The sequence below is a fragment of the Streptomyces sp. NPDC031466 genome (assembly GCF_055581265.1).
Genome location: NZ_JBVIJT010000017.1, coordinates 1 through 56,725, shown reverse-complemented (window position 1 = coordinate 56,725; position 56,725 = coordinate 1). Strand labels below are relative to the sequence as shown.

The 56,725-nt window shown below is 71.8% G+C and carries 49 protein-coding genes (1 of these 49 cut by a window edge); 33 read left to right on the top strand and 16 right to left on the bottom strand.

Annotation, left to right across the window (positions count from 1 at the left end):
• From ACZ5GP_RS32950 to ACZ5GP_RS32920, 7 genes are all read left to right on the top strand, one after another.
• On the top strand, window positions 1–79 hold the 3' end of the coding sequence (locus ACZ5GP_RS32950; protein WP_468754336.1) for a phosphocholine-specific phospholipase C. Its footprint begins 2,039 nt before the window's first position; 79 of the gene's 2,118 nt are visible here — the last part of the coding sequence; its start codon lies beyond the left edge, outside the window; its stop codon occupies window positions 77–79.
• A 213-nt stretch (window positions 80–292) separates the two neighbouring features.
• A complete protein-coding gene (locus tag ACZ5GP_RS32945) occupies window positions 293–2,563 on the top strand; it encodes an MMPL family transporter (protein ID WP_468754335.1) in 2,271 nt (756 codons plus the stop codon).
• Window positions 2,532–3,110 (top strand): GNAT family N-acetyltransferase, encoded by a 579-nt coding sequence (locus ACZ5GP_RS32940; RefSeq protein WP_468754334.1) that lies wholly within the window; start codon window positions 2,532–2,534, stop codon window positions 3,108–3,110. The genes ACZ5GP_RS32945 and ACZ5GP_RS32940 overlap by 32 nt, the downstream gene beginning before the upstream one ends.
• Window positions 3,111–3,145: 35 nt before the next feature.
• Window positions 3,146–3,781 carry a hypothetical protein gene (locus ACZ5GP_RS32935; protein ID WP_468754333.1) on the top strand — a complete coding sequence of 212 codons (636 nt, stop codon included), beginning with the start codon at window positions 3,146–3,148 and terminating at the stop codon, window positions 3,779–3,781.
• A 199-nt stretch (window positions 3,782–3,980) separates the two neighbouring features.
• The gene (locus tag ACZ5GP_RS32930) at window positions 3,981–4,160 is read left to right on the top strand and encodes a hypothetical protein (RefSeq protein WP_468754332.1); all 180 of its coding nucleotides are present in this window, start codon (window positions 3,981–3,983) and stop codon (window positions 4,158–4,160) included.
• 67 nt (window positions 4,161–4,227) lie between these two features.
• The gene (locus tag ACZ5GP_RS32925) at window positions 4,228–7,311 is read left to right on the top strand and encodes a helix-turn-helix transcriptional regulator (protein ID WP_468754331.1); all 3,084 of its coding nucleotides are present in this window, start codon (window positions 4,228–4,230) and stop codon (window positions 7,309–7,311) included.
• A gap of 80 nt (window positions 7,312–7,391) precedes the next feature.
• Window positions 7,392–7,619: a DUF6191 domain-containing protein gene (locus ACZ5GP_RS32920; RefSeq protein ID WP_468754330.1), complete on the top strand. Its 228-nt coding sequence runs from the start codon at window positions 7,392–7,394 to the stop codon at window positions 7,617–7,619.
• 55 nt (window positions 7,620–7,674) lie between these two features.
• Here the strand turns inward: ACZ5GP_RS32920 and ACZ5GP_RS32915 are convergent, their stop codons facing one another.
• Together ACZ5GP_RS32915 and ACZ5GP_RS32910 are read right to left on the bottom strand one after the other, a co-directional pair.
• Window positions 7,675–8,835, bottom strand: a complete 1,161-nt coding sequence (locus ACZ5GP_RS32915; protein WP_468754329.1) for a PQQ-dependent sugar dehydrogenase — start codon at window positions 8,833–8,835, stop codon at window positions 7,675–7,677.
• Window positions 8,836–8,951: 116 nt separating this feature from the next.
• Complete coding sequence (locus ACZ5GP_RS32910; protein WP_468754328.1) at window positions 8,952–9,977, bottom strand: aldo/keto reductase; 1,026 nt, start codon at window positions 9,975–9,977, stop codon at window positions 8,952–8,954.
• A 117-nt stretch (window positions 9,978–10,094) separates the two neighbouring features.
• Here ACZ5GP_RS32910 and ACZ5GP_RS32905 point away from each other — a divergent pair, with 117 nt between their 5' ends.
• The 6 genes from ACZ5GP_RS32905 to serA all read left to right on the top strand — a co-directional run bounded on the left by ACZ5GP_RS32905 (window position 10,095) and on the right by serA (window position 20,110).
• Window positions 10,095–11,048 (top strand): 2-hydroxyacid dehydrogenase, encoded by a 954-nt coding sequence (locus ACZ5GP_RS32905; protein ID WP_468754327.1) that lies wholly within the window; start codon window positions 10,095–10,097, stop codon window positions 11,046–11,048.
• Window positions 11,049–11,435: 387 nt separating this feature from the next.
• Complete coding sequence (locus ACZ5GP_RS32900) at window positions 11,436–14,498, top strand: putative bifunctional diguanylate cyclase/phosphodiesterase (protein ID WP_468754326.1); 3,063 nt, start codon at window positions 11,436–11,438, stop codon at window positions 14,496–14,498.
• Between the two features lie 234 nt (window positions 14,499–14,732).
• Window positions 14,733–16,580 carry an acetolactate synthase large subunit gene (locus ACZ5GP_RS32895; protein ID WP_361086391.1) on the top strand — a complete coding sequence of 616 codons (1,848 nt, stop codon included), beginning with the start codon at window positions 14,733–14,735 and terminating at the stop codon, window positions 16,578–16,580.
• 30 nt (window positions 16,581–16,610) lie between these two features.
• Window positions 16,611–17,138, top strand: a complete 528-nt coding sequence (gene ilvN, locus ACZ5GP_RS32890) for an acetolactate synthase small subunit (protein ID WP_358579431.1) — start codon at window positions 16,611–16,613, stop codon at window positions 17,136–17,138.
• A 103-nt stretch (window positions 17,139–17,241) separates the two neighbouring features.
• Entirely contained in the window at window positions 17,242–18,240 is a 999-nt protein-coding gene (ilvC, locus tag ACZ5GP_RS32885) for a ketol-acid reductoisomerase (RefSeq protein WP_468754325.1), read from the top strand.
• 265 nt (window positions 18,241–18,505) lie between these two features.
• Window positions 18,506–20,110, top strand: coding sequence for a phosphoglycerate dehydrogenase (serA, locus tag ACZ5GP_RS32880; protein WP_468754324.1), 1,605 nt, complete (start codon window positions 18,506–18,508; stop codon window positions 20,108–20,110).
• 42 nt (window positions 20,111–20,152) lie between these two features.
• On the opposite strand, the gene ACZ5GP_RS32875 is transcribed toward serA, so the two are convergent.
• A complete protein-coding gene (locus tag ACZ5GP_RS32875) occupies window positions 20,153–21,715 on the bottom strand; it encodes an MFS transporter (protein WP_468754323.1) in 1,563 nt (520 codons plus the stop codon).
• Window positions 21,716–21,836: 121 nt separating this feature from the next.
• Between ACZ5GP_RS32875 and ACZ5GP_RS32870 the strand changes: the two genes are divergently transcribed.
• On the top strand, window positions 21,837–22,421 hold the full coding sequence (locus ACZ5GP_RS32870) for a TetR/AcrR family transcriptional regulator (RefSeq protein ID WP_468754322.1): 585 nt from the start codon (window positions 21,837–21,839) through the stop codon (window positions 22,419–22,421).
• 72 nt (window positions 22,422–22,493) lie between these two features.
• Here the strand turns inward: ACZ5GP_RS32870 and ACZ5GP_RS32865 are convergent, their stop codons facing one another.
• Together ACZ5GP_RS32865 and ACZ5GP_RS32860 are read right to left on the bottom strand one after the other, a co-directional pair.
• Window positions 22,494–22,841, bottom strand: coding sequence for a hypothetical protein (locus ACZ5GP_RS32865; RefSeq protein WP_358912493.1), 348 nt, complete (start codon window positions 22,839–22,841; stop codon window positions 22,494–22,496).
• A gap of 64 nt (window positions 22,842–22,905) precedes the next feature.
• Window positions 22,906–24,153: a PucR family transcriptional regulator gene (locus ACZ5GP_RS32860; protein WP_468754321.1), complete on the bottom strand. Its 1,248-nt coding sequence runs from the start codon at window positions 24,151–24,153 to the stop codon at window positions 22,906–22,908.
• 162 nt (window positions 24,154–24,315) lie between these two features.
• On the opposite strand from ACZ5GP_RS32860, the gene ACZ5GP_RS32855 reads away from it, so the two are divergent.
• Window positions 24,316–25,242, top strand: coding sequence for a proline dehydrogenase family protein (locus tag ACZ5GP_RS32855; protein ID WP_361086405.1), 927 nt, complete (start codon window positions 24,316–24,318; stop codon window positions 25,240–25,242).
• A 52-nt stretch (window positions 25,243–25,294) separates the two neighbouring features.
• Window positions 25,295–26,926 (top strand): L-glutamate gamma-semialdehyde dehydrogenase, encoded by a 1,632-nt coding sequence (gene pruA / locus ACZ5GP_RS32850; RefSeq protein WP_468754320.1) that lies wholly within the window; start codon window positions 25,295–25,297, stop codon window positions 26,924–26,926.
• A 72-nt stretch (window positions 26,927–26,998) separates the two neighbouring features.
• Here the strand turns inward: pruA and bla are convergent, their stop codons facing one another.
• Together bla and ACZ5GP_RS32840 are read right to left on the bottom strand one after the other, a co-directional pair.
• Complete coding sequence (gene bla, locus ACZ5GP_RS32845; RefSeq protein WP_468754319.1) at window positions 26,999–27,901, bottom strand: class A beta-lactamase; 903 nt, start codon at window positions 27,899–27,901, stop codon at window positions 26,999–27,001.
• Between the two features lie 88 nt (window positions 27,902–27,989).
• A complete protein-coding gene (locus ACZ5GP_RS32840; RefSeq protein WP_468754318.1) occupies window positions 27,990–28,697 on the bottom strand; it encodes a nitroreductase family protein in 708 nt (235 codons plus the stop codon).
• A 35-nt stretch (window positions 28,698–28,732) separates the two neighbouring features.
• Here ACZ5GP_RS32840 and ACZ5GP_RS32835 point away from each other — a divergent pair, with 35 nt between their 5' ends.
• A complete protein-coding gene (locus ACZ5GP_RS32835) occupies window positions 28,733–29,317 on the top strand; it encodes a GNAT family N-acetyltransferase (protein ID WP_468754317.1) in 585 nt (194 codons plus the stop codon).
• 326 nt (window positions 29,318–29,643) lie between these two features.
• Complete coding sequence (locus tag ACZ5GP_RS32830) at window positions 29,644–29,772, top strand: hypothetical protein (RefSeq protein WP_358579457.1); 129 nt, start codon at window positions 29,644–29,646, stop codon at window positions 29,770–29,772.
• On the opposite strand, the gene ACZ5GP_RS32825 is transcribed toward ACZ5GP_RS32830, so the two are convergent.
• On the bottom strand, window positions 29,766–31,352 hold the full coding sequence (locus ACZ5GP_RS32825; RefSeq protein ID WP_468754316.1) for a purple acid phosphatase family protein: 1,587 nt from the start codon (window positions 31,350–31,352) through the stop codon (window positions 29,766–29,768). The genes ACZ5GP_RS32830 and ACZ5GP_RS32825 overlap by 7 nt on opposite strands.
• Window positions 31,353–31,481: 129 nt before the next feature.
• Between ACZ5GP_RS32825 and ACZ5GP_RS32820 the strand changes: the two genes are divergently transcribed.
• Together ACZ5GP_RS32820 and ACZ5GP_RS32815 are read left to right on the top strand one after the other, a co-directional pair.
• A complete protein-coding gene (locus ACZ5GP_RS32820) occupies window positions 31,482–32,531 on the top strand; it encodes a 3-isopropylmalate dehydrogenase (protein WP_468754315.1) in 1,050 nt (349 codons plus the stop codon).
• A 244-nt stretch (window positions 32,532–32,775) separates the two neighbouring features.
• Entirely contained in the window at window positions 32,776–33,885 is a 1,110-nt protein-coding gene (locus tag ACZ5GP_RS32815; protein WP_468754390.1) for a branched-chain amino acid aminotransferase, read from the top strand.
• Between the two features lie 260 nt (window positions 33,886–34,145).
• Here ACZ5GP_RS32815 and ACZ5GP_RS32810 read toward each other — a convergent pair whose 3' ends face one another.
• Window positions 34,146–34,781 carry a TetR family transcriptional regulator gene (locus ACZ5GP_RS32810; protein WP_468754314.1) on the bottom strand — a complete coding sequence of 212 codons (636 nt, stop codon included), beginning with the start codon at window positions 34,779–34,781 and terminating at the stop codon, window positions 34,146–34,148.
• 139 nt (window positions 34,782–34,920) lie between these two features.
• On the opposite strand from ACZ5GP_RS32810, the gene ACZ5GP_RS32805 reads away from it, so the two are divergent.
• The gene (locus tag ACZ5GP_RS32805; RefSeq protein ID WP_468754313.1) at window positions 34,921–35,850 is read left to right on the top strand and encodes a zinc-binding dehydrogenase; all 930 of its coding nucleotides are present in this window, start codon (window positions 34,921–34,923) and stop codon (window positions 35,848–35,850) included.
• A 113-nt stretch (window positions 35,851–35,963) separates the two neighbouring features.
• On the opposite strand, the gene ACZ5GP_RS32800 is transcribed toward ACZ5GP_RS32805, so the two are convergent.
• Window positions 35,964–37,391 carry a cytosine permease gene (locus ACZ5GP_RS32800; RefSeq protein ID WP_468754312.1) on the bottom strand — a complete coding sequence of 476 codons (1,428 nt, stop codon included), beginning with the start codon at window positions 37,389–37,391 and terminating at the stop codon, window positions 35,964–35,966.
• A gap of 178 nt (window positions 37,392–37,569) precedes the next feature.
• Between ACZ5GP_RS32800 and ureA the strand changes: the two genes are divergently transcribed.
• The 3 genes from ureA to ACZ5GP_RS32785 are packed head-to-tail and all read left to right on the top strand — an operon-like array spanning window position 37,570 to window position 41,089.
• Entirely contained in the window at window positions 37,570–38,313 is a 744-nt protein-coding gene (ureA, locus tag ACZ5GP_RS32795; protein WP_468754311.1) for an urease subunit gamma, read from the top strand.
• Window positions 38,310–40,031, top strand: coding sequence for an urease subunit alpha (locus ACZ5GP_RS32790; protein ID WP_468754310.1), 1,722 nt, complete (start codon window positions 38,310–38,312; stop codon window positions 40,029–40,031). Before ureA ends, ACZ5GP_RS32790 begins: the two co-directional genes overlap by 4 nt.
• Before the next feature lie 11 nt (window positions 40,032–40,042).
• Window positions 40,043–41,089 (top strand): agmatine deiminase family protein, encoded by a 1,047-nt coding sequence (locus tag ACZ5GP_RS32785; protein ID WP_468754309.1) that lies wholly within the window; start codon window positions 40,043–40,045, stop codon window positions 41,087–41,089.
• 848 nt (window positions 41,090–41,937) lie between these two features.
• On the opposite strand, the gene ACZ5GP_RS32780 is transcribed toward ACZ5GP_RS32785, so the two are convergent.
• Window positions 41,938–42,552, bottom strand: coding sequence for a hypothetical protein (locus ACZ5GP_RS32780; RefSeq protein ID WP_468754308.1), 615 nt, complete (start codon window positions 42,550–42,552; stop codon window positions 41,938–41,940).
• Between the two features lie 277 nt (window positions 42,553–42,829).
• Window positions 42,830–43,252 carry a hypothetical protein gene (locus ACZ5GP_RS32775; protein ID WP_468754307.1) on the bottom strand — a complete coding sequence of 141 codons (423 nt, stop codon included), beginning with the start codon at window positions 43,250–43,252 and terminating at the stop codon, window positions 42,830–42,832.
• 517 nt (window positions 43,253–43,769) lie between these two features.
• Between ACZ5GP_RS32775 and ACZ5GP_RS32770 the strand changes: the two genes are divergently transcribed.
• The gene (locus ACZ5GP_RS32770) at window positions 43,770–44,507 is read left to right on the top strand and encodes a hypothetical protein (protein WP_468754306.1); all 738 of its coding nucleotides are present in this window, start codon (window positions 43,770–43,772) and stop codon (window positions 44,505–44,507) included.
• A gap of 118 nt (window positions 44,508–44,625) precedes the next feature.
• Here the strand turns inward: ACZ5GP_RS32770 and ACZ5GP_RS32765 are convergent, their stop codons facing one another.
• Window positions 44,626–45,096, bottom strand: coding sequence for a hypothetical protein (locus ACZ5GP_RS32765; protein WP_468754305.1), 471 nt, complete (start codon window positions 45,094–45,096; stop codon window positions 44,626–44,628).
• Window positions 45,097–45,350: 254 nt separating this feature from the next.
• Here ACZ5GP_RS32765 and ACZ5GP_RS32760 point away from each other — a divergent pair, with 254 nt between their 5' ends.
• From ACZ5GP_RS32760 to ACZ5GP_RS32750, 3 genes are all read left to right on the top strand, one after another.
• Complete coding sequence (locus tag ACZ5GP_RS32760; RefSeq protein WP_468754304.1) at window positions 45,351–45,959, top strand: TetR/AcrR family transcriptional regulator; 609 nt, start codon at window positions 45,351–45,353, stop codon at window positions 45,957–45,959.
• A 479-nt stretch (window positions 45,960–46,438) separates the two neighbouring features.
• Entirely contained in the window at window positions 46,439–48,043 is a 1,605-nt protein-coding gene (gene cimA / locus ACZ5GP_RS32755; RefSeq protein ID WP_468754303.1) for a citramalate synthase, read from the top strand.
• Between the two features lie 75 nt (window positions 48,044–48,118).
• Window positions 48,119–49,495 carry a hypothetical protein gene (locus ACZ5GP_RS32750; RefSeq protein WP_468754302.1) on the top strand — a complete coding sequence of 459 codons (1,377 nt, stop codon included), beginning with the start codon at window positions 48,119–48,121 and terminating at the stop codon, window positions 49,493–49,495.
• 99 nt (window positions 49,496–49,594) lie between these two features.
• On the opposite strand, the gene ACZ5GP_RS32745 is transcribed toward ACZ5GP_RS32750, so the two are convergent.
• Window positions 49,595–50,248: a TetR/AcrR family transcriptional regulator C-terminal domain-containing protein gene (locus ACZ5GP_RS32745; protein ID WP_468754301.1), complete on the bottom strand. Its 654-nt coding sequence runs from the start codon at window positions 50,246–50,248 to the stop codon at window positions 49,595–49,597.
• A gap of 120 nt (window positions 50,249–50,368) precedes the next feature.
• Here ACZ5GP_RS32745 and ACZ5GP_RS32740 point away from each other — a divergent pair, with 120 nt between their 5' ends.
• Window positions 50,369–51,064 (top strand): hypothetical protein, encoded by a 696-nt coding sequence (locus ACZ5GP_RS32740; protein WP_468754300.1) that lies wholly within the window; start codon window positions 50,369–50,371, stop codon window positions 51,062–51,064.
• 87 nt (window positions 51,065–51,151) lie between these two features.
• Here ACZ5GP_RS32740 and ACZ5GP_RS32735 read toward each other — a convergent pair whose 3' ends face one another.
• Window positions 51,152–51,775, bottom strand: coding sequence for a GNAT family N-acetyltransferase (locus ACZ5GP_RS32735; RefSeq protein ID WP_468754299.1), 624 nt, complete (start codon window positions 51,773–51,775; stop codon window positions 51,152–51,154).
• A gap of 183 nt (window positions 51,776–51,958) precedes the next feature.
• On the opposite strand from ACZ5GP_RS32735, the gene ACZ5GP_RS32730 reads away from it, so the two are divergent.
• Window positions 51,959–52,846, top strand: coding sequence for an alpha/beta fold hydrolase (locus ACZ5GP_RS32730; RefSeq protein ID WP_468754298.1), 888 nt, complete (start codon window positions 51,959–51,961; stop codon window positions 52,844–52,846).
• A 144-nt stretch (window positions 52,847–52,990) separates the two neighbouring features.
• Here the strand turns inward: ACZ5GP_RS32730 and ACZ5GP_RS32725 are convergent, their stop codons facing one another.
• On the bottom strand, window positions 52,991–53,623 hold the full coding sequence (locus ACZ5GP_RS32725) for a YceI family protein (RefSeq protein WP_468754297.1): 633 nt from the start codon (window positions 53,621–53,623) through the stop codon (window positions 52,991–52,993).
• A gap of 290 nt (window positions 53,624–53,913) precedes the next feature.
• Here ACZ5GP_RS32725 and ACZ5GP_RS32720 point away from each other — a divergent pair, with 290 nt between their 5' ends.
• From ACZ5GP_RS32720 to ACZ5GP_RS32710, 3 genes are all read left to right on the top strand, one after another.
• Window positions 53,914–54,465, top strand: a complete 552-nt coding sequence (locus tag ACZ5GP_RS32720; protein ID WP_468754296.1) for a hypothetical protein — start codon at window positions 53,914–53,916, stop codon at window positions 54,463–54,465.
• A 128-nt stretch (window positions 54,466–54,593) separates the two neighbouring features.
• Complete coding sequence (locus tag ACZ5GP_RS32715; protein ID WP_468754295.1) at window positions 54,594–55,430, top strand: DUF4097 family beta strand repeat-containing protein; 837 nt, start codon at window positions 54,594–54,596, stop codon at window positions 55,428–55,430.
• A gap of 298 nt (window positions 55,431–55,728) precedes the next feature.
• Window positions 55,729–56,725, top strand: a 997-nt coding sequence (locus tag ACZ5GP_RS32710; protein WP_468754294.1) for an acyl-CoA carboxylase subunit beta, incomplete at its 3' end; no start/stop codon positions are given.

The window sequence follows — 56,725 nt, the reverse complement described above, 5'->3', positions numbered from 1 at the left end:
CACCGCCGACCGCGACACCGCCTTCCGCCGCCGCCTCATGGGCCACATCGAGAACGGTCGGGCGAGCGTCTCGGGCTGACGACCGGCACGCACGGGTGCGCGGAGCGTTCCGGAGACCTCCGCGCACCCCTTGTGCCCTTGTGAGGAAGGCCACGAAACGGACAAAGGATCTTCCGAGGCTGTCAAGGTGTTCCCGGCGCTCATACCGCCCTTCAAGTGTTCTTTGCGGGCTGTTCAGTTGATTCACTGCTGTTCCCGATAAAGATCCACGAATCACCCAGGGAGCCAGTACGTGGCAGCACTCGCACGGTGGTGCGTCAGGCACCGCCTTCTCGCCGTCCTGCTCTGGCTCCTCGCGCTCGGCGGCGCCGCGAGTGCCGCGGCCGTCGCCGGGTCCGCGTACTCCAACGACTACGAGGTCCCCGGCACCGAGTCCGGCCGGGCGGCCCAGCTCCTGGACAAGGCGTTCCACGGCCTCGGTGGCGACAGCGACACCGTCGTCTGGCACACCGGCCCCGGCGCCTCGGTCCGTGCCGCCGACGTCGAGCGGACCATGTCCGCGACCCTGGACAAGATCGCCGAACTGCCCGCCGTGGCCTCGGTGACCGGCCCCTACGACCCGCGGGGCGCGAGCCAGATCAGCCCGGACGACCGCACCGCCTACGCCACCGTCACCTTCCGGGAACAGGCCGACAAGGTCGAGACGGCGCAGGCGCAGGCGGTCGTCGACACGGCCGAGGCCGCCGAGTCCGACGAACTCCAGGTCGAGCTGGGCGGCACCGCCATCGGGCTCACCGAGTCCAAGAACGCCGAGGTCGCCGAGATCATCGGGGTCGGCGTCGCCGCCGTCGTCCTCTTCCTCGCCTTCGGCTCGCTCGCCGCCTCCGCCCTGCCCATCGCGACCGCCCTGGTGTCCGTCGGCACCGCCTACGCGGGCATAGTGCTGCTCGGCCATGTGATGACCGTCGCCGACTTCGCCCCGATGCTCGGCACGCTCATCGGCCTGGGCGTCGGCATCGACTACGCCCTGTTCATCGTCACCCGGCACCGCAAGGGCCTCAGACGCGGCCTGCCCGTGGCCGAGGCGGCCGAGCGTGCCGTCGCCACCACCGGGCGCGCCGTCGTCTTCGCCGGCGCCACCGTCTGCATCGCCCTGCTCGGCATGCTCATACTGCGGCTCGGCTTCCTCAACGGCGTCGCGATCGCCGCCTCGCTGACCGTCGTCCTCACCGTCGCCGCGTCCGTGACCCTGCTGCCGGCGCTGCTCTCCTGGATCGGGCCGCGCGCCCTCAGCCGCCGCGAGCGCCGCGCACTGGCCGAACACGGGCCGCAGCCGGAGCTGCCGACCGGGCTCGCCGCCCGCTGGGCCGCCTTCGTGGAACGCCACCCGAAGCTCCTCGGCGGTGTCGCGGTCCTGGTCATGGCCGTGCTCGCGCTGCCCACCCTCACCCTGCACCTGGGCACGTCCGACCAGGGCAACAACCCGGCCACCGCCACCACCCGGCAGGCCTACGACCTGCTCGCCGACGGCTTCGGGCCCGGTGTCAACGGCCCTCTGACCCTGGTCAGCGAGGTCTACGGCGCGGGCGACCGCAACGCCCTGACCGACCTCGGCACGACGCTGGCATCGACCGAGGGCGTCGCCTCCGTGAGCCCGGTGACGTACGACGAAGCCGGCCGCACGGCCTTCCTCACCGTCCTGCCCGACACCTCCCCGCAGTCCGGGACGACCAGCGACCTCGTCGACCGGCTGCGCGAGGACGTGCTGCCCGCGGCCGAGGCGGACAGCTCGCTGGACGTGGCGGTCGGCGGGGTCACCGCCGGCTACGACGACTTCGCGGAGATCATCGTCGCGAAGCTGCCGCTCTTCGTGGGCGTCGTGATCGGCCTCGGCTGCGTCCTGCTCCTGCTCGCCTTCCGCTCCCTCGGCATCCCGCTGAAGGCCGCCGCGATGAACGTCGCCGCCGTCGCCTCCGCGTTCGGGATCGTCGTCACGGTCTTCCAGTGGGGCTGGGGGAGCGAGCTGCTCGGGCTCGGCAGGGCCGGGCCGATCGAGCCTTTCCTGCCCGTGATCATGGTCTCCGTCCTCTTCGGGCTCTCCATGGACTACCAGGTGTTCCTGGTCAGCCGCATGTACGAGGAGTGGCTGGAGACCGGCGACAACCGGCGCGCGGTGCGGGTGGGCCTCGCCGAGACGAGCCGCGTGATCAACTCCGCGGCGGTGATCATGATTTCGGTCTTCCTCGCCTTCGTCCTCAGCGGCGACCGGGTCATCGCGATGTTCGGCATCGCCCTCGCGGCGGCCGTCGCGCTCGACGCCTTCGTCCTGCGGACCCTGCTGGTCCCCGCGCTCATGCACCTGCTCGGCAACGCCAACTGGTGGCTGCCGCGCCGCCTGGACCGCCTGCTGCCGCGCATCAGCATCGAGCCGCCCGAATGTCGCTCGAACCCGCGCGACGCGCGTGCGAAGATCCCCGGACGGCGTGTGCCCCACGCGCCACCTGTGGACGTGAGTGGATCCGAGGAGCGGGATGTTCACGATATCGCTGGGCGACGACGCTGAGCTGCGGCCCATCGAACCCTGGCAGGCCCGGGAGTTCTTGGCGCACGTGGAGCGGGCCCGGGAGTACGCCGGGCCCTGGGTGCCCTTCACCGTGACCGTCCAGGACCTCGACAGCGCGCGGGAGCACCTCCAGCGGTACGCCGACAAGCAGGCCGCCGACACCGGGCGCCTCTACGGCATCTGGCTGGCGGGCACGCTCGTCGGCGGCGTGCTCTTCCGGATCTTCGACACCGGTACCGAGAGCTGCGAGCTGGGCGTCTGGCTGGAGCCCTCGGCCGCCGGGCGCGGACTGGTCAACAAGGCCTCCCGGATCGTCGTCGACTGGGCCGTCGAGGAACGGGGCATGCACCGCGTCGAGTGGCTGGTCTCCTCCCGCAACGACCGCAGCAAGGCCGCCGCCGCGCGGCTCGGCTTCACCCGGGACGGCGTGCTGCGGGAGAGCTTCCCCTGGCAGGGAGTGCGCCACGACATGGAGGTGTGGTCGGTGCTCGCACCCGAGTGGCGGGCGGCCCGGGACACCGCCGCGCCCGTCGGCGGCGTTCGTTAAGACGGCTCTCAGACTGCGTCCGTACGGTGCGGCGCATGGGTACAAAGACGCAGGACGCGGCCGGGGCCAAGGACGCCACCGGGACCGAGGAAGTGACCGGGCCCGACGAGGCGACCGGGGCCGGGAAGGCGGCCCCGCCCGTCCCGGCGGGGAACGCCGCGACCGCCGAGTACGACACCGCCGACGTCGAAGGGGCGGTTGATCCCGAGGCGGAGGGGGCCGCCGACCCCGAGGCGGAAGGTGCCGCCGAGACCGTCCCCACGCCCGGTAAGGCCGCCGGGGTGGGCCAGGGCGCCGCCGCCGTCGTCTCCGCCGCCCTCGGCGTGATCGGCCTCTCCGGCGGCTGGCTCGGCACGGTCGCCGCGGCCCGCTCCAACATCGTGGGGCAGTTGGAGACGGCCCGGTCCGCGAACGTCGCCGACCAGATCCAGGCCCTGTACGGCGACTCCTGGAAGATCACCGCGCTGATCGCCGGCATCTTCGCCCTCACCGCCCTGGTCACCGGCTTCGTGGTCCTCGTCAGGCCCGCGTTCGGCACCCCCGGCCAGGAGCAGGCACCGTGGATCAAGTCCGTGGCATGGGCGGGCGTCGTGCTCGGCGTGATCGGGCTGATCCTCGCCGTCGCCAAGTACACGGACCTGCTGCTCGGCCTCCCGTCGGCACCTTCCTGAGGCGCGTACGGAGGACATGGGCACCGGATAAGGCAGGGGCGGGTCAGGGGCTAAGGCCCCCGGCCCGCCCCTCGCCGCGTCTAAGGCCCCCCGCCCCTCGCAGATGCGGCACTCGCCCGATGTGAGGGACCCCCCTGGGAGAAGAAAGTAGAGACATCGCAGAGAGCGATGGGAAAGCCGATCACCCAAGGGGTACGAGATGTTCGAGTACGAGATGCACCAGCTCCGCGCCGCCGACCTCACCCGCCAGGCCGACCGGGGCCGCCTGCTCGCCGAGGCCCGCAAGAACCGCGCCGCCGCCCGTCGAGCGGCCCGCCAGGACGCGGAGGGGCGGGTGAACGCACACATGTGGAGGGCCCGCTTCACCCGGGCCGCCTGAGGTGGACCGGCCCCTGACCTGGTCCACCCAGCGAAAATGGGGTGCCGCACCGTCCGCGCACTGTGCGATGCTCGCGGGCGTGGAAACCAGGTCCGTGAGCCCGGTGTTCGTCGGTCGCACCGACGAACTGGCCGTATTGAACGAAGCACTCGCCCGCGCCACGGGCACCCCGCTCCAAGGAGCCGGGGGCCCGGGCACGGGCGAGCCGCAGGCATTGCTGCTCGGCGGCGAGGCAGGCGTCGGAAAGACCCGCCTCGTCGAGGAGTTCACGGCGGCCGCCGAGCAACAGGGCGCCGTCGTCGCACTCGGCGGCTGCGTGGAGATCGGGGCCGACGGCCTGCCGTTCGCCCCCTTCTCCACCGCCCTGCGCGCCCTGCGCCGCCGGCTCCCCGACGAACTGGCCGCGGCGGCCGAGGGCCAGGAGGAGGAACTGGCCCGCCTCCTGCCGGAATTGGCGGGCGCCGCCCCGCACGGCCGCGACTTCCGGGCCACCCGGTCCGACGAACAGGACATGGCGCGGCTGTTCGAGCTGACCGCCCGCCTCCTGGAGCGCCTCTCCCGCGAACGCACCGTCATCGTCGCCCTGGAGGACCTGCACTGGGCCGACGCCTCGACCCGCCACCTCCTCGCCTACCTCTTCCGCACCCTGCGCGGCGGCCGCCTCGTCCTGCTCGCCACCTACCGCGCCGACGACATCCACCGCCGCCACCCACTGCGCCCCCTGCTCGCCGAGCTGGACCGGCTGCGCACGGTCCGGCGCGTCGAACTCGGCCGCTTCAGCAAGGACGAGGTCGCCCGGCAGATGGCCGGCATACTCTCCGCCGAGCCCGAACAGGCCCTGGTGGACGACATATTCGACCGCTCCGACGGCAACGCCTTCTTCGTCGAGGAACTCGCGGTCGCCGCCGCGGGCGGCAGCTGCGCGGGCCTCACCGACTCCCTGCGCGACCTGCTCCTCGTCCGCGTCGAGGAACTCCCCGAGGACACCCAGCGGGTGGCGCGGATCGTCGCCGAGGGCGGCTCGACCGTCGAGTACGAACTGCTCGCCGAGGTCGCCGGACTCGGCGAGGACGACCTGATCGAGGCGCTGCGCGCCGCCGTCGGCGCCAACATCCTGCTCGCCTCACCGGAGGGCGACGGCTACCGCTTCCGCCACTCCCTGGTCCGCGAGGCCATCAGCGACGACCTGCTGCCCGGCGAGCGCTCCCGCATCAACCGCCGCTTCGCCGAGGCCCTGGAGGCCGATCCCGGGCTCGTCGCCGCCGACCAGCGCGCCGCCCGCCTCGCCAGCTACTGGTACCACGCGCACGACGCCGCCAAGGCCCTGCCCGCCGTCCTGCGCGCCTCCGTGGAAGCCCGCCGCCGGCACGCCTACGCCGAGCAACTGCGCCTGCTGGAGCGGGCGATGGAGCTGTGGGACGACGCCCCCGACGCCGTACGCGAGGAACTGCGCCCCGCCGACTACGTCGAGGGCTACCCCGCCTGCGGCTGCGACCCCGCCACCACCCCGCTGCGCTTCTTGGACCTGATGGCCGAGGCCACCGTCGCCGGGCGCCTGTGCGGCGAACGCGACCGCGCCCTGAAGATCACCAAGCGCGCCCTGCGGCTGCTGGAGGGCGACGACGACCCGCTGCGGGCCGCCTGGTTCTGGGTCTCGCGCTCCCGCCTCGTCTCCACCCTCGGCCGCGGCGACGGCTGGGACGAGATCGCCAAGGCCCAGGAGCTGATGCGCGGCCTGCCGCCCTCCGAGGTGCACGCGGACGTGCTCGTCCACCGCGCCTCCTGGGGCATGCTGCACGACCCGGGCCCCGAGACGCTCGCCGCCGCCGAACGGGCCGTCGAGTACGCCCGCATGGTCAAGGCCGACACCATTGAACTGAACGCCCGGCTCACCCGCGGCAACCTCCTCATCGAGGCGGGCGACCCGGAGAGCGGCCTCGCCGAGATGTACGAGGTCAGGGACCGCGTCGTCGAACAGGGCCTGGTCACCGACCTCAGCCGCGCCCACATCAACCTCCCCTCCGCCCTGGAGGGCGCCGGCCGTTCCGCCGAGTCCGTGAAGGTCTCGATGGAGGGAATCGAGTTCTGCCGGAAGTACGGCCTGGTGGACACCGAGGGCTGGGTGTGGGCCAACGCCGCCGAGTCCCTCATCACCCTCGGCCGCTGGGACGAGGCCACCGAGGCCGTCGCCCAGACGTACCGCCGTGTGCAGAGTTCCAAGCCCCGGGGCTCCGCCGCCCAGTGCTCCGCGCGCATGGCGCTCTTCCGCGGCGACCTCGACGCCGCCATCCGGCACCTCCAGACCGCCTGCCACCACTACGGCAGCCACGACCCGCAGCCGCAGTACATCCTGCCGCTGGCCCGCATCTCCCTGGGCATCGCGGCGGCCGAGGGCCGCGTCCTGGACGGCCGCGCCGAGCTGGAGCGCGCCCTCGCCACCGGCTTCCCCGTCGGCACCCACCGCTACGGCTGGCCCCTGCTGCTCGCCGCCGCCACCATGGAGGCCGACGCCCGCGGCCTGCCCGCCGCCGAACCCGGCCGCCCCGCCGTCATCGCACACATCCGCGCCGCCGCCAAGGCCCTCGCCACCCCCCTTCCGCTCTGGCGGGCCTACGACGAGTGGACCCGCGCCGAGCTACTGCGCTCCGAGGGCCGCGACGGCTGTGCCGACTGGTCCGCCGTGGTCGCCGCCGTCGAAGTGCTCGACCGCCCCTACGACCTCGCCCGCGTCCGGCTGCGCCTCGCCGAGGCCCTGCTGGCCCCGGACGGCACCGACCGCGAGCGCGCCGCCCAGCTCCTGCGCCAGGCCGGGGAGGTGGCGCATGGCCTCGGCGCGCGACCGCTCATGGAGGCGATCACCGGCCTCGCCCAACGGGCCCGCCTCACCCTGAACCCCGCCGAGGCCGTGCCCGCCGACGCACCGGCCGACCCCGCCGAGGCGCTCGGGCTGACCAGCCGCGAGCGGGACGTCCTGCGGCTCGTCGCGGTGGGCCGCAGCAACCGCCAGATAGCCGAGGAACTCTTCATCTCCCCCAAAACGGCGAGCGTCCACGTCTCCAACATCCTCGCCAAGCTGTCCGTCACCGGCCGGGGCGAGGCGGCGGCCCTCGCCCACCGGCTGCGCCTGTTCCCGCCCGCGAGCCGGGTCTGACCTGCGCCTTTCGGCTCCCGGCCGGTTCAAGGCGGCCTCACTTACGCTTGACGACAGGAACTCGGCTCACAGGAGGCGCAGTGTTCAACGCGATCGAGGCGCTGTTCGCGCCGGGACGCAAGCACACCGACGACGAGCAGAAGCGTCTGGAGATGACCCGGGTCGACCTCGCCGACGGCGACCCGGGGCGCGGACCGATCGACCTGTCGTCCGGCAAGGTGGTCGTCAAAGCCCCTGTGCCCGCGCCCCGCGCGGACGACACCCCGACGACGGACGACCGGACAGCCGACGCGGACCGAGCGGACTGAGCCACCCCGCTCACCCCGCTCGCCCCCGGAGCGAGGCCCCCCGCGGCCCGCGACGTCACTCCACCTCCACTTCCAGGATCCTGTCGTCGCCCTTCTTCGGCGTGCCCCGCGAGTCCGTCTCGCTCGTGACGAGCCACAGCTTGTCGCCGCCCGCCGAGAGCACCGTGCGCAGCCGGCCGTGCTCGCCCTTGAGGAAGGACTGCGGCTCCGGCTCACCCGCCACGCCCCGCACCGGGACGCGCCACAGCCGCTCGCCGCGCAGGCCCGCCAGCCAGATCGACCCCTCGGCGTAGGCGACACCGCTCGGTGAGGCCTCGGAGGTCTTCCACTGGGCCACCGGATCGCGGAAGCCCTTCTCGCCGCCCCTGCCCTCGGCCTTCGGCCAGCCGTAGTTGCCGCCGGCCTTGATCTCGTTCAGCTCGTCCCAGGTGTCCTGGCCGAACTCCGAGGCCCACAGCCGCTTCTGTTCGTCCCAGGCCAGACCCTGCACATTGCGGTGGCCCAGCGAGTAGACGGGAGAGCCGTCGAAGGGGTTTCCGGGGGCGGGCTCCCCGTCCGGGGTGAGCCGCAGGATCTTGCCGCCGAGCGACTTCTCGTCCTGCGCCAGATCCGTGTCGCCGGTCTCGCCCGCACCCGCGTACAGCATCTTGTCCGGACCGAAGGCGATCCGGCCGCCGTTGTGGATCATGCCCTTGGGGATGCCCTTGAAGACCGTGTCGGGCGCCCCGAGTTGCTCGCCCTGGGGCTTCTTCTCGTCGTAGAGCAGCCGGGCGACACGGTTGTCGGACTCGGTGGTGAAGTACGCGTACACCATGTGGTCCGAGGCGTACGAAGGGGAGAGCGCGAGGCCCATCAGGCCGCCCTCGCCACCGGGGGAGACGCCCGGCACCGCGCCCAGCTCCGTCTTCTTGCCCGTGGTGGCGTCCACCCGGGTGATCGTCCCCTCGTCGCGCGAGGAGACCAGGAGGTCCCCGCCGGGCAGCGCGGCGAGACCCCACGGGGAGGCGAGGCCCGTGGTGAGAGTGCGGGTGACCTTCGCGGAGCCCTTCGCCGCAGGGGGCTCGGCGCCCGGCCCGCCGGTCGGTGACGTGCTCGGGCTCCGCCTTCCGGCCGGGCTCTCGCGGTGGTCGGTCCCGTCCTTGCCCCCGGACGAACAGCCGGCCGCGAGGACGAGGGTGGCAGCGGTCAACACGGCCGTGACAGCGGGTCGTTGCACGATCAGGGTCCCTTCTACGCAGCGCTTTCCCCGTTCATACACCGCTCGTGCCCCGCGGGATCCCATTGCGCCGCACGGGAGGGCGCGCGGCGCGCGGACCGCCGTCGCCCGCGCCCTCAGTCCCACGACCCCAGCGCCGCCGGCAGCGCCTCGATGTCCGCCAGGTCCGCCGAGGTCAGCCGCACCCCGGCCGCCCCCGCGTTCTCCACCGCCCAGCGCGCGCGCTTGGCCCCGGGGATCGGGACCACGTGCCGCCCCTGGGCGAGCACCCACGCGAGCGCCACCTGCGCCGGGGTCGCCCCGTGCCGCTCCGCGACCCGGCGCAGCCCCACCACCAGCGGCTGGTTGGCCGCCATCATCTCGGCGGTGAAGCGGGGGTGGCGGGCCCGCAGGTCGTCCGGTTCGAAGCCCTGGCCGGGTGTCAGCGTCCCGGTGAGGAAACCATTCCCCAGCGGCATCGCGGCGAGGAACCCCACCCCCCGCGCCACGCACCACGGCAGCAGCTCGTCCAGCGCCTCGGGCGACCACACCGACAGTTCGGCCTCGACCGCGCTCACCGGAAAGACCTGCTGGACGCGCTCCAACTGGCGGATCGTCACCTCGTGCAACCGGGCCGGGGGCCGTCCCGCGACCGTTCGCCGATGGGCCCGGGCCCCCACCGCGCACAGCCCGAGAGCCCGCACCTTCCCGGCGGCGACCAGCTCGGCCATGGCGCCCCACGTCTCCTCGATGGGCACCTCGGGGTCGGCGCGGTGCAACTGGTAGAGGTCGATGGTGTCGATCTGGAGCCGCCGCAGCGAGGCGTCGCAGGCCCGCTTGACATAGGCCGGGCGGCCGTTGGCGACGATGTGCTGCTCGCCCACCAGCAGCCCGCACTTGGTCGACACGAACGCCTCGGCCCGCCGCTCCCGGAGCACCCGGCCGACCAACAGCTCGTTGGTGAAGGGCCCGTACATGTCCGCGGTGTCCAGGAGCGTCACCCCGGGGCCCGCGGCGCCGGTGGTGTCCAATGCGGCGTGCACGGTGCGCAGCGACGCGTCGCCGCGCTGCCGCGAGCCGGTGTATGCCCAGCTCATCGGCATGCAGCCAAGTCCGACGGCGCCCACTTCGAGCGCCCCCGCGCCGATCGTCCTGCGCTCCACCTGCCCGTACCCTCCCACTCCCCGTCCGGAGATCACCCAAACTAGCCGCTGGCGCCCGGCGCCCGACCGCGGCCTCCCCACGGACGGCACATGACCTGGCGCATTAGCCTCCAGGGCATGACGACAGACGTATGGCTTCCGTTCGAAGCAGACGAGATCCAGGGCCTGCCCGACGCGTCGAAGGCCGGGTTCGACTACCGCCACTGGGACGGCGGCGCGGACTTCCCCGCCGACCCGGCCGACTGCGTCTTCTACGCGGTGCCCTACATGAAGGCCGCCGAGATCGCCGTGCGCCCCCTGCCCGCGATGACCTCGCTGCGCGTCGTGCAGACCCTGACCGCCGGCATCGACCACGTGCAACCCGGGCTCCCGCGGCTGGCGCCCGGCGTGCAGGTGTGCAACGCCCGAGGGGTGCACGAGGCCAGCACCGCCGAACTCGCCCTCACCTTGATCCTCGCGTCGCTGCGCGGTGTCCCGCGCTTCGTCGAGGGACAGCGGCGCCAGGAGTGGCGGTCCGGTTTCTACCCGGCGCTCGCCGACAAGTCCGTGCTCATCGTGGGCCACGGAGCCATCGGTTCCGCCGTCGAGGACAGGCTCACCCCCTTCGAGTGTGCGCGGGTGGCGCGCGTCGCGCGCTCTGCCCGTGACACAGAGCGCGGCCCCGTGCATCCGCTCACCGAGCTGCCCGCCCTGCTGCCCGAGGCCGACGTCGTCGTGCTCTGCACGCCCCTCACCGAGGACACCCGGGGCCTGGTGGACGCCGGTTTCCTGGCCCGCATGAAGGACGGCGCGCTGCTCGTGAACGTCGCCCGCGGCCCGGTGGTCGACACCGCGGCGCTCCTCGCCGAACTGGAGTCCGGCCGCTTGATCGCCGCCCTCGACGTGACCGACCCGGAACCGCTGCCCGCAGGTCACCCGCTGTGGCACGCTCCTGGAGTGCTCATCAGCCCGCACGTGGGCGGCTCCACGTCCGCCTTCCTGCCCCGCGCCCACCGTCTGCTCGCCGCGCAACTGACCCGGTTCGCCGAGGGCCGCCCTCTTGACAACGTCGTGCATCGGACGGCCGGTTGATCGTCTGAGGCCGTTCCGCGCACGCTACGCGCTCGTATATGTGCGCCCCGTGTTCACTTGCCCTCGGGCGGTCACGCAGCGTAGAGGTGCTATGTCCCTGCGTGACGGGCCTGGTGTATCGTCCCGACTGGGGATGCGCCGTGGACCATGCGGCGCCGGGGATGGGGACATCAGACTGCGAGGGGGGCGACAGGTGATGTACGGCCTATGGGCGGACGATCCGACGCGGCGGGAAAGCCGCCGCCGACTCTCACGTACCCCCTCCCGCGAGCGCGGGAGCGGCGACAGCCGCACGAGCGGCCGGAAGCGCGGGCGGCAGTGCCCGTGCTCTCCCGGCCGCCGCGGGGGCCGGACGGACCCGGGGCGGGCGCGGAGCGGAGCGGTCCGGTGAGCGCCCCGCCGAGCACCACCGTGCTGGAAGCGGGCCTCTCCTCGGCCCCGCGGCCCCCGAGGGCGCCGTCGGCCCGCCGCCCCGTGCCGGACGGTGGCGGACTCGCCCCCCAGTTCGCGCTGCTGCTGATCTGCTGCGCGTACGCCATGGGCTCCGCGATCGGCTGGGGATCACACCGACTCGCGCTGTTCATGGGCGACTTCGGGCTGAGCATCGCGGCGGCGGTCGCCGCCGTCTCCTGCTTCCGCTACTCCCGCACGCGGCGCAGCCGCTTCCGGCCCGCGTGGCTGCTCTTCGCCCTCTCCTCCGCCATGGCCTCCCTCGGCAACGCCGTCTGGGGCTGGTACGAGGTCGTGCTCCAGCAGGAGGTGCCGAGCCCCGGCCTCGCCGACCTGTTCTTCCTGTGCTTCGCCCCGCCCGCCATCATCGGCCTGCTCGTGCTGGCCAAGCGGCCGGTGACGAAGGCGGGCTGGGGCTGCCTCGCCCTCGACTCCTGGCTGATCGGGGGCTCGCTCCTCACGCTCTCCTGGAGTCTGGCCCTCGCGCACACCGCGCAGTTCGAGGGGCAGAGCGTCGCCCACGCCGCGCTCTCGCTCGCCTACCCGCTCCTGGACATCGCGCTGGTCAGCATGGTCCTCGCGCTGCACTTCAGGCGCTCGCCCGCCAACCGCACGGCGGTCAACACCGCGATCGGCGCGCTCGCCCTGACCGTCATGTGCGACGCGCTGTTCACCTCCCCGCTGCTGCACGCGAGCTACCGCTCGGGCCAGCTGCTGGACGCCGGCTGGTTCACCGGCTCGCTCCTGCTCGCCTACGCCCCCTGGACCGCGCCCTGGCAGGCGCGCGGCGCGGACGGGCCAGGCCCCGCGCAGGCGGGGGACGACAGCGGGCCCGAGGACGCGCGGACCGCGGCGACCCGGCCGATCGCGGGCTCGCTCGCCGCCCTCACGCCGTATCTCGCCGCCGCCGTCTGCACGTTGGGGATCCTCTACAACGTACTGAGCGGGCGCAGCGTCGACCGCGTGGTGCTCTTCACGGCCGGCACCGTCGTGCTCGCCCTCGTCGCACGCCAGGGCATCATGCTCCTGGACAACATCACCCTCACCCAGGAACTGGCCCAGAAGGAGAACCACTTCCGCTCCCTGGTCCAGGGCTCCAGCGACGTCATCATGATCGCCGCGCCGAACGGCATCCTGCGGTACGTGAGCCCGGCCGCCGCCGGGGTCTACGGCCGCGAGGCCGAGGAACTGGTGGGTTCCGAACTCGCTTCGCTCATACACCCCGAGGACCTCGGCAGAGTCGTCCACGAGGTCCGCAGGTTCCTCGCCGCCAACCCCGTCGAGGAGCCCACCACCCGCATCGAGTGCCGCTTCAGGTCCGGGACCGGCGACTGGCTGAACGTGGAGTCCACCGTCAACCGCCACCACGGCGGTCTGATCTTCAACAGCCGAGACGTCACCGAACGCGTGCGCCTCCAGGCGCAGTTGCAGCACAACGCCGAGCACGACCCGCTCACCGACCTGCCCAACCGCGCCCTGTTCACCCGGCGCGTGAGCCAGGCCCTGACCGGGCGCAGAGTGACCGACCGCGGCACGGCCGTGCTCTTCATCGACCTGGACGGCTTCAAGGCGGTCAACGACACCATCGGCCACCAGGCCGGCGACGAACTGCTCATCCAGGCGGCACGCCGACTCCAGGAGGCGGTGCGCTCGGGCGACACCGCGTCCCGGCTCGGCGGCGACGAGTTCGCGGCCCTCATCGTCGGCGACGGCACCAGGGACCAGACCGCCAGGGAGCAGCACATCTACGAACTCGCCGACCGGCTGAGAATCACCCTCTCCCAGCCGTACGCCATCGACGGCAACGACGTGCGCGTCGCCGCCTCCATCGGTGTGGCCTTCGCCGAACCGGGCATCGGGGCGGGCGAGCTGCTGCGCAACGCCGACCTCGCGATGTACCGCGCCAAGGCGGCGGGCAAGGGGCGCGTGGAGCTGTACGCCCCCCAGATGCAGGCCGACGTCGTCCGCAAGGCGCAGCTCGCCACCCGGCTGCGCTCGGCCCTGCACGAGGGTGAGTTCGCGCTGCTCCACCAGCCGGTGGTCTCCCTCGACGACGGCCGGATCACGGCGGTCGCCGCACAGGCCCGCTGGCGCTCGGCCCAGGGCATCCTCTTCACGCCGGCCGAGTTCCTGCGGGTGTCGGAGAACGGCGGCAGGGACGCCGGGCACGGCAGGGAGGGCGACCGCGCGGCCGAGCTGGGCCGCTGGATGCTCGAAGAGGCCGTGGCGCAGGCTGCCGAGCGCGGTGCCACGGGCCACGCGGTGCCGGTGGCCGTCCGTATGAGCGCACGCCGCCTCCTGGACCGCTCCATGCCCCTCGGCTCCATCGAGGCGCTCCTGACCCGGTACGGGCTGCCCTCCGGGGCGCTCATCATCGAGCTGGCCGACAGCGACCCCCGGGTCCCGCTGGACGACCTGGAGCGCCGGCTGACGGCCCTGCGCAGACTCGGTGTCCGCATCGCCCTGGACGGCTTCGGCAGCGGCTACGCCGCGATCACGGCGCTGCGCCGGCTCCCCGTCGACGTACTGAAGCTGGACCGGGGTCTGATCGAGGGCGTCGTGGAGTCCGCGCGGTTGCACAAGATCACCGCCGGTCTGCTGCGCATCGCGAACGACCTCGGGCTGCTCTCGGTGGCCGACGGTGTCGACCTGCCCGAACAGGTGGTCGCCCTGCGTGCGATGGGCTGCACACACGGGCAGGGCATGGCCTTCTCCGGGCCTCTCGACGAGTACCGGCTGCGCAGGGCCCTGACACTGGGGGAGTACCCGGTGCCGCGCGGTCCGGCCGAGCCGGTGCTCGCGGGCGGCCCCCCGGGGGCGTTCGTGAGCGGTGTCCCGGGCGTCTACGCCGGCGCGCCCTCAGGAGGGTTCACCGGCGGCCCGGCGGGGCCCTACGCGGGCGGTGCGGCGGGCGCCTACGCCGGAGGTCCCACGACCTTCACGGGCGGCCCCTCGGCCTACGCCCGTTCACATAATGAGACCCCCGTCCCACCTACTTGACACACCCTGCGTGCCGGGGGGAGGGTCAATGCCATGCGCACCCGAATTCTCGTACTTGGAAAGCGCGTCGGCTGAAGCTGGGAACGACCGGTCCGAACACCGGATCCCAGCGACCCGCACCCGGCGCGCTCCCCTCGCTTGCCTCACGGCACGAGGGGTTTTTTGTTGCACCGGCACCCGTCAAACCCCCGCGAAACACCCGCGAAAAACCTCAGCTTCGAGAAGAGAATGCCGATGACCGAGCAGGCCACCGGGGCCCACCACCCGCAGCCGCGGCCCCGATCCTCTGGACAGCAGTCCGCCACCGTCGAGCACGTCACGGGTGCGCAGTCCCTCATTCGTTCTCTTGAGGAGGTCGGGGCCGACACGGTGTTCGGCATCCCCGGCGGCGCCATCCTCCCGGCGTACGACCCGATGATGGACTCCACCCGGGTCCGGCACGTCCTGGTCCGCCACGAGCAGGGCGCGGGGCACGCGGCGACCGGTTACGCGCAGGCCACCGGCAAGGTCGGCGTCTGCATGGCCACGAGCGGCCCCGGCGCCACCAACCTCGTCACCCCGATCGCCGACGCCCACATGGACTCCGTCCCGCTGGTCGCGATCACCGGCCAGGTCGCCGCCAAGGCGATCGGCACGGACGCCTTCCAGGAGGCGGACATCGTCGGCATCACGATGCCGATCACCAAGCACAACTTCCTGGTCACCAAGGCCGAGGACATCCCGCGCACCATCGCCGAGGCCTTCCACATCGCCTCCACCGGCCGCCCGGGCCCCGTCCTCGTGGACATCGCCAAGGACGCCCTCCAGGCGCAGACGACGTTCTCCTGGCCGCCGCAGCAGGACCTGCCCGGCTACCGCCCGGTGACCAAGCCGCACGCCAAGCAGATCCGCGAGGCCGCCAAGCTCATCACCGCGGCCAAGCGCCCGGTCCTGTACGTCGGCGGCGGCGTCCTGAAGGCGCATGCCACCGCCGAGCTGAAGGTCCTCGCCGAGCTGACCGGAGCGCCCGTCACCACCACCCTGATGGCGCTCGGCGCGTTCCCCGACAGCCACCCGCTGCACGTGGGAATGCCGGGCATGCACGGTGCGGTCACCGCCGTCACCGCGCTGCAGAAGGCCGACCTGATCGTCGCCCTCGGAGCCCGCTTCGACGACCGCGTCACCGGCAAGCTGGACAGCTTCGCGCCGTTCGCGAAGATCGTCCACGCCGACATCGACCCGGCCGAGATCGGCAAGAACCGCGTCGCCGACGTGCCGATCGTCGGTGACGCCCGCGAGGTCATCGCCGACCTCGTCCAGGCCGTCCAGGCCGAGCACACCGAGGGTCACACGGGCGACTACTCCGCCTGGTGGAACGACCTCAACCGCTGGCGCGAGACCTACCCCCTCGGCTACACCGTGCCCGAGGACGGCTCGCTCTCCCCGCAGCAGGTCATCGAGCGCGTCGGCAAGCTCGCCCCGGAGGGCACGATCTTCGCGGCGGGCGTCGGCCAGCACCAGATGTGGGCCGCGCACTTCATCCAGTACGAGCAGCCCGCCACCTGGCTCAACTCCGGCGGCGCCGGGACCATGGGTTACGCGGTCCCCGCCGCGATGGGCGCCAAGGCCGGCATGCCCGACCGCACGGTCTGGGCGGTCGACGGCGACGGCTGCTTCCAGATGACCAATCAGGAGCTCACCACCTGCGCCCTGAACAACATCCCGATCAAGGTCGCCATCATCAACAACGGCGCCCTCGGGATGGTCCGCCAGTGGCAGACGCTGTTCTACAACCAGCGCTACTCCAACACCGTCCTGCACAGCGGTCCCGACGACATCGGCCCCAACAAGGGCACCCGCGTCCCCGACTTCGTGAAGCTGTCCGAGGCCATGGGCTGTGTGGCGCTGCGCTGTGAGCGGCCCGAGGACCTGGACAAGGTCATCGCCGAGGCCAACGCCATCAACGACCGTCCGGTCGTCGTCGACTTCATCGTCCACGAGGACGCCCAGGTGTGGCCGATGGTCGCCGCCGGCACCTCCAACGACGAGGTCATGGCCGCCCGCGGGGTCCGCCCCGACTTCGGCGACAACGAAGACGACTGAGACCGGACGCGAAAGAGAGACACACGAGTCATGTCCACCAAGCACACGCTCTCCGTCCTGGTCGAGAACAAGCCAGGTGTCCTCGCCCGGATCACCGCCCTGTTCTCCCGCCGCGGCTTCAACATCGACTCCCTCGCCGTGGGCGTCACCGAGCACCCCGACATCTCTCGCATCACCATCGTGGTGAACGTCGAGGACCTGCCGCTCGAACAGGTCACCAAGCAGCTCAACAAGCTCATCAACGTCCTGAAGATCGTCGAACTGGAGCCGGGCGCCGCCGTGGCGCGCGAACTCGTCCTCGCCAAGGTCCGCGCCGACAACGAGACCCGTTCCCAGATCGTCGAGATCGTCCAGCTGTTCCGCGCCAAGACCGTGGACGTGTCCCCGGAGGCCGTCACCATCGAGGCCACCGGCAGCAGCGACAAGCTGGAGGCCATGCTCAAGATGCTGGAGCCCTTCGGCATCAAGGAGCTGGTCCAGTCCGGCACCATCGCGATCGGCCGCGGCTCCCGCTCCATCACGGACCGCAGCCTGCGGGCGCTCGACCGCAGCGCCTGACCCGGGGCCCCGGCGCCCCTCTCGGATACCGAGACCCGAGAACTTCCCTCACCGGACCCGCCGTACGGTGGGACGCAACACCAGCACACATAGGAGATTCCCAGTGGCCGAGCTGTTCTACGACGACGACGCCGACCTGTCCATCATCCAGGGCCGCAAGGTCGCGGTCATCGGCTACGGCAGCCAGGGCCACGCCCACGCGCTGTCCCTGCGCGACTCGGGTGTCGACGTCCGCGTCGGTCTGCACGAGGGCTCCAAGTCCAAGGCCAAGGCCGAGGAGCAGGGCCTGCGCGTCGTCACCCCGGCCGAGGCCGCGGCCGAGGCCGACGTCATCATGATCCTGGTGCCGGACCCGATCCAGGCCCAGGTCTACGAGGAGTCCATCAAGGACAACCTCAAGGACGGCGACGCGCTGTTCTTCGGCCACGGCCTGAACATCCGCTTCGGCTTCATCAAGGCCCCCGAGGGCATCGACGTCTGCATGGTCGCCCCCAAGGGCCCGGGCCACCTGGTGCGCCGCCAGTACGAGGAGGGCCGCGGCGTCCCCTGTATCGCGGCCGTCGAGCAGGACGCCACGGGCAACGGCTTCCAGCTGGCGCTCTCGTACGCCAAGGCCATCGGCGGCACGCGCGCCGGCGTCATCAAGACGACCTTCACCGAGGAGACCGAGACCGACCTGTTCGGTGAGCAGGCCGTGCTGTGCGGCGGCACCGCCGCGCTGGTCAAGGCGGGCTTCGAGACGCTGACCGAGGCCGGCTACCAGCCGGAGATCGCCTACTTCGAGTGCCTGCACGAGCTGAAGCTGATCGTGGACCTCATGTACGAGGGCGGCCTGGAGAAGATGCGCTGGTCGGTCTCCGAGACCGCCGAGTGGGGCGACTACATCACCGGCCCGCGGATCATCACCGACGCCACCAAGGCCGAGATGAAGAAGGTCCTCGCGGAGATCCAGGACGGCACGTTCGCCAAGAACTGGATGGACGAGTACCACGGCGGTCTGAAGAAGTACGACGAGTACAAGAAGCAGGACGAGAACCACCTCCTGGAGACCACGGGCAAGGAGCTGCGCAAGCTCATGTCCTGGGTCGACGAGGAGGCCTAGTCCGCCCTGGGTCCGGGGCACCGCCCCGGACCCGCTCCTCGAACGCCGGAGGGGCTGATCTTTGGCTCTCCGGCGTTGTCCACCCCGTCCAGCCACGGATGGGTGATCCTTCCGAAGAGGCGCGTGCTGAACGCCTGTACGCCACTATGCTTCTGTTCAACATTCGCGTCGGGCCCACAGCGTCGTGCGTCTTCCACGCGGCAAGCACCCTCCACCGCCTGCGGCCGTCGGGACGGCCGTCCGCAATGGATCTGTGAGGACTCACGTGAGCACTGCTGCCACCGGCAAACCCGTCGTACTCATCGCTGAAGAGCTGTCGCCCGCCACCGTCGACGCCCTGGGGCCGGACTTCGAGATCCGGCACTGCAACGGCGGGGACCGCGCCGAGCTGCTGCCCGCGATCGCCGACGTCGACGCGATCCTGGTCCGCTCCGCGACCAAGGTCGACGCCGAGGCCATCGCCGTCGCCAAGAAGCTGAAGGTCGTCGCCCGCGCCGGCGTCGGCCTGGACAACGTCGACGTCTCCGCCGCCACCAAGGCCGGCGTGATGGTCGTCAACGCCCCGACGTCGAACATCGTCACCGCCGCCGAGCTGGCCTGCGGCCTGCTCCTGGCCACCGCGCGCAACATCCCCCAGGCCAACACCGCCCTGAAGAACGGCGAGTGGAAGCGCTCCAAGTACACGGGCGTGGAGCTGGCCGAGAAGACCCTCGGCGTCGTGGGCCTCGGCCGCATCGGCGCCCTGGTCGCCCAGCGCATGAGCGCCTTCGGCATGAAGGTCGTCGCCTACGACCCGTACGTGCAGCCCGCGCGCGCCGCGCAGATGGGCGTGAAGGTCCTCTCGCTCGACGAGCTGCTCGAAGTCTCGGACTTCATCACCGTGCACCTGCCGAAGACGCCCGAGACGCTCGGTCTCATCGGTGACGAGGCGCTGCACAAGGTCAAGCCGACCGTCCGCATCGTCAACGCCGCGCGCGGCGGGATCGTCGACGAGGAGGCGCTGCACTCCGCCCTCAAGGAGGGCCGCGTCGCCGGCGCCGGTCTCGACGTGTACGCGAAGGAGCCCTGCACGGACTCCCCGCTCTTCCAGTTCGACCAGGTCGTGTGCACCCCGCACCTCGGTGCCTCCACGGACGAGGCGCAGGAGAAGGCGGGCATCGCCGTCGCCAAGTCGGTGCGCCTCGCGCTCGCCGGCGAGCTGGTGCCGGACGCGGTGAACGTCCAGGGCGGCGTCATCGCCGAGGACGTCCGCCCCGGCCTGCCGCTCGCCGAGAAGCTCGGCCGCATCTTCACCGCCCTCGCGGGCGAGGTCGCGGCCCGCCTCGACGTCGAGGTGTACGGCGAGATCACCCAGCACGACGTCAAGGTGCTCGAACTCTCCGCGCTCAAGGGCGTCTTCGAGGACGTCGTGGACGAGACGGTGAGCTATGTGAACGCGCCGCTGTTCGCGCAGGAGCGGGGCGTCGAGGTCCGCCTCACCACCAGCTCCGAGTCGCCCGACCACCGCAACGTGGTCACGGTGCGCGGCACGCTCTCCGACGGCGAGGAGATCGCCGTCTCCGGCACGCTGGCCGGCCCCAAGCACCTGCAGAAGATCGTCGCCATCGGCGAGTACGACGTCGACCTGGCGCTCGCCGAACACATGGTCGTCCTGCGGTACGCCGACCGCCCCGGCGTCGTCGGCACCGTCGGCCGCGTCCTCGGTGAGTCGGGCATCAACATCGCCGGCATGCAGGTCGCCCGTGCCGACGTCGGCGGCGAGGCCCTCGCCGTGCTGACCGTCGACGACACGGTGCCGCAGTCGGTGCTGACCGAGCTGGCCGAGGAGATCGGCGCGGAGTCCGCGCGCGCGGTGAACCTCACGGACTAGCACCGGGCCAGGGCCGCGGAGCCTTACGCACAGCGTTCGTCCTCAGGCGCCGGACGGGTCGGAGATCTCTCCGACCCGTCCGGCGTTCCGCTGTTCCCGGGTGCCGGCCCCGCGCAGCGCGCCCGCCGCCAGTGCCGCCGCCGCGAGCAGGATCACCGTGCCGGTCAGCGCCGCGGCGTGCATGCCGGTGGTGAACGCCTCGCGCGCCGTCGCCAGGAGCGTGTCCGCCGCGCGGTCCGGCAGCTGCCGGGCGCTCGCCACCGCGCCGCCGAGCGTCTCGCGGGCCGGGGCCGGGGCGGAGCCGGGGACCGCGTCGCGGTAGACCGCGTTGCCGATGGAGCCGAGGAGCGCCATGCCCAGCGCGCCGCCGAACTCCTGCCCCGTCTCCAGGAGCGCCGAGGCGGAGCCCGCCTTCTCGGCCGGGGCGGCGCCGAGCGCCAGGTCGGTGAGCTGGGAGCCGACGACGACCGAGCCGCAGGCCAGGACGCCCGCACCGGCGAGGACCGGCCACAGCGCGTCGGTGCCGGCCAGGGCGAGCAGGCCGTAGCCGCCGGCGGCGACGGCGAAACCGGCGGCCACGACGTGGGCGCGGTCCATGCCGCGCCGCACCAGCGCGGTGGCGACGGGCGCCGCGAAGCCGATCGGCACCGAGGGCAGGAGCGCCCAGAGCGCGGCCTCCAGGGCGCTCTTGCCGAGGACGGACTGGAGGTACTGGGTGGTGAAGTACGTCGAGCCCATCACCGCCAGGGACGAGACGAGGTTCAGCGAGACGGCGGCGCCGAACGTGCGGCCACGCCCCCGGAAGAGGTCCGGCGGGATCATCGGCGAGGCGGTGGTGCGCTGGCGGTGGACGAACACGGCGGCGAAGAGCAGACCCACGGCCACCGAGGCGACGTACTCGATGCGGACGCCCTCGGCCGGCAGTTCCTTCAGGCCCCAGACCAGCGGCAGTACCGCGGCCATCGACAGGGGCACGCTCAGCAGGTCGAAGCGGCCCGGTGCCGGGTCCTTGGACTCCGGGATCAGCAGGGGCGCGAGGAGCAGGAGCAGGACCATCGCGGGCAGGTTGACCAGGAAGACCGAGCCCCACCAGAAGTGCTCGACGAGGAGGCCGCTCAGCACCGAGCCGAGCGCGATGCCGGCGACCATGACGCCGGTCCAGATGCCGATCGCCTGCGCCCGCTGACCCGCGTCACGGAACATGGTGCGCACCAGCGCCATGGTGGAGGGCATCAGGGTGGCGCCGCCGATGCCGAGGACGGCGCGGGCCGCGATCAGGGTCTCGGCGCTGTCGGCGTACGCGGCGACCAGCGAGGCGGCGCCGAAGGCCGCGGCGCCGAACAGCAGGAGGCGGCGGCGGCCGACGCGGTCACCGAGCGAGCCCATCGTCATCAGCAGTCCGGCGAGCACGAACGCGTAGATGTCGAAGATCCACAGCTGTTGGGTGCCGCTCGGGTCGAGGTCGGCGCTGATCTCCGGGACGGCGAAGTACAGGACGGAGACGTCCATCGAGACCAGCAGCAGCGGAAGCATCAGGACGGCGAGCGCGGTCCACTCCTTCCGGGTGGCACGGAGGGGGGCGGTGGCGGGCGGATTCGTTGGCATGGCGGCGACTGTACGGGCGTCTTATACGACTGTATAGTACGTTCGTATAAATCAGCTGTGTAAGTCACCTGTCTGAGACGGTGGTATGGGACGACCGTATGGATCGGCGTAGGGTGCCCGCATGGGACACCGTGAAGATCTGCTCGAAGGGGCCAAGCGCTGCCTGCTGGAGAAGGGGTTCGCGCGGACGACGGCCCGCGACATCGTGAAGGAGTCGGGGACGAACCTGGGGTCCATCGGCTACCACTACGGGTCGAAGGACGCGCTGCTCGCGGAGGCCTACATCGCGCTCATTGAGCAGATGGGGGACCACTTCGAGAGTCCGCGGGCCGCGGGCGCCGCCGGACAGGGGGGACTGGAGCGCTTCCAGGAGGTCTGGGAGAACGTCATCCGCTCGGTCCCCGAGACGCGGCCCCTCTGGATGATGACGCTGGAGGTCATCACGCAGGGCGAACGCCTCGCGGGGATCCGTGAGTTGCTGATCCAGGCGCAGAAGCAGGGGCGCAGCGGGCTCACGGCGCTCTTCACCGGCATCGAGGAGAGCGAGATCCCCGACGAGGTGCTGGAGAGCGAGGGCCGCCTCTACACCACGCTCCTCAACGGGCTCATGGTGCAGTGGCTCTTCGACCCGGAGTCGGCGACCAACGCCGGGCAGTTGACCGAGGGGCTGCGGCGCGTGCTGGAGCGGGCCCGGGACGGGGCCTGAGAACGGGTGCGCGCACCCGGTGGCCGGCCGAGGTGGGCCGCGGGTGCGCGCGCGGGGGCGTCGTGCGGGTGGCTACCAGTTGATGCAGGTGGCCGGGACGTAGCCCTTGATGTTGTAGTCGTTCGGCATGACGTACAGCCACTTGTTGCTGCTCTTGCCGCACAGGCGGTACGACTGGCCGGTGAAGGACTGGCCGTCGTTGCAGAGGAAGGCCTTGCGGCCCTTGTTCAGCTGGCCGACGGCGTGGCCGTTCACCTTCGGGGTGGTGCGGACCTTGACCGTCTCCTTGGCGGGGACGTTGGTGAGGCCGCGGGAGCAGTCCGGCCTCGTGGCGGCCGCGGCGGTGCCCGTGGTGAGGACGGTGCCGGAGAGCGCGACGGCGGATACGGCGACGGCGGAGGCCAACAGCCTGAGCTTCATGAGGTGTTCGTTCTCCCGTTCCAGGAGTGGGTGTTCGGACGGGGGAAACCGTACCCCTCCAAGATCACGGAAGCTGTCGTTCGTTACCCGGCACGGACAGTCGTGACGACTTCAAAACCATGTGCAGCAGCAGCCGGTCCTCGCCCTCGTCCAGATCCAGGCCGGTGAGCTGCTCCACGCGCGAGAGGCGGTAGTAGAGGGTCTGGCGGTGGATGCCCAACTCCGCCGCCGTGCGCCCCGCTTGGCCCGCGCAGTCCAGGAACACCTCGGCGGTGCGGGCCAGTTCGCGGTGGGCGGGGGCCAGCAGCTGCCCGGCCACCGGATCGTGCGCCGCCTCCGGGGGCAGGGCCGTCAGAAGGCGGTAGGGGCCGACGTCCGGCCAGTGCGCCACCGGGCCGAAGCGGTCCTCGGCGAGCGCGGCGCGCGCCGCGCCGGACGCCTCCCACCAGGCGGCGCCCAGGTCGTCCAGGCCGTGCCGGGAGCCGGCGATCCCGGCGGCGCCGCCCGCGGCGACCGAGCGCGCCGTCTCCAGCAGCCGCGAGGCCGCCGCCCGCGCCGGGGACAGCGCGTCGGCCGACCGCAGCCTGATCAGCGCCGCGAGACACTGCCCGGTCCTGCCCCAGGGCACCGTGCAGACCGCCGCCGCGCCCGGCACCGTACGGGCCTCGGGGGCGGCGTCCGGGTCGGGGGAGGGCCAGGGGGCCACGCACACCACGGCGTGCAGGCCCTCGCCGCGGGCGCCGAGGGCGGTGCGCAGGGCGGCCACCGCCATGTCCCGCTGCCAGCCCCGCTCGGCGGTCAGGACCGCGCGGAACTCGCGGGTCAGATCGGCGCCCGCCTGCGCCTCGTCGGCGAGCAGTGCGCCGATCCTGGTCGCCACCTCCATGGCGGCGGCCAGCTGCCGCTCGGTCGGGCCCGGATCGCCGTCGAGCAGCCACACGTACCCCAGGGCGAAGCCCCGATGGCGTACGGGCAGGCAGATCCGGCCCCGGTGGACACCCGCCTCCGGGGTGGGCGGGATACGGACCGGGCCCGTGGCCCGAGTGATGCCGAAGCCCTCGAACCAGGCGCGGACCTCGGCCGTGGAGCGCCGCGTCAGGATCGAGCGGGTGCGCACGGGGTCCAGGACGCTCGCGTCGAAGCCGCTCTCCCCGTCGGCGCCGCCGTCGTGCGCGCCGAAGGCGATCAGCTCGAAATCACGGTTCTCCAGGGTCGCGGGGGCGCCCAGCAGCGCCGAGATCTCGTCGACCAGTTCTTGGTAGTCGCCCTTCACCCGATCATTCTCGCGCAGGGTGCGCGCTTTTTCAGACATCTGTCTGAGATCCAGGGCACCGATGCGTGACAGGTGTCGATGGTTCGGGGCCGGGCGGGTCCCTAGATTTCACGGTGGTTCACCGTGCCGTACCCGTGCATAACCTCTACGTAGGGCTATGTCGGTATGGCTCTCGATTTCGTACACCTGTGGAGGTGCCCCGTGCTGGGTCCCGTGATCCTCGCCGCGTCACGCAGCGACAAGATGCGCCGCTTCGTCTCGGCGGCCCCCGGCACCAAGCAGGTCGTCGCCCGGTTCATCGCCGGCGAGAGCGTCGACGAGGTCGTGCCGGTCATCGTCGACGCCACCGACAAGGGCCTCGAGGTCACCCTCGACGTGGTGGGCGAGGACATCACCACCGTCGAGCAGTCCCACGCCGCCCGCGACGCCTACCTGGAGCTGATCGAGCGCCTGAAGGACCTCGGCCTCGGCACGAGGGCCGAGATGTCCGTGAAGCTCTCCATGTTCGGCCAGGCGCTGGAGGGCGGCCACGAGCTGGCCCTCGCCAACGTCCGGCCCGTGGTCGAGGCCGCCGCCGCCATCGGCACCACGGTCACCCTGGACGCCGAGGACCACACCACCCTCGACTCGATGTTCGCCATCCACGACGCGCTGCGCGAGGACTTCCCGCAGACCGGCTGCGTGATCCAGGCCTACCTCTACCGCACCGAGGCCGACGCCCGCCGCCTGGCCGCCAACGGCAGCCGCGTGCGCATCGTGAAGGGCGCCTACAAGGAGCCCGCCGAGGTCGCGTACCAGGACAAGGCCGAGATCGACAAGGCGTACGTCCGCATCCTGCGCATCCTCATGGAGGGCGAGGGGTACCCGATGATCGGGTCCCACGACCCGCGCCTGATCGCCATCGCGCAGGAGCTGGCCCGGCGCGCCGGGCGCAAACTGGACGAGTACGAATTCCAGATGCTGTACGGCATCCGCGGCGACGAGCACCTGCGGCTGGCCGCCGAGGGCCACCGGATGCGCGTCTACACCGCCTACGGCACCGACTGGTACGGCTACTTCATGCGCCGCCTCGCGGAGAAGCCGGCGAACCTCCTCTTCTTCGCCCGCTCCATCCTCACCAAGGACTGAACCAAGGGCTGAGCTCCCACCCCCTCGACCCTCATAAGGAGACACGGAACTCATGGACGCCGTCACTCAGGTCCCCGCCCCGGTCAACGAGCCGATCCAGGGCTACGCCCCCGGTTCGCCGGAGCGGGCCCGCCTCGAGGCCAAGCTCAAGGAGCTGGCCGAGAACCCCATCGAGCTGCCGATGACCATCGGCGGCGTCAAGCGCCTCGGCGGCGGCGAGCCCTTCCAGGTCGTGCAGCCGCACAACCACAAGGCCGTCATCGGCCACGGCCGCGGCGCCACCCGGCAGGACGCGCAGGACGCGATCGACGCCGCCCTGGCCGCCGCCCCGGCCTGGCGCGCGATGTCCTTCGACGACCGCGCCGCGATCATCCTGCGCGCCGCCGAGCTGCTCTCCACCACGTGGCGCGAGACGCTGGCCGCCTCCACGATGCTCGGCCAGTCGAAGACCGCCCAGCAGGCCGAGATCGACACCCCCTGCGAGCTGGTCGACTTCTGGCGCTTCAACGTCAAGTACGCCCGTGACCTGCTCGCCGAGCAGCCCCCGGCGAACGCCACCGGCGTCTGGAACCGCCTGGACCACCGCCCGCTGGAAGGCTTCGTCTACGCGATCACGCCGTTCAACTTCACCGCCATCGCGGGCAACCTCCCCACCGCCCCCGCCCTGATGGGCAACGTGGTCGTGTGGAAGCCGTCCCCGACGCAGACGCACGCCGCCGTGCTGCTCATGCAGCTCCTGGAGGAGGCGGGCCTGCCCAAGGGCGTCATCAACCTCGTCACCGGCGACGGCATCGCCGTCTCCGAGGTCGCCCTGCACCACCGCGACCTGGCCGGCATCCACTTCACCGGCTCGACCCCGACCTTCCAGCACCTGTGGAAGACGGTCGGCGAGAACATCGCGAAGTACCGCACCTACCCGCGCCTCGTCGGTGAGACCGGCGGCAAGGACTTCGTCGTCGCCCACCCGAGCGCCGACCGCGCGATCCTGAAGACCGCGCTGACCCGCGGCTCCTTCGAGTACCAGGGCCAGAAGTGTTCCGCCACCTCGCGCGCGTACATTCCCGCCTCCATCTGGAACTCCGGCTTCAAGGAGGAGTTCGCGGCCGAGGTCGACGGCATCAAGATGGGTGACGTCACCGACCTGTCGAACTTCATCGGCGCCGTCATCGACGAGCGCGCGTTCGCCAAGAACAAGGCGGCCATCGACCGTGCCAAGGCGGACGACGCCTGCACGATCGTCGCGGGCGGCACCTACGACGACTCGGTCGGCTACTTCGTGCGCCCGACCGTCGTCGAGTGCTCGGACCCGGCCAACGAGGTCTTCACGACCGAGTACTTCGGCCCGTTCCTCGCCGTGCACGTGTACGAGGACGACAAGTACGACGAGATGCTGACCCAGATGGAGTCGGTCTCGGACTACGCGCTCACCGGTTCCGTCATCGCCAACGACCGCGCCGCCGCCGCGTACACGATGGAGAAGCTGCGCTACGCCGCGGGCAACTTCTACATCAACGACAAGTCGACCGGCGCCGTCGTCGGCCAGCAGCCCTTCGGCGGCGGCCGCGCGTCCGGCACCAACGACAAGGCGGGCGCCCCGCAGAACCTCCAGCGGTGGACGCTGACCCGCGCCATCAAGGAGACGCTGGTCCCGCCGACCGAGTACGGCTACCCGCACATGGGCTGACGCTCCCCGGGCCGTGCGGCCCACCCCCGAACCCCGTCTCCGACCCGGGCCCCACCCCGGTCGGAGGCGGTGTCATGTGCGGGGTCGGACGAGCGCGTCGACGGCGATGCGGGCCATGTCGGCCGCGATGCGGTCCTCGCCCGGGGTGTCCGGGTCCAGGCGCGTGGTGTACACGGAGACGATCAGGGGCGCCCCGCCGTTCGGGGGCCAGGCCACGGCCACGTCGTTGACCCCGCCGTACGCGGGCGAGCCGGTCTTGTCGCCGACCCGCCAGCCGGCGGGCAGCCCGGCCCGGATCCGCTTGTCGCCGGTGGTGTTCTCCAGGAGCCAGCGGATGAGCTGGTCGCGGTCGCGGGGGGCGAGGGCGTCGCCGAGGACGAGCGCGCGCAGGTTCGCGGTCATGGCCGCCGGGGTCGTCGTGTCGCGCGGGTCGCCGGGGATGTTGGTGTTCAGCTCGGGCTCCCACCGGTCGAGGCGGGTGCGGGTGTCGCCGAGGGAACGGGCGAACGCGGTGATGGAGTGCGGGCCGCCGAGCCTGCGCAGCATGAGGTTCGCCGCCGTGTTGTCGCTGTACGTGATGGTCGCGTCGCACAGCTCCCGGACCGTCATGCCGGTCGCGAGGTGCAGCTCGGTCCTCGGCGAGGCCGAGACGATGTCGTCCCGCCCGTACCTGATCAGGGTGTCGAGCAGTCCGGGCTCCATCTCGCGCGTCCGGCGCAGGATCGCGGCGGCGGCCAGCACCTTGAACGTCGAGGCGATGGCGAAGCGTTCGCCGGCGCGGTAGCCGAGGGTTTCGCCGGTACCGGTGTGCAAGGCGTGCAGGCCGATGCGGCCCGGATAGCCCTTCTCCAGGGCGCGCAGCCGCCGCCGGGCGTCGTCGGCAGGCGCCGCGTGGGCGGTGCCGGGCACCGAGAGGAAGACGGGCGTGGCGGCCGCCGCGCCAAGGAGGGTCCTGCGGGAGGGAGTTGCGTTCATGATCCCGACCGTACCCGGGAAGTGGGACGCCGGGCCAAGAAGTTCTCGATCGGCCCGGCGTCCCGCGTGGCGGGCGTTTCCGGGAGCCTCAGACCTCCACGAGCACCTGGTCCAGCGACTTGCGCACCAGGTCGGGGACCTCGCAGTCCGGCGCCGGGTAGCCCACGGGGATCACCGCGAACGCCTTCTCGTTCTCGGGGCGGCCAAGAACTTGTGACAGGAAGCGCATCGGGCTCGGGGTGTGGATCAGCGCGGCGAGACCGGACAGGTGCAGCGCGGACAGCAGCATCCCCACCGCGATGCCGACCGACTCGTCGACGTAGTAGTGCTTGTGCTTGGTGCCGTCCTCACCCAGCCAGTACCGCTGCTGGAAGACGACGATGAGCGCGGGCGCGTCCGTCAGGTGCGGCTTCACCTCGTCGGTGCCGATGGGGCGCAGGGCCGCGAGCCACTCCTCGCCGAGCCGGCCGTCGTAGGAGATCCGCTCCTCGTGCTCGGCGGCCTCGCGGATGCGGCGGCGGATCTGCGGGTCCTGGACGAGGACGAACGTCCACGGCTGCTGGTGCGCGCCGGACGGCGCCGTGGCCGCGCACGCGATGGCGTCCCGTATCACCTGCGCGGGCACCGGGTCCGGCGCGAACCGCCGTACCGTGCGCCGCTCCCGCATCCGCTCCCGCAACTCCGCCGCCCGGACCAGGGATTGGGCCTCGGGCATGCGCTCGGGCCGGTAGGGCACCGAGCGGTAGGGCTCGCCGTGAATGGGGGTCCACTCTCGCTGCTGCTGGGTCTCAGACATGGCTCCGATTGTGCTGCGCGGGGCCCGCCCGCGCCATGGTGCAGACCAATTGCGCTCCCGTGCGGCCTGGTTACGCTGGCGGGGTGACGGAAAGCATCTTGCGCACGAGCCACACCGGCGAGCTGGCACCGGGTGACCTGCGTGCCGCCCGCACCCTGCTCGACCAGGCCTTCGACGGCGACTTCAGCGACCAGGACTGGGACCACGGCCTCGGGGGCGTGCACGCCCTGGTCCACGACGGCACGGGCGCCCTGGTCGCGCACGGCTCCGTGGTCCAGCGCCGGGTGCTGCACGCGGGCCGTTCGCTGCGCGTCGGTTACGTCGAGGCGGTCGCCGTGCGCCCCGACCGGCAGCGCCAAGGGCTCGGCGGCCTGGTGATGGGCGCCTTGGAGCGGGTCGTCGAGCGGGCGTACGACATGGGCGCCCTGTCGGCGTCCGACGAGGGGCAGCGGCTCTATCTGCGACGCGGCTGGACGCCGTGGGAGGGCCCGGTCGGCACGCTCGGTCCGACGGGCCCGGCCCTCATGCCGGACGAGGAGCCGCCGCTGCTGTGGGGCGGCGCCGCACTGGACCCGGCACACGCGCTGCTCATCGACTGGCGCGACGGGGACGTGTTCTAGGGGCGCGGTGGACGCAGGTGGGACGCGGTGGGGCGCTCGACGGGCGTCGCCCGATCCGTGAGCGGAGAGCGGCATACGCGGGAAGCGCCCGTCTCAGATAGTAGGAAGTCCGAGTAATCGTGGAGACAGACGCTCCGTATTCGCCTAGCTTGGTAGGAGCCGAACGTCTCGCTTGATCAAGCGAATGGCGGCCGTGAGCCGGAGCCCTGGCGCAGGCGAACCCTGCCGCTCCCCGCTCCCCGCCTCCTGGGGGTCCCCCCGTGCCCATGAGCGCAGTGGGGGAGTCTCGCCATCATTCTGCCTTTGTTCCAAGGAGTGGATCTCCCATGGCCGAGAAGACCGCCCGCCGAGTCCGTCACCTCTCCCGCACGAGCGACTCCGAGCGCAAGAACGCCGCCGCCGCCCTCCAGCGCGCCCTCGACCGCAGGGACAACGGCGGCAAGACCGGTCACTGAGCGCCGCGCACGACCTCGAAGTGGTCGACGCGCTCGCCGTTCCCGGCGAGCGCGGAGACCGACATCCTGGGGCGCGCGCCGGCCGTCACCTCCACCGCGAGGAACGAGAAGCCGGTGTAGCGCACCCGGGACCACTCGACCGTCTCCGGGGCGGCGCGGCGCGACGTCGTCCAGCGGAAGGTCGCGACGGAGTCGTGGTCGTGGACCTCGCCCTCGTAGCTGTCCTTCACCCCCGGGCCGAAGCCGTAGAGGTCCTTGCCGCCGCCGCCCGCGGTGACGTACACGATGCCGTCGCGCGCCGGATCGGTCGACGCGCCGACCGGCACGGGCCTGCCGACCCCGCCGTTCTTGATGGCGTCGGTGCGTTCGTAGACGTGGTTGTGGCCGTTGATCACCAGGTCCACCCGGTGCTCGGCGAACAGCGGCAGCCACGCGTCACGCACCCCGCCGTCGGAGGCGTGCGTCGACGTCGAGTACGCGCAGTGGTGGAAGAAGACGACCACGAAGTCGATGCCCTCGGCCGCCCGCAGCTCACCGAGCCGCCGGTCGAGCCAGGCGGTCTGCCGGCCGCCGGAGTAGCCGCGGTTGGCCGGGATCTCGTACGACACGTCGTTGGCGTCCAGCGCGACGACGCCGACGTTGCCGTAGGTGAAGGAGTAGACGCCCGGCGCCTCGCGCGGGTCGAAGCCGTTGTCCGGGAGCGACCAGCGCGCCGACTGCCCCCCGTAGCCGTTCGGCGAGTACCACGCCTCCATGTCGTGGTTGCCGGTCGTGACCATCCACGGCACCGACTTCGCGACCGATTCCGTCTGCGCGAGGAAGGTGTCCCACACGCGCGCGTCGTAGGTGTCCGACTCCTTGCCGTGCCCCGTGGTGTCCGCGTAGCAGAGGTCGCCCGCGTGCAGATGGAAGGACGGGTTCTGGCCAAGGATCAGCTGGTCGTTGGCGAGCGCGTGGTAACCGACGCCCTGGTCGCCGAAGGCCGTGAAGACGAAGGTCTCCGGCCGCTCGGGCGCGGTCCGGAACGAGCCGATCGTCGCCACCCGTTCCGGCGAGGCCGGGTCGAAACCGTCGTGGCCGACGCCGTAGTAGTACGTCGTACCGGGCCGCAGCCCGTCGAGCGCCGCGTGCAGGTAGTACTGCTCGACGGCCGGCAGTTTCCTCGACAGCGCGGGGGTGTGCAGGTCGCGCACCTCGGCCTCGATCTTCTGGCTCAGCTCCCAGGGCCGCGGCCCCACCCGCACATAAGGGGAACGGACGGCCAGCGGCACCTGCCAGGAGATCCTCATCTGCGTCTTCGGGTCCGCCCCGAACGCCAGATGCCGCCCGAAGGGGGCGACCAGAGCGCCGTCGACCCGCGCCCGCCCGGCGGACGAGGCGACCGCCACCCGCGGGCCCCCGCCGTACGCGCCGCCCGAACCGCCCGCCAGCAGGCCGAGGCCGCCCGCCGTGCCGGCCGCGGCGAACGAACGGGCGAGCACCCGGCGCCGGGAGAGCTTCGAGCGCAGGTAGGCGTGCTGCTCCGGCATGCTCATGCGGGACGCCAGCGGCTCCGGTATGCCGACCTTCGGTGTGTCCATGGCAGGAAAGTTCCCAGCGGCGGCCAACTCCCGCCCCACGCGGGGATGAACAGCACCCGTCCGCCAGACGGCTGTCCGCATGCCGGACAGCGCATGTCATCCCCTGGGACGCCGGAGTAGGCTGCCCGCATGTCGGCTAGCTCTCGCATCCTCAATCTCGCAGTGATCCCCGGTGACGGCATCGGCCAGGAAGTCGTGGCCCAGGGACTCAAGGTCCTCGGCGCGGTCCTCCCGCAGGATGTGAAGCTGGAGACCACGGAGTACGACTTCGGCGCCAAGCGGTACCACGCGACCGGTGAGACCCTCACCGACGCCGACGTCGAAGCCCTCAAGCGGCACGACGCGATCCTCCTCGGCGCGATCGGCGACCCCTCGGTCCCCTCCGGCGTCCTGGAGCGCGGCTTCCTGCTCAAGCTCCGCTTCCTCTTCGACCACCACGTCAACCTGCGCCCCTCGAAGCTGCTCCCGGGCGTCGCGACCCCGCTCAAGGGCCAACCCGAGATCGACTTCATCGTCGTACGCGAGGGCACCGAAGGCCCCTACACGGGCAACGGCGGCTCGATCCGCACCGGCACCCCGCACGAGGTCGCCACCGAGGTCTCCGTCAACACCGCCTTCGGCGTGGAGCGCGTGGTCCGTGACGCGTTCGCCCGCGCGCAGGCCCGCCCGCGCAAGAAGCTGACGCTGGTCCACAAGAACAACGTCCTCGCCTACGCCGGCCACCTGTGGACGAACGTCTTCAGCCGGGTGGCCAAGGAGTTCCCCGAGGTCACCACCGACTACATCCACGTCGACGCCGCGACGATCTACCTCGTCACCGACCCCGGCCGCTTCGACGTGATCGTCACCGACAACCTCTTCGGCGACATCATCACCGACCTCGCCGCGGCCGTCTCCGGCGGCATCGGCGTCGCGGCCTCCGGCAACATCAACCCGAGCCGCGAGTTCCCGTCCATGTTCGAGCCCGTGCACGGCTCGGCGCCGGACATCGCGGGCCAGGGCAAGGCCGACCCCTCGGCCACCGTCCTGTCCGTCGCCCTCCTGCTGCGCCACCTCGGTTACGAGTCCGAGGCGGCCCGCATCGAGACCGCCGTATCCGCCGACCTCGCCGAGCGCGGGGAGAGCGTGCGCACCACGGAACAGATCGGCGACGCCCTCGCCGTACGAGTAGCGGGCTGACCCGGCAGCTCGACGAGCGACACAAGCCGCCGGGTCTCGCGAGACACCCGGCGGCTTCTCGTATGCGGCCCCGGGGTGTCACCATCGACCCCCGGGCCGCACTCATGCCGTTTCCTCCTCGGGACCCCACGAGCGATAATCGAACGTGGGGCCGTGAAGACAAGGAAGCTCGGACGTCCTCGTACCGCTCGGTACGGGCGTGAGCGCGGTCCGTCACCATCACACCGTGAAGGACGAAGCACTCATGACGACGACGCCGACCATCGAGCTCAAGCCCTCCTCGACGCCGCTGGCCGCTGCCGAGCGCGAGGCGATCATGGCCAACCCCGGGTTCGGCCGCCACTTCACCGATCACATGGTGACGATCAAGTGGACGGAGGGCCGCGGCTGGCACGACGGCCAGCTCGTGCCGTACGGCCCGCTGGCGCTCGACCCGGCGACGAACGTCCTGCACTACGCCCAGGAGATCTTCGAGGGCCTCAAGGCCTACCGGCAGCCCGACGGCTCCGTGGCCAGCTTCCGCCCCGACGCCAACGCCCGCCGCTTCCAGGCCTCCGCGCGGCGCCTGGCCATGCCGGAGCTGCCCGTCGAGACGTTCATCGAGGCCTGTGACGTCCTGGTGCAGCAGGACAAGGCGTGGGTCCCGGCGCACGGCGGCGAGGAGTCCCTCTACCTGCGCCCGTTCATGATCGCCACCGAGGTGGGTCTCGGCGTCAAGCCCGCCAACGAGTACCTCTTCGTCGTCATCGCCTCGCCCGCCGGCGCGTACTTCCCCGGCGGCGTCAAGCCCGTCTCCATCTGGCTCTCGGAGGACCGCGTGCGCGCCGTGCCCGGCGGCATGGGCGACGCCAAGACCGGCGGCAACTACGCCGCGTCGCTGCTCGCGCAGGCCGAGGCCGCGGCGAAGGGCTGCGACCAGGTCGCCTACCTCGACGCCGTCGAGCACAAGTGGGTCGAGGAACTCGGCGGCATGAACCTGTACTTCGTGTACGGCGGCGCGGCCGGCGAGAAGCCGGTGATCGTCACGCCCACGCTGACCGGCTCCCTGCTCGCCGGCATCACCCGGGACTCGCTGCTCACCGTCGCCCGCGACCTCGGCTACGAGTCGCGGGAGGCCCGTGTCTCCATCGACCAGTGGAAGGCCGACTCCGAGAACGGCACGCTCACCGAGGTCTTCGCCTGCGGCACCGCCGCCGTCATCACGCCCGTCGGCACGGTCAAGTGCAACGCGGGCGAGTGGCAGCAGAGCGGGGGCGAGCCGGGTGAGGTCACCATGAAGCTGCGGGAGGCGCTGCTGGACATCCAGCGGGGGACGTCCGAGGACGTCCATGGCTGGATGCACGGGCTCGGCTGAGGCCTTCGCGGTTTTCCGGACGGGCCCCGCGTCGTGGTCGACGCGGGGCCCGTCCTCTTGTCTGTCGGCTGCGGGTTCGTGGTGGCTGGTCGCGCAGTTCCCCGCGCCCCTGACCGAGCCCCACGCGCCGCCCACCCACAGGCGCCCCCAGCGCCGGACCATTCCAAGCGGCGCCGTGAAGGACACCCCAGGGGCGCGGGGAACCGCGCGACCAGCCCACGGCGACCCGCAGATGAGAACCGCTCCCGCCCGGCGCAGGGCTACCGCACCGCGAGGGTAAGGCTCCCCGGTGCCGCGTCGCAGGCGGCCCTCAGCGCTGCCGCCAGGTGATCCCGGGTGGGGGCGGGGCCCTCCGCCCACGCCTCCACCGCCCGGTGGAACGCCGCGACCAGCACATCGATGGCGAGCCGCGCCCGCAGTTCCTCCCCGCCCGGCAGGGCGAACCGGCGCCGGGCGACCGCGAGCGCCGCCCGGCTCGTACGGTCGCAGAACGCGAGCCCGTGCGCGTCCATGGACGGAGTCCGCCCCGCGAGCCGCCGGCTGAGCAGCACCCGCCGGGCCCAGCCCTCCGCGGGCATGCGCCCGATCGCCGCGAGCAGCGCGTCCCGCAGCACATCGAACAGCGGCTGCCCCGCGACCGGTTCGCAGACCTCCAGCTCCTCCAGGAACGCCCCCCACAGATCCTGGGTGGGCGCCATCGCCACGTCTTCCTTGCTGGTGAACGTACGGAAGAACGTCCGCTTGCTGACCTCCACCGCGTCACACAGCGCGTCGAGTGTCACCCCGTCGAAGCCCCGCTCGGTGAACAGCTCCAGAGCCGTGTCGACGAGCGCCTGTCGCGTCCGCAGCTTCTTGCGCTCCCGCAGGGGCAACCGGTCGAGGTCCATCGCGTCCATGCCGGGAGTGTAGTCCGCTGCGGCCGCGCGGAGGCGAATGCCCCTTGAAGGATTCTGCCACTCAGTGGCACTATTGCGGCGGCCGGGACCGGCCACGGTGCCCCCGGCCCTCTCCGGCGTACGACGAAAGGCAACTCCCATGCGCGCACTGCTCGTCGACCCCTCCGCCCCCGGCGGCCTCCGACTCGGCGAAGCCCCCGTCCCCGAACCCGCCCCGCACCAGGCCCTCATCCGCGTACGGGCGACCTCCCTCAATCACGGCGAGGTGCGGTGGGGCATCGAGGGCGCCCCCGAGGGCGCGGTGCTCGGCTGGGACGCGGCCGGTGTCGTGGAGCGGGCCGCCGCCGACGGCTCGGGCCCGGCGGCGGGCACCCCCGTGGTGACCCTGGCCGGTGACGGCGCCTGGGCTGAATACCGGGTCGCCGACACGGACTGGACCGGCGTCGTGCCCGAGGGCGCGGACCTGGGCGCGATCAGCACCGTGCCGGTCGCGGGCGCCAGCGCCCTGCGCGCCCTGGACCGGATCGGCCCGATCCTCGGCAGGCGCGTACTGGTGACCGGCGCGACCGGCGGCGTCGGACGGTACGCGGTACAGCTCGCCCGGCGGGGCGGCGCGCACGTGATCGCGGTGACCGGCGACCCCGAGGGGCGCGGCGAGCAGCTCCGGGCCCTCGGCGCGCACGAGGTGATCGCCGTGCCCGAGGCCGCCGGCGCCCCGGTGGACGGCGTGGTGGACGTAACCGGCGGACGGCAACTGGTGGCCGCGTACGAGCAGTTGGGCCCGCACGGCACCCTCGTGTCCGTCGGGCAGGCCGGCGGCGAACCGGAGCACTTCCCGCTCAAGGCGCTCTACGGGGAGCAGGGCCGCCACGACCGCTCGATCGTCAACTTCCAGCTGCTCGGCTGCTCGGGCCTCTCCCGGGACCTGACCTGGCTCGCGGAGCAGGTGGCGGCGGGCACGCTCGACCCCGGTACGTCCTGGCGGGGCACCTGGGACAAGGCCCCGGAAGCGATCGAGACCCTGCTCACCCGCCGCCTCCACGGCAAGGCGGTCCTGGACATCGCCTGACGTGCGTCACGGCCCAGGCGGGCGACGCGTGAAGCCCTTTAGGGGCGCGGGGAACCGCGCGACCAGCCACATCCGACCCGCAGTGGACGAGCCAACCCCCGGGAGGCACCCGCTCAGCCCGCCACCCTCTCCTCCTCCACCAGCGGAAGCGGCGCCGCGGCCGGCGCCCGCCGGGTCAGCGCCGCGTACGTCACACCGCCCACCACCCCCGAGAGCAGGAAACTGCAGTCGACCCCGCCGGTCAGGGCAAGCAGCGGGCCCTCGTACGTAGGGAGGGCGACCGAGATCAGACCGACCGCCGCGCCGAGCGCCCACGCGACGGTCGCCTGGACGTTCCAGCCGGAGCGGTACCAGTAGACGCCGCCCTTGGCGCGGCGGTTGAAGACCTGGAGGGCCTGTGCGTCGTACTCCCCGCGACAGCGCCTGAAGCCGATCAGGGTGATGACGGCCCAGGGCGTGCCGATGGCGGTCAGGAGCAGCACGAACGACGTCATCGCGTCCTGCGCCCGCCACGCGTAGTGGCCCACGAAGACGCAGACCGTGGCGACGACGGCGACGGTGTACGTGGCGCGGGCGCGCGAGGCGCGGGGCAGGATAGCGTCCAGGTCGAGGCCCATCGAGTACAGCATCAGGCCCGCGTTGCCGACCGAACCCGCCGAGGCGGCGAGCAGCAGCGGCACGAGGTACCAGGTCGGGGAGGCGTCGACGAGGCCCCCGGCGTAGTCGAGGGCGGCGCGCGCCGCGTACGCCGTGAACGTGCCGAAGAGCTGCGGGATCAGCAGCCCCGCGAGCAGCCCCGCCCAGGCCGCGCCGAGCACCACGCGCGAGCTGTGCCGGGCGGGGGAGACGTAGCGGGTGTAGTCGCCGAGCAGGGTGATGAAGGCGATGGGGCCCGACAAACCCGCCGCGACCAGGGCGAGCAGCCAGGTCGGCCAGAACGAGCCGAGGAGATAGCCGCCCGCGCCGGGCAGCGCCGAGGTCGTGAAGTCGGGGGCGTACGCGACGACGCCGAGGATCAGCAGCGCCGTCATGCCGAAGGCGAGGATCCGGGACAGGCGCAGCAGCACGCGGTAGCCGAAGACCGCCCCGACCACGGTGGCGGCGGCGAGCAGGGCGTAGACCACGCCGTACGAGAAGCCGCCGGCCGGCATCCCGAGCAGGCGGTGCAGCGTGCCCACCATCACGTCGCCGCCGATCCAGATGGTCAGCGCGGTGTAGCCGAGGGAGAGCAGCAGGCCGACGACCGAGCCGACGAGCCGGCCGCGTACGCCGAACTGGGCCCCGGAGGAGGTCGAGAGGTTCGTCCCGGTGCGCAGGGACACCAGGGCGAGCGGCGCGGTGAGCGCGGTGCCGAGCACCGTGCCCGCCACCACCGCGCCGACCGACTCCCACCAGCCGAGGCCGAACGACACCGGCAGCCAGCCGAAGACGATCACCCCCAGGCAGAGGTTGGAGCCGATGAGGATCGACACGAGATCGCGGGGGCCGCTGGTGCGTTCCCCGTCCGGGATGGTGTCGACTCCGCGCTGTTCTATCGGCATGAGGGTGCCCCTGACGCTCGCTTGGTCCCGATGGTTGCCCCGTTGTTTGAGCAGCGCTCAATGTGACCTGTCGTACCTACCCCCGTCAATCCTTCCTGTCCGCGGATTTCGTCGTTAGAGTGCTTAGAGTGCCGCTCTAAAGATCGGCGCTGAAGGTTGGAACAGGGAGGTACGGCGCGTGCGACTCACGCCCACCGAACGCGACCGGCTGCTGCTCTTCGGGGCCGCCGAGCTCGCCAGGGCCCGCAAGGCGCGCGGCCTCAGACTCAACGTGCCGGAGGCGACCGCGCTGATCGCCGACACGGTCTGCGAGGCCGCCCGCGACGGCGTCCGGCTCGCCGAGGCCATCGAGTGGGCGCGTGCCGTTCTCGGCCCGGACGACGTCCTGCCCGGCGTCGCGGACGTGGTGACCGAGGTGCACGTGGAAGCCGTCTTCGACGACGGCTCCCGCCTCGCGGTGGTCTCCGACCCCATCGGCGCCGGCCTCGGCGACCGGGCGCCCGGCGCGCTGCTGCCCGGCCCCGCGCACGAGGACCCCGAGCCCGTCGCGACCCTGACCGTGCGCAACACCGCCACCGTGCCCGTCTCCGTGACCTCGCACTTCCACTTCTTCGAGGCCAACCCCCGGCTCGACTTCGACCGCGCCGCCGCCTATGGGCTGCGCCTGGCCGTACCCGCCGGGTCCTCCGTCCGCTTCGGCCCCGGCGAGAGCGCCGAGGTCGGCCTGGTGCCGATGGGCGGCGAGCGGATCGCCATCGGCTTCGCCGGGCTGGTCGACGGACCACTGGACGCGCCCGGCGCCCGCGAGGAGGCCCTGCGCCGCGCCGCCGCCTGCGGCTACCTCGGCGTACCGGGGGCGGCTGCCCGGGCCACCGGCATACCGGGAACGACCGACCAGAGCGACCAGGAGGCCGAGCGATGAGCCGACCCGGAGGACACCCCGCCGCACCGCGCCGCCTCACCCCGTACGAGTACGCCGCCACGCACGGCCCCCGCGCCGGCGACCACGTCCGGCTCGGCGACTCCGGGCTGACGGTCCGCGTCGAGTCCGACGCCCAGAAGTACGGCGACGAGTTCCTCGCCGGGTTCGGCAAGACCGCCCGCGACGGGCTGCATCTGAAGGCCGCCGCCGTCCGCGACACCTGCGACGTCGTCATCAGCAACGTCGTCGTCATCGACGCCGTGCAGGGCATCCGCAAGGTGTCCATCGGCATCAGGGAGGGCCGCATCCACGCCATTGGGCGGGCGGGCAACCCGGACACCCTCGACGGGGTGGACGTCGTGGTCGGTACCGGCACGTCCATCGTGTCGGGGGAGGGCCTGATCGCCACCGCCGGCTCCGTGGACACCCATGTCCACCTCCTCTCGCCGCGCATCATGGAGGCCTCCCTCGCCTCCGGCGTCACCACGATCATCGGCCAGGAGTTCGGGCCGGTGTGGGGCGTCGGCGTCAACTCGCCCTGGGCGCTGCGCCACGCCTTCAACGCCTTCGACGCCTGGCCGGTCAACATCGGCTTCCTCGGCCGCGGCTCGTCCTCACACGACGCCCCGCTGGTCGAGGCGCTCGCCGAGGGCGGCGCGTGCGGTTTCAAGGTGCACGAGGACATGGGCGCGCACACCCGCGCCCTGGACACCGCCCTGCGCGTCGCCGAGGAGCATGACGTTCAAGTCGCCCTGCACAGCGACGGGTTGAACGAGTGCCTGTCCGTCGAGGACACCCTGAAGGTCCTCGAAGGGCGCACGATCCACGCCTTCCACATCGAGGGCTGCGGCGGCGGCCACGTGCCGAACGTCCTGAAGATGGCGGGCGTCCCGAACGTCATCGGCTCCTCCACCAACCCCACCCTGCCCTTCGGCCGGGACGCCGTCGCCGAGCACTACGGCATGATCGTCTCCGTCCACGACCTGAAGACGGACCTGCCGGGCGACGCGGCCATGGCCCGCGACCGCATCCGCGCGGGGACGATGGGCGCCGAGGACGTGCTGCACGACCTGGGCGCCATCGGCATCACCTCGTCCGACGCGCAGGGCATGGGCCGGGCCGGTGAGACCGTGCGCCGCACCTTCGCGATGGCCGGGAAGATGAAGGCGGAGCTGGGCCCCATGGAGGGCGACGGCCCGTACGACGACAACGCGCGCGTCCTGCGCTACATCGCCAAGCTGACCATCAACCCCGCCCTCGCGCACGGCCTCGCGCACGAGGTCGGCTCTCTCGAGGTCGGCAAACTGGCCGACATCGTGCTGTGGCGCCCCGAGTACTTCGGCGCCAAGCCGCAGCTCGTCCTCAAGGCCGGCTTCCCCGCCTATGGCGTCACCGGCGACCCGAACGCCGCGACCGACACCTGCGAACCCCTCGTGCTCGGCCCGCTGTTCGGCGCCCACGGTGCCGTGCCCGCCGACATCTCCGTGGCGTTCGTCGCGCAGGCCGCCGTCGACCAGGGCGACGACTCGATGCCCACCCGCCGCCGCCGGGTCGCGGTGCGCGGCACCCGGGGCATCGGCCCGGCCGACCTGCGCCTGAACTCCCGTACCGGAGCGGTCGACGTGGACCAGAAGACCGGCCTCGTCACCCTCGACGGCGACCCGGTCCGCTCCGAACCCGCCGACTCCGTCCCCCTCAACCGCCTCTACTTCCTCTGAAGGTGTACCTCATGTCTGCTGCCGCCGACGGCTTCCGCATGCCCGCCGAGTGGGCCCCGCACGAGCGCACCTGGATGGCGTGGCCGTGCCCCAACCCCACCTTCGACGACCCCGAGGGCCTCGACGAGTCCCGCCTGGCCTGGGCGAACGTCGCCCGCGCCGTACGCCGCTTCGAACCGGTCACCGTGGTCTGCGGCCCCGCCCAGTCCGCGTACGCGAGCGAACTCCTCGGTCCGGACATCGACGTGGTGGAACGCGACCTGGACGACGCCTGGATGCGGGACATCGGCCCGACCTTCCTCACCGACGGCAAGGGACAACTGGCCGCCGTCGACTGGACGTTCAACGGCTGGGGCGCCCAGGAGTGGGCCCGCTGGGACCACGACGCCAAGATCGGGGCGTACGTCGCCGACCTCGCCGGAGCCCGTACGTACGCCTCGACCCTCGTGAACGAGGGCGGCGGCATCCACGTGGACGGCGAGGGCACCGTCCTGCTCACCGAGACCGTCCAGCTCGGCCCGGAGCGCAACCCCGGCCTGACCAAGGCGGAGGTCGAGGCGGAGATCCACGCGCAGCTCGGCACCACCAAGGCGATCTGGCTGCCGCGCGGTCTCACCGCCGACTACCCCGGCCACGGCTACGGCACCCTCGGCCACGTCGACATCGTCGCCGCCTTCGCCGCGCCCGGCGTCGTCCTCGTCCACTCCCAGCGTGACCCGGCGCACCCCGACTTCGAGGTCAGCAAGGAGATCATCGCGACCCTCACGGGCCAGACGGACGCCCGCGGCCGCACCCTGCGGATCGTCGAGGTGCCCGCGCCGACCGTCGTCAAGGACGACGAGGGCTGGGTCGACTACTCCTACATCAACCACTACCTGTGCAACGGCGGCGTCGTCCTGTGCGCCTTCGGCGACCCGAACGACGAGCTGGCGGCCGGCATCTTCCGCGGCCTCTTCCCCGACCGCACGGTAACCCTCGTCGACGCCCGCACGATCTTCGCCGGGGGCGGGGGGATCCACTGCATCACGCAGCAGCAGCCGGCGGTCCGTGGGCGATGAGCGCCCCATGCGTTCACCCTCGGTGAGCCGGCCGACCATCTGCCACCGGGCCCCGCGTCCGGTGACGGGGCCGCCGTAGGGGGTGGACGTGCCGGGGTGGTCTTCGGCGATCGGCGCGTCTCAATGCCGGCAGTAACGGATGCCCTCACTGATTCCGGACCCCGTCTGCTCGGCGTACGGATGTCTGCTCGCGGGTGGCTTCCAGGGCTCGGCGCAGGCGGCGGCCCTTTGCGCGGATGCGGCTCGGGGAGTCGGTGTGTCGTCGGGTTCCGGGTCGGTGGCGCCGTCGCGGCAGCACACGAGCGCGTCCGGGATATCGGCCGACCTGGAGGCTGTACCCGTGGGGGCACGACAGTCCGGGAGGACCACGCTCCCCGTCGGCGCCGTCATCGCCCCGCAGGTCCCTCGGGACCAGGGGGGCCAGGGACAGTCGAGTCCGTTCCAGGCACCCCCCCTGCGGCCCGGGCAGACCAGCTGCTCCGCCCGCGCCCGGCGCGCCCGCCTCGCCGTCCTTGCCCGGCTTGCCCACCCGGGTTTTCCGCCGAGACGTTGGACCTGTGAGGCGAGGGGAGCTGGGCCACGTGGTGCCGGGTGGCCTCCTCCGTCATGGCGACGTCGAAGACGAGGCGTTCCTCGGCACAGATCACTGACACGGTGCGTTGCGAGCGGCGCGTGAGGCGCGGGATCTCGTTGCCGTCGTGGCACTCGCCCCGGAGGTGGGGGATCGCAGCGCGCTCCTCGGGGGGGACGAGGCGGCCCTTGCTCGTCTTGGGGCGTGCCACGGACACCTCCCCGGACGTGCGAAGGCCCGGCCACACGAGTGTGGTCGGGCCGGTCTACGGGGGGAATCAGCAGGACTCTTCGAACTTCACCGCGCTGAGCGTCACGGGCCGGCCGTCGAGCTTGGCACCCGCAGCGGGCTCCTGCGAGCACACCTTCCAGTTCGACTCCATGAAGATGATGCGGTCCTGCCCGGATGCGTCGTTGACGGTGATACTCGTCCCGGAACCGAGGGCGCCGCGTGCGACCTTGACCGCCTTGCCCTGGAAGCTGGGCATCGTCGCCCCTGCCGCCTTCGGCTCGTCCGCACCCGCGTCCTTGCCGGGGCAGGTCTCTTCCAGTTTGACCGTCGCGAAGTCGATCTTCGTATCGGTCGGGTGAGTGCCGGCCTTCGGGGTCTGAGAGCAGACCTTCCAGTTCCGGTCGAAGGCCTGCATGCGGTCGCGGCCGAGCGCGTCGTGGGAGGTGAGACCGTAGAACCCGGCCTCCTGCGCTTGATCCTGTGCGGACTGGAGGCCCTTGCCGCTCATGTCGGGCAGGGCGGCCTTCTTGGTGTCACCGCCTGCGTCCTGCTCTGTGGCGGGCTTGTCCTTGCTGGTGCTCGTGTCGTTCTCCTCGCAGCCGGTGAGCGCGAGCAGGCTCGCACTGGCGATGAGCGCGACGATGGCGGTGCGGGTGTGCATGATCTCCCTATGGGATGCGCGTGTGCTGAGGGAGCATCATGCGACGCGTGGAGGAGAGGCGAATGCGCAGTAACGTCTCTGTTACACAGAGTGGCTGAAAATGTGTCAGGCTCGTACTGCGCGGGCCTGTTGTTTCCGGGCAGTGCCGGATCTGCGGATCAGTGCGCGACACGTCTTCACTCCCATGATCACCTCATCGCGCCACTCATGCCCAAGTTGGCGCGCGGAGCAGGCGAAAGTCCGGCCGCTGTACGTGCGGCCGGGCTTGTCGTACGGATCAGACCTTGCAGAAGCCCGTCGCCCGCAGCGCGTCGTTGATCTTCGCGCCCTGCTCTTCTGTCGTCGCCACGTCCTTGTACGTGAAGCGCTGAGACGCGAGCCAGTCGAGGCGCTTGGCCTTGCCGTTGATCGCCATGCACTGATTGCGCGCGGCGTCTACGGCCTTGTCCTCGTGGCGCACGACGTCCGGTGCCGCGGCCTGCAGGGCCCGGATGAGCCTGGCTCGCTCGGCGGCGTCGGGCTTCGGCGGGAGACCGGAGGAGCGGGCGATCTCGTCCTTCTGCTTCTGCGTCAGCTCAGGAGCCGTGGCGCTCGGGCTGGAGTTCCGCTTGCTGTCGGCCTTGTCGTCGCTGGATGAGCAGGCGGTGAGGGCGAGGGTGCCGGCGAGGAGCAGTGCGACGGTGGTGGTGCGGTGTTTCATGGTCCCCTCAAGTGTGGTGAGTTGAAAGGGGCCATCATGCCGTCTTGTGCGGGTGCGGGCACACGAAAGCCCCGCACGGTGGTGGGGCTGTTGCGTCCGGGCACGCCGGACGTGGGGTCCGTTGGGGACGGTGATCCGTTCGGATGCGAGCCGCGTCCGCATGCGCCAGGGCCCGGCTACCGCAACGAGTGGCGGCCATAGTCCGCCGTGCAGGACAAGGAGCGGGGGTACACAGGGTCGAGGAAGAACCGTCCCCGCAGGAGTGACGCCGACGGTCTGCCTGTCGATTGAAGGCCGATCCTTGCGAATCGCTGGACGGTTCAGTCGTAGGTCTGCATGATCGCCCCTTATGGAGAGCACGCCCACGCCCAGGGGTGAACCTCAGATGTCGACAGGCAACGCGGACTCATCCTGGAATAAGCGCAGAATTGCTATAGCGACGTTCTTTCTGTCCGCCCCTGTCGCCATTCTCCTTTATGTGCGGTTGGGTCCCGGTGAATGGAGGATGTCGTCGCCCGTGGCTCTTTCGCTGCTCGCCATAGTTGCGGCGCTCGGCGCGTACGTCCTCAGGCCTCTGGATGTTGAGGCGGGGCGGGTCTCGGAAGGTCGAGAGCGGGTCCGGGAGGCGGAGCATGATCTGGAGCAGGCGCTACGGCTGCCCGTCGGTGAGGCGATGGTTGTGCACGGCGATGTGTACATCTCGTCGCCGCCCGGCAGCACTGCCGACGACGCTCGGCGGGATGGTGATGCATCGCCCTTCCCGGGCGGCGACATCGGTGGCGCCCATCGAGACAGGGCGAGACTGACGCTCTCCGAGTTGTGGACGGTGACGCACCGACGCCTTGATCTTTACCACGACATCGCACTTGGGCAGGCTTCCCGCTCATTCCGCAATGCCCAGATGGCGATGATCCTCGGCTTTGCCCTCCTCGTAGGGTTCGTGATCATCGCGTTGCAGGCGAGCACGACCGCAGGTGCCGTTGTCGCGGGCGGACTGGGGGCCGTCGCGGCCGCTCTCGCGGGCTACGTCAGTAGGACATTCGTACGATCGCAGGAGGCTGCGGCAGGTCATTTGCGCGCGTACTTCGATCAGCCGCTGGAGTTCTCGCGCTACCTCGCGGCCGAGCGGTTGGTGGCCGACGCGAACCTCAGTGACGAACAGCGCGCCGAGATCGTCTCCGCCCTCGCGCAAACGATGATCAGCGGTCCGCCGGCGCCGAATGAGACAGGCTCCGATACGGCACGGGGCGCCTGAGAGGCGAGCTTCCGGAAGAGGATCATCGGACTCGAACCGGACCCGGTCGTGGACGTCGCTCGGTTCTGGGGTGGCGCCGGCGTGGACCAGGGCCGGGGTGTCGCCCACGGTGCCCGGGCTACTGGGCCCGGACGGCGTCGCGCAGCGCGGTGTGGGCGTCGCGGCTGCGCTCGCGGCCCGCCGCGAGAGCGGCTTCGACCTCCTCGGCGAAGCGCCCGTCCCGTACCTCTCCCAGCCGGATGTCGCCCAGGTCGATGGCCGACCACGCGGCCTCGACCGCGACGCCGGTCAGCTCCGGGTCGGTCGTGGTGAGGGCCAGGCGGTCGAAGGCGTGCGTCACGGCCGAACGGGCTCGGTACAGCTCGACCCTGCCCTCCCTGCCCGGGAGTTCACCGTCCCGCAGGTCCGCTATCCGGAGCCAGTACTGCTCGCGGTAGGCCAAGGAGGCGGCGAGGAGCTGCGCGGTGGCGTCGAGGACCCGCAGCCGGTGGTCGGCCGCGCGGGCGCGACGGTCCGTCCAGTGCGTGGTGAGACTGGCCAGCGTGGCACCGGCGAGCGTGCCGAGCACGGCGATCAGGGTGGACCACATCGGCTTCCTTGGGGCTGAAGGGCTTGCTGTCACGGTGGTTCAAGGACCAGCGGCGTCGGAATCCTGGCGCATCCCGCGCCGCGCGTGCAACGGCGACCCGCGCAGGCGTCGGGCTTCGCCCGTGGGGCGACGCCCCCTCACCTTTCACGCGATGTGGGAGACTCGACCGCTGTGCAGGTCAGCGGGGGAGCAGGCGGACCGCAGGGGGCAGTACCGCCGTACCGCGCGGCCCGAGGTGATCAAGGAGCGGTGACATGGCTGGTCAGGTCCGCGCGCGGAAGAACGCACCACCGCGTGAGGACGTCCTGTCCGCCGCCATGGAGATGATCGCCGAGCGCGGTCTGGAGAAGCTGACCATGGCCGCGCTCGGCCGTGAGGTCGGCATGAGCTCCGGGCACCTCCTCTACTACTTCCGCACCAAGGACGAGCTGCTCCTGCGCACCCTGGAGTGGAGCGAGGGGCGCCTCGGCGCCGAGCGCGGCCGTGTCCTGGCCCGCCCCGGCACCGCCCGCGCGCGCCTGGACGCCTACGTCGGGCTGTACGTCCCCGACGGACCCGGCGACCCCCACTGGACCCTCTGGCTGGAGGTCTGGAACCGCTCCCTGAACGCCGACGCGGACGGCCGTGACCGGCAGGCCGCGATCGAGGGCGCCTGGCACCGCGACCTGGTGGCGCTGCTCGCCGAGGGCGTCTCGCGCGGGGAGTTCGCCCTGGCCGACCCCGACCGCTTCGCCGCCCGCCTGCGGGCGCTGCTCGACGGCTTCTCCATCCACGTGGCGATCGGGCTGCGCGGGACGGACCGCGAACAAGTCCTCGCGCACGCGAGGGAGTTCCTGGACGGGGCGCTCACCCCGGTCGCCTAGCGACAACGCCCCGGGCAGCCCGGGCAGCCCGGGTGTCCGCGCCGTCCGGGCCATCCGGGTGCCAAGCCATCCCGGCCATCCCGGCCACCCCGGCCATCCGGGGCGCACGCGTCCCGGTGGACCGTAGGCGCGGGAAAGGGCACGTGGGCCCCCGACAAGGGCGCGGACGGCGTGTCCACCGCGCCGCCCGCATCGTGAGACGGAGCGACGCGGCGGGTCCCGCCTGTGGCAGGCTGCGTCCGTGCTCTCGTTCGCCATGATTATTGGCAGCAGGCGCGCCGGTCCGCAGTGACCGTCTCGTACCACCACGTACGGGCGGACACCGTCGTCCTCGACCCGCGCGCAGACCTCTCGCACCGGCGAGGGGTTTTTTCGTTTCCCGGCCCAACAACAGCCGGACGCGGAGCGCACGGGATCATTGTGGGCGGTGGAGCCGGTCTTTCCGGTAGACCGAGATCCGACACAGGAGCCTGATCAGCATGACGGAAACCAGCACTCCCGACGATTCCTTCCATGTCTTCGACACCACCCTCCGGGACGGTGCGCAGCGCGAGGGCATCAACCTGACGGTCGCGGACAAGTTGGCCATCGCCCGGCATCTGGACGACTTCGGGGTGGGTTTCATCGAGGGTGGCTGGCCGGGGGCCAATCCGCGGGACACGGAGTTCTTCGCGCGGGTACGGCAGGAGGTGGTCTTCCGGCACGCTCAGCTCGTGGCGTTCGGTGCCACGCGGCGGCCGGGTGGCAGGGCGGCCGAGGACGCGCAGGTCAACGCCCTGCTGGAGTCGGGCGCCCCGGTGATCACGCTGGTGGCCAAGTCCCATGACCGGCATGTCGAGCTGGCCCTGCGCACCACGCTGGAGGAGAACCTGGAGATGGTGCGCGACACCGTCTCCTACCTGTGCTCCAAGGGGCGGCGGGTGTTCGTCGACTGCGAGCACTTCTTCGACGGCTACCGCGCCAACCCGGAGTACGCGAAGTCGGTGGTGCGGACGGCGGCCGGGGCGGGCGCGGACGTGGTGGTTCTGTGCGACACCAACGGCGGCATGCTGCCCGCCCAGGTCCAGGCCGTCGTGTCCACGGTGGCCGCCGACACCGGCGCCCGCCTGGGCATCCACGCCCAGGACGACACCGGCTGCGCGGTGGCCAACACCCTGGCCGCCGTCGACGCCGGCGCCACCCACGTGCAGTGCACCGCCAACGGCTACGGCGAACGCGTCGGCAACGCCAACCTCTTCCCGGTCGTCGCCGCCCTGGAACTCAAATACGGCAAGCAGGTCCTGCCCGAGGGCGCGCTGCGCGAGATGACCCGCGTCTCCCACGCCATCGCCGAGGTCGTCAACCTCACGCCCTCCACCCATCAGCCGTACGTGGGTGTCTCCGCGTTCGCCCACAAGGCGGGCCTGCACGCCTCCGCGATCAAGGTCGACCCGGACCTCTACCAGCACATCGACCCGGACCTCGTCGGCAACCGCATCCGCATGCTCGTCTCGGACATGGCGGGCCGCGCCTCCATCGAGCTCAAGGGCAAGGAACTGGGCGTCGACCTCGGCGACGACCGCGCGCTCGTCGGGCGGGTCGTGGAGCGCGTCAAGGAGCGCGAGCTCCAGGGATACACGTACGAGGCCGCCGACGCCTCCTTCGAGCTGCTGCTGCGGGAGGAGGCCGAGGGCCGGGCCCGCCGCTACTTCCGCGTGGAGTCCTGGCGGGCCATCGTCGAGGACCGCCCCGACGGCAGCCACGCCAATGAAGCGACCGTCAAACTGTGGGCCAAGGGCGAGCGCATCGTCGCCACGGCGGAGGGCAACGGCCCGGTCAACGCGCTGGACCGGGCCCTGCGCGTCGGCCTGGAACGCATGTACCCCCAGCTCGCCCAATTGGAGCTGGTCGACTACAAGGTCCGCATCCTGGAGGGCAAGCACGGCACGTCCTCCACGACGCGCGTACTGATCTCCACGTCGGACGGCGTCGGCGAGTGGTCGACCGTCGGCGTCGCGGAGAACGTCATCGCCGCGTCGTGGGACGCCCTGGAGGACGCCTACACGTACGGCCTCCTGCGAGCCGGGGTCGAGCCCGTCGACTAATCCCCCGCGCGTCCCCCGGGGAGGCCGCCTGTTCCCGGGCCTGTGCCCGAGGCCCCGCTGCGTTACGTTCGAAGTATGAGGAATCGGACGAAGCGGTTCACCGTAGGGTTCTCCGGGCTGCTGCTCGCCCTGGGCGCCACGTCCTTCACGGCGGCGCCCGGGGCGCAGACCGCCGCCACCACCTCGGAGGTGGCGGCGGCCTGGCAGAAGAGTCCGGTGTACGTCGACCCGGCGGCGTCGGACCAGCTCTCCGACACCCGGGCGGACGCCCTCGCCCGCAAGATCGAGGACGCGGACAAGCCGGTCTTCGTGGCCGTGCTGCCGCAGGACTTCCCGCGCAGGGACATCTTCCGGAACCTGCGCACCGAGACCGGCGTGACGGGTGTGTACGCGATCCGCCTCGGCGACGGCTTCGACGCGAAGGCCGACCGTTCCGTGCTGTCGGGCAACGCCGTCGCCAACCTCGTCTCCCTCGTACGCGGGCAGAGCGCCGACACCCAGCTCGACGAATTCGTGGACGAGGCCCTCGCGCAGGCGTCCGGCAGGGCGCCGAAGTCCTGGAGCGGCGGCCCGGCCGACGAAGGGGTCAACGTGGGCACCCTCGCCGGTGTCGGAGTGGTGGTCGTGGCCGGCGGCGTCGGCGCGTACGCCGTGATCCGGCGCAAGAAGCGGCGCCACGAGGAGGCGCAGCGCGCGGCGCTCCGCAAGCTCTCCGTCGTCGTGGACGAGGACATCACCGCCTTCGGCGAGGAACTCGACCGGCTGGACTTCCACCCGGCCGAGCCGGGCGCCGACGACGCGATGCGGGCCGACTACGAACGTGCGCTGGACGCGTACGAGAAGGCCAAGGCGTACATGGCGGCCGCGACGCACCCCGAGGACGTACGCGGCGTGACCCAGGCCCTGGAGGACGGCCGCTTCTCGCTGGCCTCGCTCACCGCGCGCCGCGAGGGGCGTGAGCCGCCCGAGCGGCGCGCCCCCTGCTTCTTCGACCCGCGGCACGGCCCCTCCGTGCGGGACGCAGCATGGGCGCCCGCCGGGGGCGCGGCACGCGAGGTCCCGGTGTGCGCGGCCGACGCGGCACGCCTGGCGGACGGCCAGGACCCGATGGCGCGCACCGTGGCGACGGAGTCCGGGGAGCGCCGGCCCTACTGGGAGGCCGGACCGGCGTACGGGCCCTGGGCGGGCGGGTACTTCGGCGGGGGCATGCTGCCCGGACTGCTGGTCGGCACGATGCTCGGCGGCATGATGGCCGGCCCGGCGTACGGGGCGGACTACGGCGGCGGCTACGGGGACGGCGGGAGCGGCTTCGAGGGCGGCGACCAGTCGGGGGCGGACTTCGATCCGGGCGACTTCGGCGGAGGTGGCGGCGACTTCGGGGGCGGCGGTGACTTCGGCGGGGGCGGTGATTTCGGCGGCGGCGGTGACTTCGGGGGTGGCGGCGGATTCTGAGGGGCGTTCGCCGAAGCGGCCGTACGCGCCGTTGCCGGCGAGCGCGCGGCAGCACGAGAGCGGGGCTCCGGTGCTCGGCCCTCAGGAACACTCATTCCGTCAGGGATTCTCGGGGGCAGGGCCGTCCGGCGTGAGGGCCTGGAAGGCCGTGCACAGGAGCCGGACGCTGCGTCGGAACTTCTCGTCCTGGCTGAGGCGGGGCATCGTCTCCATGACGAGCGGGAAGCGCGCGCACAGGTCGGCGTAGACGTCCGCGGTGATGTTCGGTGTCTGGGCCCGGGGCTCGGCCTGTTCCTGGAGGACGAATCCGGTGACATGGCTGAGGAGGGTGTCGGCCGCGACACCGCACTGTTCGGCGGGGACCCCGGCGCCGATCAGGGTGGCGAGGAGCCGTTCCATCAGGGAGAGGGCGCCGGTGCTGAGCGTGCCGGGGCTGTCGGCCAGGAGGAGGGCGCCGCCCGGATGCCGCAGGAGGCTCCGGCGCAGTTCGACGGCCTGCGTCTCGATCCGGTCCTGCCACGTCGTGCCGGGCGGGAGGGCGGCGATTGCGGTGTCGCCTGCGTCGTACGCGTGTCGGCAGACGCGGTCGGCCATCAGCGCCAGCAGTTCGTCCTTGCCGCGCACGTGGTAGTAGAGGCTGCCCGCTTGTGCGCCGAGTCGCTCGGCCACCCGGCGCATGGACAGGCCGTGGTATCCGGTCTCGGCGAACGTGGCCATGCCGGCGTCGACGATCCGCTCCTTGGTGAGCTTCATGGTCCCACCGTAACAGCGCTTTCAAACACCGTTTGAAAAATCGCGTGCCGAGTGTAGTCTCGGCCTCGACCGGTTTCGAACACTGTTGGAAAGGCTGGCGCGGGGGATATGGGCGGACTGTTGTTCGGAGCTACGACCGCGGCGTTGATGGTGCTGATGGCCAAGAGCGGTCGCGCGGCGGTGGGCGAAGGACCCCTGCGAAGGCGTCCGTTCCCCTGGGCCGCGGCAGCCCTGACCCTCCTGGCCGTGGCGGGCGTCGCTCTCCAGCTCAGCTGGCCGGGCGCGATGGAGGCGCTGGACGCCGACCCCGCCGAGAGCGGCTGGTGGCGTGAGTTCACCTCGGTCTTCATGCAGAACGGCGGTGTGGGGGGCGTGCTGTGGAACCTCGCGACGCTCGCGCTGGTGGCGGCGCTGGCCCAGTGGTGCTGGGGCGGCACCCTGACGCTGCTGTTCTTCCTGTCCGGCATCCTCCTGCCGGAACGGCTCGACACCCTGCTCGGCATCGGCGGCGCCGCCGGCACGGACCCTCGTAATTTCGCGGGCAGTTCCGGCGCCACGTACTTCCTGGGGGCGACCCTGGCGGCGGCACTCCTGACCCCCGTGCACGGCGCCGCGGCCGGAGCCGGCGCCGTGAAGGACCGGGCAACGGCGGTCGCCGTCCCGGTCCTCGGCCTCGCGATGTGGCTGACGCAGGAGAACGGCCACGGCCTGGTCGCGGTGTACGGCTTTGCGGTGGGGGCGGGAGCGGCCGGCGTGTGGGCGGTACGGGGCCGGATGCGGCGCTCGCCGGGAGCGGTGGACTGCACGACACCGTGACCCGGCAGCGGGCCTGGGCGGCGGCGTTGGGCCGGCGGCGGCGTTGAGCTGCACGCCGGCCTTCTCCATTCGCCCATACTTGCGGCGTCAGGGCCGGTAGATGCACTCCGCGATCGTTGAGTGCTTCTTCCAGCCCAGGGTCTCGTACAGCGCGCGTCCGGCGTCTGTCGCGGCGAGAACGCCCATGTCCGCACCATGTTTCACGGCGCGGTCCGCGAGAGAACGCATCACGAAGCCGCCCAGTCCCTTACGCCGATGGCCCTCCGCCGTCACCACCTGGTCCACCACCGCGGTCTCGCCGACCACCGCCAACTGCCCCTGGGCCGCGAGCTCGCCCGCCGCGTCCCGTACGCGGACGTACACGACGCCGTGGGCAGCCTGAACCGTGGTGGTGTAACCCTCGGGCGTGGGCACGTCGGTGGCTGTCAGGTCGATGGCCATCAGGTGGCCGGTCTCTTCCCGGGCCACCACCCATCCCGGCGAAAGCCAGGGCTCGACGTCCTCGGGCTCCGCAGGCATCTTCATCCACGTTCGTGGCGCCGTCACCGAGACGGCCGCGGCGCGGACCAGTGACTCCTCGGGCACGGGCAGGACATGACGCCCTGTTTCCGCGGGGTTGCCGGCCACCTCGATGTAGAGCCCCCAGGGGCGCTCGACCGGCGGGGGCGTGCCCCGGGATATTGCCCACCCCGCCGCCCACGTCCTGACCATGTCCGCAAGCATCATGTCCTCCCCAGCCAGTGGCGCGTCATCTGATGGTAATGACCTCAAGGCGCCTCGGAACCTTACCTCCCTCGCCCGGGATGGGCTTGCGGCCGGGTTATTGAGACGATACGGTTCGTCTCATTGCTTGGCCGTTCGGTCGGGCGGTCGTCGTCTTGCCGGAGGTGGCTCATGGTGCGGGAACAGTATGTGGAGGCGGCTCCGGGGGTGCGGCTGTGGACGGAGCGGCGAGGGGCTGCCGACGCCCCGGCGCTGCTGCTCGTCATGGGGGCCCAGGCCTCCGGTCTCGGCTGGCCCGAGACCCTGGTGGACGCGCTCGCGGAGCGGCATCACGTCATCCGCTACGACCATCGCGACACGGGGCGCTCCACCCACGACTTCGACGAAAACCCGTACCCCGTCACGGACTTGGCGCAGGACGCCGTCGCCGTGCTGGACGGTCTCGGCATCGAGCGCGCGCACCTCGTGGGGCTGTCGCTCGGCGGCATGCTGGCCCAGCTGGTCCTCGCCGACCACCCCGAACGGGTGCTGAGTGCCACCTTGATGGGGACCTGCGCGCTGAGCGAGACGCCGTACGTGCGGCCGGACGGGGTGAGCGTCCCCGTCGCCGAACTGCCCGGCATCGCGCCGGAGGTGCTGGAGATGTGGGCCCGGCCGGTCGAGGACCACGGCCTGGAGGCGGAGCTGGACCGGCGGGTGGAGCACTGGCGGGTGCTCGCAGGCGGCGGACTGCCGTTCGACGGCGCGTACTTCAGGGAGCTGGAGCGGCGCGTCATCGAGCACGCCGGTACCTACGCGGTGTCGACCGCGCACGGCCGCGCCGACGCCTCCGGGATGCTCCGCACCGCCGAACTGGCCGCCACCGAGGTCCCGACCCTCGTCGTCGCGGCCCCGGCGGAACCGGTCTTCCCGCCCCCGCACCCGCAGCACTTGGCGCAAGTCATCGCGGGCGCGCGGCTGGTGGAGGTACCGGGCATGGGGCACGCGCTGCCCCCGGCGGTACTCGGCCCCCTCGCGGAGGCGATCCTGAGCCACACCGCCGGACATCCGCCGGCGTGACCCCCGCCCGGCGGGGATCGACGTGACGCAGACGCCCACCCTTCCCACGGGGAACGGCCATCGCCACCGCGTGAAGTCCGCTGCCCAGAAGGGGACTTGGCCGACGCCCCGAGCCGGACTCGGCCCCTTGGGCGGCGATGAAGATCAGGAGCCCGACTCGCCCGACCTGATCGCCGAGATGTCGAAGTTCAGCTTGATCTTGTCGGAGACCAGGACGCCGCCCGTCTCCAGCGCGGCGTTCCACGTGAGGCCCCACTGGGACCGCAGGATCTCGGCCTTGCCCTCGAAGCCCACGCGCTCGTTGCCGAACGGGTCCTTGGCGGAGCCGTTGAACTCCAGGTCGACGGTGAGCGGCCGGGTCGTGCCGAGGATCGTCAGGTCGCCCGTGACGCGGTAGTCGTCGCCGCCGAGGAACTCCGCCCCGGTGGAGCGGAACGTCATCTGGGGGAACTCCTCCGTCTTGAAGAAGTCCGCGCTCTTGAGATGCCCGTCGCGGTCGGCGTTGCCCGTGTCGATGCTGTCCATCCGCACGTCGAGGGAGGCCGTCGAGCGGGCCGGGTCGGCGCCGTCCAGGTGCAGGGTGCCCGAGACGTCGAGGAAGGAGCCCTTGACGTTGGTGACCATGGCGTGCCGGGCGACGAAGCCGATCGTGGTGTGCGCGGGGTCGATGGCGTAGTCGCCGGTCAGCGCGGCGAGCCGCGGGTCGACCGCGGCGGGTACGGCGGGCGCCGGGGCGGTGACGGTGGTGGTGTCGTTCTTGCGGCCGAAGAGACCCATGACGTGCTCCTTGGGGGACGAGCTCCGACGGGGAGCTTCAGTTGAAGGTTCAACAAGAACGAAGGTAGCGCGATTCGGTTCAACATTCAACCTTTAACGTCTCGGGTGGCGGGCGGGGGGATGAATTTAGAGGCGAGGCACCATGGCGCCAAGTTGACGTCACCGGGAGCCAAGTCGCTGGTCGACCTTGTCGCCCCAAAAAACCAACCCGGTCCGCCGACGGAACAGGCAGCCCGCCCCCGACCTCGCACACGTTTGCGATGGCGCCACAATGGTGCCACGATGGCGTCATGAACCTCACGCAGTACGTCGATCACCTCCGGCAGGAGCTCGCGGTCGCCGCCGAAGCCGGGGGCGACGAGGCCCGCGCCCTGGCCGAACGCCTCACCGCCCCCCTGGAGTCGGCCGCCCGGCTCACCCTGCTGAACGCCCTGTCCGCCGCCGCCGAGGAGATCACCAGCGATCTGGCGCCGGGATCGGTCGACGTCCGGCTGCGGGGGCTCGACCCCGAGTTCGTCGTGACACTCCCGCCCGGCCCGGAACCGTTCGACGCCCAGGCGGAGTACGCGGCCCTCATGGCACTCAAGGCGGCACCCCCTGCCGCGCCTCCCGCGCCGGACGCCTCCGACGAGGGCGGCACGGCCCGCGTCAACCTCCGCCTCCCGGCCCCCATCAAGACCCGCGTGGAAGAGGCGGCCGGCCGCGACGGCCTGTCGGTCAACGCCTGGCTCGTACGCGCGGTCTCCGCCGCCCTCGACCAGCCCGACGGCAGGTCCGCCGCCCCCTCGGGCCACCGCGACGGGCTGGGATTCGGCACCGGCTTCACGGGGTGGGTACGCTGACCCGCCCTCGCGGCGCCCCACCGGGCCCGGCCCCCACACACCCCCGCACGACTTCGCGCGACCGGCGCGACCCAATGCACCGGCGCCGGGCCCGCCAGGGCTCGTCGAGCCACTAGGACGGGACTTCCATGCCTGTTTTCGACACGCCCGAACCGATCACCGCGGGCGTCGCCTTCGACGCCGGGACCCTGCGCGTCGTCGCCGGGGACGCCGCGCGGACCACCGTCGAGGTCCGCCCCGGCAGCGCCACCCGGGACGCGGACGTCAAGGCGGCCGAGCGCACCCGCGTCGACTTCGCGAACGGCACCCTCTCGGTCAAGGGCCCCAAGGACCGTTCCCCGTTCAGCAAGGGCTCCTCGCTCGACGTGGAGATCACGCTGCCGGCCGGCTCCCGGCTGCGGGTCGACACCGGGCTCGCGCACGTCGCGGCGCGCGGCACGCTCGGCGACTGTGAGATCAAGACGGGCGCGGGCGACATCCAGGTCGAGCGGGCCGCCGACCTCCGCCTCACCACCGGCCACGGTGATGTCTCCGTGGGCCGGGTGGACGGCGCGCTCCGCGTCACCGCCTCCGGCGGGGTCCGCGTCGGTGACGTCACGGGCGCGGTGACGGTCAAGAACTCCAACGGCACCACCGATCTCGGGGCGATCGGGGGCGACATCGAGGTGAAGGCGTCCAACGGCGCCGTCACCGTCGGGGGCGCGGCCGGGGACGTCAGGCTCAGGACCGCCAACGGCGCTCTGCGGGTCAGGGAGCTGGTGCGCGGCACGGCCGTCCTGGAGACGGCCGCGGGCCGGATCGAGATCGGCATCCGCGAGGGCACGGCGGCCTGGCTCGACGTACGGACGAGCGCCGGTTCGGTGCGCCAGGCGCTGGCGGAGGCCGAGGCGCCGGCCGAGAGCGCGGACACGGTCAAGGTGCGGGCCCGCACCGGTCTGGGCGACATCACGGTCAGCCGGGCCTGACCGGCCCGCGCGCCGGACGCCCCGCCGGCCTTGTCGGCCCTCGCCAACGCGGCGGCCCCCGAAGTGCGTACGCGGGCCGCCGCTGTGAGGCGTCTCTCAACCGGGCGAACGACCGGCAGGCTCCTCTGGAGGCCACTGTTCCGCGTATTTTTGTGGAAACCCTACAGTTGGCGAGGGTCTGAGCAGTCACTTCTTCAGCACCCCCGGCCCCTTCTGTCCGGGGGTGCCAGGAAAACGGCCCGGAGACTGTACAGAGTCGACGGTCCGTTTCCCCGGGGGCGCTCCGTAAGGTCACTACATGACCGTTTTGGACGAGACCGCTTCTCCCGGGGGCGAGCCCACCGACGCGCGTGGGCGCGTGGCCGAACTGCACGAGATCCGTGCGGCGGCGCTGCGCGGGCCCAGCGAGAAGGCGACCGAGGCGCAGCACGCCAAGGGCAAGCTGACCGCACGCGAGCGGATCGAGCTGCTCGTCGACCCCGGGTCGTTCCGCGAGGTCGAGCAGCTGCGCCGGCACCGGGCGACCGGTTTCGGCCTGGAGGCCAAGAAGCCGTACACGGACGGTGTGATCACCGGTTGGGGCACGGTCGAGGGCCGGACGGTCTTCGTCTACGCGCACGACTTCCGCATCTTCGGCGGCGCGCTCGGCGAGGCGCACGCCACGAAGATCCACAAGATCATGGACATGGCCATCGCGGCCGGTGCTCCGCTGGTCTCGCTGAACGACGGTGCGGGCGCCCGTATCCAGGAGGGCGTCTCCGCGCTCGCGGGTTACGGCGGCATCTTCCAGCGCAACACCAAGGCGTCCGGTGTCATCCCGCAGATCAGCGTGATGCTGGGCCCGTGCGCGGGCGGTGCCGCGTACAGCCCGGCCCTCACGGACTTCGTGTTCATGGTCCGCGAGACCTCGCAGATGTTCATCACGGGACCCGACGTCGTCCGCGCGGTGACCGGCGAGGAGATCACCCAGAACGGCCTGGGCGGCGCCGACGTCCACGCCGAGACCTCCGGTGTGTGTCACTTCGCCTACGACGACGAAGAGACCTGCCTGGCCGAGGTCCGCTACCTGATCTCGATGCTCCCCTCCAACAACCGGGAGAACCCGCCGACGCACGAGTCGCAGGACCCGGTCGGCCGCCGCTCGGACGTGCTGCTCGACCTGGTGCCGGCGGACGGCAACCGCCCGTATGACATGGCCAAGGTCATCGAGGAACTGGTCGACGAGGGCGACTTCCTGGAGGTCCACGAGCGCTGGGCGCGGAACATCATCTGCGCCCTCGCCCGCCTGGACGGCA

Excerpts from the sequence above, each read along its gene's own strand:
- ACZ5GP_RS32860 (WP_468754321.1), bottom strand. The coding sequence starts at position 24,153 with ATGTCTGAAAAAGCGCGCACCCTGCGCGAGAATGATCGGGTGAAGGGC.
- ACZ5GP_RS32830 (WP_358579457.1), top strand. The coding sequence starts at position 29,644 with ATGGCCGAGAAGACCGCCCGCCGAGTCCGTCACCTCTCCCGCACGAGC.
- ACZ5GP_RS32875 (WP_468754323.1), bottom strand. The coding sequence starts at position 21,715 with ATGCCAACGAATCCGCCCGCCACCGCCCCCCTCCGTGCCACCCGGAAG.
- ACZ5GP_RS32775 (WP_468754307.1), bottom strand. The coding sequence starts at position 43,252 with ATGAAACACCGCACCACCACCGTCGCACTGCTCCTCGCCGGCACCCTC.
- ACZ5GP_RS32780 (WP_468754308.1), bottom strand. The coding sequence starts at position 42,552 with ATGCACACCCGCACCGCCATCGTCGCGCTCATCGCCAGTGCGAGCCTG.
- ACZ5GP_RS32925 (WP_468754331.1), top strand. The coding sequence starts at position 4,228 with ATGCTCGCGGGCGTGGAAACCAGGTCCGTGAGCCCGGTGTTCGTCGGT.
- ACZ5GP_RS32720 (WP_468754296.1), top strand. The coding sequence starts at position 53,914 with ATGAACCTCACGCAGTACGTCGATCACCTCCGGCAGGAGCTCGCGGTC.
- ACZ5GP_RS32820 (WP_468754315.1), top strand. The coding sequence starts at position 31,482 with ATGTCGGCTAGCTCTCGCATCCTCAATCTCGCAGTGATCCCCGGTGAC.
- ACZ5GP_RS32790 (WP_468754310.1), top strand. The coding sequence starts at position 38,310 with ATGAGCCGACCCGGAGGACACCCCGCCGCACCGCGCCGCCTCACCCCG.
- ACZ5GP_RS32715 (WP_468754295.1), top strand. The coding sequence starts at position 54,594 with ATGCCTGTTTTCGACACGCCCGAACCGATCACCGCGGGCGTCGCCTTC.
- ACZ5GP_RS32810 (WP_468754314.1), bottom strand. The coding sequence starts at position 34,781 with ATGGACGCGATGGACCTCGACCGGTTGCCCCTGCGGGAGCGCAAGAAG.
- ACZ5GP_RS32805 (WP_468754313.1), top strand. The coding sequence starts at position 34,921 with ATGCGCGCACTGCTCGTCGACCCCTCCGCCCCCGGCGGCCTCCGACTC.
- ACZ5GP_RS32750 (WP_468754302.1), top strand. The coding sequence starts at position 48,119 with ATGAGGAATCGGACGAAGCGGTTCACCGTAGGGTTCTCCGGGCTGCTG.
- ACZ5GP_RS32935 (WP_468754333.1), top strand. The coding sequence starts at position 3,146 with ATGGGTACAAAGACGCAGGACGCGGCCGGGGCCAAGGACGCCACCGGG.
- ACZ5GP_RS32785 (WP_468754309.1), top strand. The coding sequence starts at position 40,043 with ATGTCTGCTGCCGCCGACGGCTTCCGCATGCCCGCCGAGTGGGCCCCG.
- ACZ5GP_RS32800 (WP_468754312.1), bottom strand. The coding sequence starts at position 37,391 with ATGCCGATAGAACAGCGCGGAGTCGACACCATCCCGGACGGGGAACGC.
- ACZ5GP_RS32815 (WP_468754390.1), top strand. The coding sequence starts at position 32,776 with ATGACGACGACGCCGACCATCGAGCTCAAGCCCTCCTCGACGCCGCTG.
- ACZ5GP_RS32905 (WP_468754327.1), top strand. The coding sequence starts at position 10,095 with ATGACGACAGACGTATGGCTTCCGTTCGAAGCAGACGAGATCCAGGGC.
- ilvN (WP_358579431.1), top strand. The coding sequence starts at position 16,611 with ATGTCCACCAAGCACACGCTCTCCGTCCTGGTCGAGAACAAGCCAGGT.
- ACZ5GP_RS32745 (WP_468754301.1), bottom strand. The coding sequence starts at position 50,248 with ATGAAGCTCACCAAGGAGCGGATCGTCGACGCCGGCATGGCCACGTTC.
- ACZ5GP_RS32940 (WP_468754334.1), top strand. The coding sequence starts at position 2,532 with ATGTTCACGATATCGCTGGGCGACGACGCTGAGCTGCGGCCCATCGAA.
- bla (WP_468754319.1), bottom strand. The coding sequence starts at position 27,901 with ATGAACGCAACTCCCTCCCGCAGGACCCTCCTTGGCGCGGCGGCCGCC.
- ACZ5GP_RS32825 (WP_468754316.1), bottom strand. The coding sequence starts at position 31,352 with ATGGACACACCGAAGGTCGGCATACCGGAGCCGCTGGCGTCCCGCATG.
- ACZ5GP_RS32865 (WP_358912493.1), bottom strand. The coding sequence starts at position 22,841 with ATGAAGCTCAGGCTGTTGGCCTCCGCCGTCGCCGTATCCGCCGTCGCG.
- ACZ5GP_RS32765 (WP_468754305.1), bottom strand. The coding sequence starts at position 45,096 with ATGTGGTCCACCCTGATCGCCGTGCTCGGCACGCTCGCCGGTGCCACG.
- ACZ5GP_RS32735 (WP_468754299.1), bottom strand. The coding sequence starts at position 51,775 with ATGGTCAGGACGTGGGCGGCGGGGTGGGCAATATCCCGGGGCACGCCC.
- ACZ5GP_RS32870 (WP_468754322.1), top strand. The coding sequence starts at position 21,837 with ATGGGACACCGTGAAGATCTGCTCGAAGGGGCCAAGCGCTGCCTGCTG.
- ACZ5GP_RS32840 (WP_468754318.1), bottom strand. The coding sequence starts at position 28,697 with ATGTCTGAGACCCAGCAGCAGCGAGAGTGGACCCCCATTCACGGCGAG.
- ACZ5GP_RS32730 (WP_468754298.1), top strand. The coding sequence starts at position 51,959 with ATGGTGCGGGAACAGTATGTGGAGGCGGCTCCGGGGGTGCGGCTGTGG.
- ACZ5GP_RS32760 (WP_468754304.1), top strand. The coding sequence starts at position 45,351 with ATGGCTGGTCAGGTCCGCGCGCGGAAGAACGCACCACCGCGTGAGGAC.
- ACZ5GP_RS32725 (WP_468754297.1), bottom strand. The coding sequence starts at position 53,623 with ATGGGTCTCTTCGGCCGCAAGAACGACACCACCACCGTCACCGCCCCG.
- cimA (WP_468754303.1), top strand. The coding sequence starts at position 46,439 with ATGACGGAAACCAGCACTCCCGACGATTCCTTCCATGTCTTCGACACC.
- pruA (WP_468754320.1), top strand. The coding sequence starts at position 25,295 with ATGGACGCCGTCACTCAGGTCCCCGCCCCGGTCAACGAGCCGATCCAG.
- ACZ5GP_RS32895 (WP_361086391.1), top strand. The coding sequence starts at position 14,733 with ATGACCGAGCAGGCCACCGGGGCCCACCACCCGCAGCCGCGGCCCCGA.
- ACZ5GP_RS32835 (WP_468754317.1), top strand. The coding sequence starts at position 28,733 with ATGGTGCAGACCAATTGCGCTCCCGTGCGGCCTGGTTACGCTGGCGGG.
- ACZ5GP_RS32930 (WP_468754332.1), top strand. The coding sequence starts at position 3,981 with ATGTTCGAGTACGAGATGCACCAGCTCCGCGCCGCCGACCTCACCCGC.